Genomic DNA, 57,671 nt, shown 5'->3' on the forward strand with positions numbered 1-57,671 from the left:
TCACGTTGACTGGCAGTACCTTTCACTCCCTTAGTAATTTGGTCGAGAACGACATTTGCGTACAATACCTGTTTATATGGCAAATTCCAATCGGGTATTTTACCAAGGCCTTCATAAATATCTTCAGCCCAAACATAACTATTCCGTTCCTTTGGGGTAAGTCTTTCCCAGAATGCATCAACCAGGTAATATTCATCACCTGACAAAGTCCCTAATTCAGGAACTTCATTCATGTAAAAATCATTATCCAATAAAGCCTGTAATTCGGAAACGGTTTTGGGAGTGAACAGATCCGAATATGGATTCTCATCCAAAAATTCTTTCTTCTTATTACATGCCGAAATAAGAAAAAGTACAAAAAGAATCAGCACAAGGCGAAATTGATCATTTTTCATACCAGTACATTATGGACTTTACAATTCCACTTTTACACCAAGGGAATAGATTCTTGGAATTGGTTGTGAACTTAGAAAATCCGGATCTATTCCATGTTTATTTGCCTTCCATACCAAACCTATATTATTTATATGACAAAACACTTCTGCTTTGCAATTATGTTCATCTCTTTTATTTATTTCAAATATGTATGCAAAGCGAATATCTTTTAATCTTACGTGATCACCTTTTTCAACCAAAACTTCCGAATAGTTATAGAAATTATCCCGATTGAAATTAATAGGATATTGAAAAGAAGGGACATTGGTAGTTTTTTCATCGCCTGCATTTTTCCATCTCAGATCATAATCAGGATGAGCAGAGGTTTGATTTAGCAGAAGCCGATAATATCTGATACTGGATCGGCGAAAAGAATAACCAAACTTATAGGTAAACATACAGCTCAGTTCAAATCGTTTATAGCTAAAGGTATTAATAAAACTACCGTAGTATTTGGGCGTGGCAGATCCTTTAAAGATCAGATCCCCAAAGTTTGAAGAATTAACTATCTGAGGATAGTCTTTACTAAGTTGTCCGTTTAAGTATCCGACCGGGTCTCCGTTAGTCGAATCCAAGCCACTCCATCTTAAGGCATATATTGAATATAATGGGTTCCCCTGAAGGGGTGAAAATGTCTGCCCGCCTAGATACGAGCTTATTGTATTTTCCCTATCCAAATACTTATCCACTTTATCCAGGCCATAACTGGCTATAATTGTACTTGTCCAATTAACTTCTCCCTTCAGGACTTTGAAATTCAGTTGCAAATCTACTCCTTTGCCCTTCATCGAACTTGAATTCCATTTGAATGATTCAACGCCTGAAGTTGGATCAACGGGAGTAACACCAATCAGATCCTTTGCTTTCCTCCTGTAATAATCCAGGCTGCCGTATATTCTGCTTCCTTTGAATGTAAAATCTACACCAAAATTGAACATGTATATTTTTTCCCAGCGTAAAGATGGATTCGGAGGATTCAATATTGACGCGGTAGCCGCTCCATACAAATTGGTTCCATCTTTTGCGGCTGCCGTAAATGCCGATGTTCTTCTATCGACATTTCCCGTATATCCACTGGATATCCGTAGTTTGAGTTCTGGCAGCCAGTCAATCGTGTAAAAGCTTTCATTACTAGCGTACCAGCTTGCCCCTGCCGCCCAAAGGGGTACGCCTTTCTGGTTAGTTTCCACACCAAATAAATTGGATTCATCCTTTCTCAGGCTGAAGGATAGATTATAGTTTCTTTTGTAAGTGTACAGGAAGTTGCCATACATGGAAATGAAATTAGACTTTTCATAACCTGTGGGAATTGCTGAGGCAGTTGGAATTCTATTCGCTTGCGAAGGAATATGGTACATCGGATAAAATCCTTCATAATCCAAAGGCATGCTACTTTGGCTTTCTTCATTATACCCATACAACCTGGAGTACTCAAACTTCATATTCACACTCCTGATATCCGCACCTGCATTCACTGAAAGCTCATGATCATTCCATGACCTGTTGAATTCAGCTTTCAACCGCAGGTTATGGCTGATAGAAGTAGATCCCCTGGAATCAAGTATTCCTCCAAGTGGTATTGGACGAATTACCTCTCCTGCTGAACTTATCTGCGTGTATTTATTGATCAGGTTCCTGGTGAAATATGACTCCTGGCTTCTTAAATCCTTATCCTCACCAACATCTTTATTATACTGGTACATAACGTTGGCGTAGAAACCTTTTATGACCTTATACCTAAGACCAATATCCATCCTGTATGAGTTCAAATCTGTTCTACTATCATTCAATCTCGCTTCCTCCAATGGACGATAATTCCAATCCAGCAAACGACCACCACCAGCTGTATCTTTATAAGTCTGCCTTATTTCCGCCGGTACTACAGCTGGTTCACCGTTACTGTCCAGCAAACTGGCATATGGGTAGACTACACCAAACACTCCGCTTACATCTTTTTTAGTTCTGCTTGAACTAAATAAAATATTTGTATTTACCTCCAATCGCTTTTTCAGAAATAAGATTGTATTGTTCACGTTAACGGTTATGCGCTTATATCCGGTATTGATGAAATTTTGTTTCTGATCATCGTAACCGGCAGAAAGATAATAGTGATTGTTTGCACCACCTCCTCTCACGTTGATACCATATTGCTGATGAAAGGATCTTTGCATCAATTGATCGTCAACATCCTTTCTATAGTCTATATTTCTAAGTCTTTCCAGTTCAGCATTGGCCGCATCAATACTGATCTTTCCATCTCTCCTCGCTATCAGAAGTTCAATTACGGGAGATAAGACGGGACGATTAGCATTAGATTCAGAAAAAGTGTAAAAATTTTTATCATAAAAGAACTGTTCGATCTCAATAGCTGATCTGGAACTCAGGGCCGGCAAATAATAAGGATCTGGTTTATCCCCCGATATCAAAGTACTCGAAAAAGAAACTCTCGGCGCCTGGTTATACTTCCCCTTCTTAGTAGTAATTACGAGTACACCATTTCCAGAATAAGCTCCCCATATCGCAGCAGCTGACGCATCTCTCAAAACGGTTATCTTTTCAATATCATTGGGGTTGATACTGCTCAATGCACCGCTGTAAGGGAAATTATCCAAGACAATCAAGGGCTTTGGATTTGCGTTGATAGTTGATCTTCCACGGATGCTTAATTCGGTCTGATTCAAACCTCCGGTAATATTTCTGTTAACCAGCAAACCTGGGGTAACACCTTCCAGCCTGTCAACAATATTTGCAGCCGTTCCCCGGTTGATGGCTTTCCCTTCCACAACGGCAAAAGCACCGGTTGACCTTCTTCTTTCCTCTCTGTGTATCCCGGAAGTAATAGAAACATCAGTCAGGCTATTCACCTTTGCCACCAGTCTTGCATTAAGCTGCATGGTTGTATCTGCTACGAGCTCCTGCATTTCATAACCAATATTGGTGAATACAACCGTATCACCTGGTTTCACGTTCGGTAATGAAAACTTGCCATCGATATTGGTAGCAACGGAAAGGGGTAATCGCTTTACATATACTGTAGCTCCATACAATGGTTCCTCCTGTTCGTCCATAACTGCGCCGCGCAGGTACACTATTTTAGGAGGTTTGGGTTTGAATATTGCTACCGGGGTAATCCTTATAATTGTAATTATACTTTCCTCAATCAGGTAAGTGATGGAAAACGGAAATTGTTTTTTCAGACTGTCCAGTACCTGATGAATAGTAGCATTCCTTACCCTGATGGTTATACGGTCCCTATTCGTAAAGGTTGTATTCTTATAAATGAATTTGTAATGGGATTGCTTTTCTATGGAAGCGAGCACTTCCTTAATGGGAGCTTTTTCGTAAGACAAATCGATCTGAGCGTAAGCCTGAAATCGGGTAAGCAAGCAAACGATCAGTAATAATGCAGTTGTCTTTATGGTTTTCCACATCCTGGTTGAAGGTTACTTTAGTGTAACTGAATGAAAGGAATTTTTATTTACACTACTACGTAGAAAAATTTCAATCAGTTAGTTTTTTGCTACGTTTCCTTCAAATAGTATAAAAGCTACAAACTGCGAACCTTTCAGCAAATATATAGCCTAAGGTCGCAGTAAGTAGCTTCCGCCGCTTCTTATTTTCCGAAAAAAGCAGCACTAGGATGGGCTTAATGATTAATGGAAAATGAGTTTTTGTCTGAACAATACATTGTACCGAACACCTAATCGGTTGGCAATTATTGTTTTACAACTATTTTCCTCTTGGTTTTGTCGAGCTCTGTATGGATGCCATTCGCATCCAGGATCTTGAGTACACTTTCTATTCCGGCAGTACGGGGTATTTGCCCCTCAAATTTCATTTCCGGAACCTTTCCTTCGTATGCCAGGTCAACATCATACCAGCGGGCGATCTGACGCATCATTACATCGGCGGAACCACCTGGGAAGAATCCATCTTTCCAGGCAACCAGGTTTTCTGCATTGGAAATATCCTGTACAGTCAACTGGTCAGTAGTTACCGGGTAATCAATGATGGTAGCCTGTTGGCCGGGTTTCAACACTTTGCTGACTTTTTCGGAGACAACTTTTACCGATCCCTTCAACAAAGTAGTTTGTATTACGGGCTCATCTTTATAAGCCATGATATTAAAATGTGTTCCCACAACTTCTACTTCGCCCCTGCCCTTTGTAACTCCATCGGGCGTCAATTCAGTTGCGATCACCGCTTTGAAAGGCTTGTTTGGATTTTTCGCCACTTCAAAATATACCTCACCGGTGATAGCCACCCTTCTTTCATTTCCGGTAAAAGCTACGGGGAAACGGATACTGGAACCGGAGTTCAACCAGATCTTCGTCTGGTCAGGTAAAACCACCTGGTATTTTCCACCCCTGGGTGTGCTGATCGTATTGTATTCTTCAGACTGCTGTGTAGCATTGCCTTGCTGCTCATACACCAGCGTGCTATTATCGACCTTTTTGATAACAGAACCACCTTCCTCGGCCAGCACTCCATCAGACTTGTCGCCCAACTGTACATTACGGCCATCGGCCAGAGTAAGAACAGCCTTGTCTGATCCGGGAAGAATTGCAGTACCGGTAGTAGCCAGTTCCTTAGTGGCTGCTTTCTCAGCGCCGCCTTTATTCAACATGAAATACAAACCAGCTCCCAACAAAACTACCACTGCTGCAGCCCAGCCAATAGCGGCGTTGAGTTTCCTTCTGCGTCCCATAGGCACCACGTTGGCTGATTTCAGGGAATCGATCCTGCTTTCCAACCTGTTGGCCCATTCCACAGAAGGTCTGCCAGTCAGTAATACCTGCTTTTGCAGCACAGCAAACTCATCGGCAATCGCTTCGATATGATCCATTGAGGCGCCATTCACCCACTCGTGAAAGGCCAGATGCTCTTCCCTGGTGTAATTGCCTTGAACAAACCTGGCAACAAATGTCCGTGCCTCCTGGATATTCATAACATTAATAAAGACACGGCCTAATCGATAAAGGACACCCCGGGATCAGAGAATTTTTTGAAGTTTTTTTGAAAAAATCCTGAAATGCAGTCCTGGTAAGGGTTTCAGAAATAAAAAATATTTACCCGTCTAACAGAGAAAGGAATACATATAATAAAGTGGAGATCCCTGCATTTCTTTCCAGGTACTGACGAACATGGGCAATCCCCGCATACAACTGATTTTTGACACCGGATTTGGAGATCCCCAGCTTATCGGCGATCTCGTCCAGTGTAAGCCCCTCTTCAATGCTCATTTTCAAAACCTGTTTCCTGCCGGCAGGCAGTTGTTCAATTGCGTCCGCCGCCATCCGGTAATATTGACTGAGCTGCACCTTGTGGTCCGTATCATCCGTAGCGGGTTCGTCAGACAATAACTGGGCTTCCTTGATCCGCTGCTGCACCCGCGCACCACGGATATAATTCAATACCTGGTTCTTGGTTATTTTGAAGAGATAATTCTGGAATGATTCTACATCTGTAAGCTTATGCCTCTTCTCCCAGATCCGTACAAAAACATCCTGCGTAAGTTCATCCTGTCGCGAAAGATCAAACGAAAACAACAGCACGTACTGCTGTACTGCCGGATAATAGTGGTTGTATATTTCCCTGAAAGCGTCCCTGTCATCCGCCGCCACCCGATTTAAAATCACCTGCTCATTTACTAGGTTTTCCATTGAGAAAGGATGAAATAGAATTGTTTTTGATTATTAATATCAAGGATGAGGCTATAGAGCCATAAAAATATTCATTTTTATTCATATCAGAATTGACTAAGATGGTTAATTAAATAGAAACCTTTAGAAATAAAAAAGTCGCGGTATTGATTTATCTCAACACCGCGACTTTCCCATTCCTTCAACGATATTACCTTTTGATAAGTTTCAAAGTTTCTCCGTTTGATAACCTGAGGAAATAAGTCCCTTTAACATATTTACCCAACGGGATAATGGTAACAGTCTGCCTGATATTGATCTGCTGTAACTCGCGTCCATCGCTGTTATACAACCTGGCCACCGTGTTCATAAGGCTCCTGTCGGTAATGTTCAGGTTCACCATGCCTCCTGACGGGTTCGGATATACGGTAACGGTACCTCCCTGCTGATTATTAACGATCATTATCTGACTGTAAGAAGCGCGTCCGTCCTTATCCACCTGCCTGATCCGGTAATAAACCCTACCATTATGCGAAGTGGTTTCATTGAAGCTGTAACTATGTTCACCATCTCCCTGCGAAACAAGGGTGCTGATGCTGGCATAGCCGGCCCCGTCAGTTGATCTTTCCACTATATAATTTTCAACATTGGCTTCCTGTACTTCCCATCTCAGCTGCGCTTTTTGTTGCGCATCCAGGAATGCGGTTACCCGCAGCCAGGTTACCGGCAGTGGTGCTGAAGAAGTTTGAACGATGAAACCACTGAAGCCTTCCACATCGAAACTGATTTCCCAACGATTCTCTGTTGCATTGAAAACAATATCTCCATCATTCGGGTCGATAACTTCCACCGTACCGGTATAGGTCCCTGGCAGGCCAGAGTTATCGCTGGAATTACCTGGATATTTTCCGATGCGCAGATTGGCTTTGCCGGCCGCATCGGTTGCATGGGATGGCAATTGCAGCGTAGCGCCCGGATGGGCATTGAATGCATTGAATTCTGCCTGCGTGAAATACAGCGTTACCCTTCCTGTTGCCGAAGACGCGCCGGATGCAGGCGTGATCTGGTAATGACGCTGCACAAATGGCTGTCCGGTTACCAACGGAAATACAGGTACCAGCGGCTCAAACTTCACGAAGGCGCTGGTTGGTCCGCCGATCGGGCTGGTACCATTTGGCACAACCCTCGCGATGAGGCGGCAGGCGGAATTGGCGATCCAGGTATTCGAAGGATTTATATTGAAGACTGTATTATCTGAGCCTTCGCTGGCAATTGAAACGGGAGGAAGACTTATTGTAAAATTCTTTGACACGATTTGTCCGATATTATCGGTCACTGTTATATCATAATTCCCTGCACAAAGATTGTTTTCCGTTGCAGCAGTGCCGCTGCCCGACGACCATACATAGTTATATGGCGACACGCCGCCGGAAATATTTGCGGTGGCGCTTCCATCACAGCCATTTTCGCAATTCGGATCTGTGGTAGTCACAGTCAGTACAGGCGCACTGCCGAGCTGCGCAAGGAAGATGTCCACATTTCCCGCAGCATTGAAATTGAATGGACCGAAACTGGCAGAACCGGCAAACTGACCAGTTACTGCGACCTTTCCCATCGGCCCACCCGTTGAAATAGCACGCGCCTGATCTGCCAGTGAAGCATCATTTCCCGATGCAATCAACGCCCATTGCTTATCGCCATTCACAACACTGAGCCCGCCCACCAGCACTTCAGGTGCAGCCGTAGCAGCAGTAAGATTAGCAGGACCAAAACTCATAGAGCCGCTATAATAACCAGCAATATAAACAGAGCCAGCGCCATTACCGCAGATAGCATAAGCACGCTCCTCTCCTGTGCTGCCCCCACTGACCGCCCAGGTAAAGGCATTGGTAGTTGGATTATACCGGGATACAAAAAAATCGCCCAGTCCCGCATTGGTCAAAGCCGGTGTACCCGTAAACGTTAGTCCGCCTTTATAAAATCCTGTAAGAAAAATATCGGTAGTTACCGGATCGTAACAAACGCCCGCAATTTCATCATCATTGGCATCAGTTCCTCCGAATCCAAAAGCCTGAAGAAAAGCTCCCGTGTTTGCGTTCAGCTCCAGTAAAGCCATATCATTGCCGCCGGTATTGGTAAGATTGAAGCCGCCATATATGGCATTAGCCGAATTATATGCAGCACCAACGATCACTTCAGAGAGACCAGGATGGTAACAAATAGCAGATGCGGTACCATCTGTGCTATTGGATGAGCCTCCGTTCACTGCCCATACTACGCCCCCATTGGCTGCTGAGAGTTTGGCGATCAGCAGATCGCTGCCGGCCCCTCCAGTTGGCGTGAGTGGAAAAGTGCCAATGGTGGCATTGCCCGTGAAAGTTCCTGTTATGAACAGATTACCTGCACCATCGGTGCAGATGGCATGTCCATTATCACTGCTTCCCGCACCATAATGCTGGGCCCATTGAAAAGCGCCGTTGCTGCCACTTAGTTTCGCAACGAAAATATCAGCCCCGCCATTGGAAGTAAGACTGATAGCATCAAATGTGGCTGCTGTATGGAAATTGCCAACGATATACACATCCGTTCCATCAGTTGTGATCCCAACTGCAAAATCCTGGCTCGCTCCTCCACACTGTTTTGCCCACTGGAATACACCGGATGAATTGTACTTCGTTATAAAATTATCGTAGATACCAACCGGTGTGAGGGTAACATTACCAGGACCGGGATCGAAATCATTGGCAGCGGAGAACTGACCAACATAATAAACGTTGCCATTGGCATCGGTGCAAACACCCCGTCCTGTTTCAAAACCATTTGAGGTACCGAAGTTTGTTACATTGGTCCATTGTTGCGCAATTCCGGTAAATGCCAGCGCAAACAATATAACTGTTATGAACAGCCGTTTCCCGAATGCAGTCAGAGGTAAATGATTTGTCATTACACATTTTTTTAAGTTGATGGATATTGGCCGGGATGGGAAGGAGTTTGAAAAGCATGAGCAGGCATTGTGTAATGTCCCAGCCTGTGGCCGGGTTTGAGACCAAAAGAGGAGAGCTTATAACCGGGGAAGAAACCTTCTTCACAATAGATCACATCGATCCTGAGAAGCTGGTTTTGAAGACAGGATATGAATACGCCGTTCTTTTCATCAACAGATAATATGGTCCCGGGAAGGTTCGATTGTACATTTCCGTTATCGATGGTTCCTGCCGGCGAAACATCTGTCAGTCCAAAGATCCAGTTGTTGAACGAAGTGGCGGCGCCCTTGTTCCAGGGGTTGCAGGCCAGTACCAGTGAACGAATGGAGGAAGCTGACATTTGCTCCCAGTCTATCACCAGGTCTGCAGGTCCCTGCCGATGGTACCATCCTGCGTTATGTTCCGGCTGTGGTGTTTGCTTCAGCGTACCGGCAGCCAATCCCTGCAAAAGCGCTTTGCAACAATGTAAACCTGCAAATGCCAGTTGCGATACCAGCATGCCGAAGGTGAAATCCGGATGTATCAAAACCGGTTGTTGCAGGATAACAGGTCCGGTATCAAATTTTTCATCCATTTGATGGACCGTTACGCCACCCTGCCGCACCTGGTCCCGGACCATCCAGAACAATGGAGAAGGGCCCCGGTAAGCAGGTAAAGGAGCATAGTGAAAATTGATAAATCCTTTCGGAGGGGTATTCAAACAAGCCGGTGGGATCAGCCAGGGAAATGTTTTAACCAGTACTACATCCGGCTGATAAGCATCAAGCCAGAGCCGAAGATCTTCAGCAAATGATTTTCTGCTGAAATACTGAAATGGCAGACCTGAATATTGACATTGACTTCGAATGAGCAGCGAAGTTTCATGGGCAGCCGCAGGCATTCCTATTGCCACTGCCAGCCCGGATCCCATGATCCAGTTCACAGCAGGCAGGCAAAGTCGATCGCTACAAAGAATGGCAACACGCATCATATACAGAAGTAATTATTCTTCCATCCGGAAGCCACAAAGTCCTTCTCTGCTATCAGGTAACGGAGATGTGTAGCCGGGTCTGCGGGGATGGTCTCAAGATATTGCCAGGCGCATTTACCATTGTCATCTTCCACGATCCTTCCATAATACAAAGGAGCATAGGTATGATGCGTCTGAGGATGAATGGTGACTTCACCGCGTGGGCTTTCAAAGTTCCATCCTTTCAGGGAACCGCTTCCATTGGATATCAGCTGGCATAGCAGCAGGGCGGCTTCCCAGCCCAGCAGTGAAAAAATATTGGGACCTTTATCCTGTTCATTCTTCATAACGGCAGCGAATAGCTGCTGTTTATTACTGACGATGGAAGAATGCCAGGGAACCACTGCATGGAAGCTGCCACCAGGGAATTCACATTTCTTCATCAATTCCTCTTCGGCCATAAAAGGAGAACAATAGAACGGTAGTGCTGTGGCGGATGCACCAGCCTCTTTCAATGCACCGAAGAAAAGCACTGCCAGGTAAGTGCTGAAACAAGCCGCCACTCCTTCTGCTCCTGAATGCTGCAGGAGATGCAGGTATTTTTCGATAGAGAACTCTGCTGTTTTGTAGCCGCTAACATAATTGCCGCATACCTTTCCACCTGCATTAATGATACTTTCGTGGCAACCCCAGGGCCCGCGGTAACCGCCATCATAAAATGAAGTGGCGATCAGCACATTCCTGTTTCCTTCCGCAGCCCTTGCGCCGGCAATGGAACAGGCTTGCACTCCCTGCAGCGATATATGGAAGCATCGATCATGCTGCGGAACGGTCATCATCTGCATACCTGCATCCAGGAAGATGAAGTACTTTCCCGAAGAAGAAGCGAGTGTATACAATGGTTCGGCATTCAGAAAATGACTATAGCAAATGATCACTGATGCATTTTCCTGTAAGATCATCTTTTCGGCGGAGGCATAATTGTGTACCGGGTTCTCGCCAAACCCTATATTATCTGTCACAAAACGGAAGGAATCACTGGAATGCAGTTTCAGTCCGGCTTTCAAACCAGCGAGTATATCGAACCCCATCGACGGGTATTCAGAAGAGCGGGGTAATAATAATCCGATCGTTTTATTCATAAACTAAGGTCTTTGAGGAAAAACACCCTGCAGGCAAATGATATAATTAAGCGCCAGGTAGGGGTTCCGGTTACTGAATGGCTGTCCGTTCCCGTTTGGTCCTGTTACTACCGATGCGTCGAATGACTTCATTTTTGCATTGGCCACACCACTGAAAGCATTGGCGCCACTGCTCAGCGGAGCATAGGTTGTATTGGCGGGCCCGCCTGTATTACCATTGACGGAAGAACATTTGGGGGTAAAAGCCAGTTGTATGCCATGAGTATGAAGAGGGATTTCCGAAGTCAGCAAAGTAGTGTTTTCGCTTCCTCCGGCCTGTCCCAGATCATAAGGGGACAATCCCGGCCCCTGGCCAGCTCCCACTACGGCCCTTCCCCGGAGGTCCGGTAATCCGAAAGTAGTTTGACCATTGCCCCCATAGTTTGTGCCCAGCAGGGAAAACAATGCCGTGTTACTTGAAATGGCCAGAATCTGACCTTCGCAGGTTGCCCAGTTTCGTGGAGCAAAATTGCCCGCAAATAATGTCACGTAAGCTAATACTCCTTCCATATCGGTTATTTGTAGTAGTTAGTAATTATTTTTTCAGCCCTGCGATGGGAAAATCCCCTGCACTGCAATGATATAATTCATGGTCAGATAGGGCGATAAAATGGAGAACGGCTGGCTGCCACCCGCAACGCCGGTTGCACCTGAGCCCTGGCCTGGCGCCAATCCGAATCCATCGCCTGATGGATTGTAAACATTCACAGGTGATACTGCAGGTACATTGCCGGCAGGACTGCTCTGGCTACCAGCAGCGCCACTGGCGGGAATATTACCCGAAACGGATATGACCGGGTGAGCATGTGCAGGCATCGTGTTCACCGTGAGCGTAACGTTTTCCGTACCGGCCATCTCTCCAATAATATAAGTGGCGCCGTTCATTGTTCCGGCATGAATGGCCACGCGGGATTGCAAATTGGGTAAGGCGAAAGTTGTTATACCATCACCTCCATAAGTAGTGCCGATAAGTGCGAACAATGCATCATACTCTGATATAGCCAAAATAGCGCCATTGCAGCGCATCCAGCCAACGGGTGCAAAGTTCCCCGCGAATATGGTGATGTTGGAGAGATAGGGTTCTATGAACATAAGAATTGGTTTTAGTTTCTTGATGGAAATTGGCCTGCCAGGCAAATAATGAAATTCACTACGAGGTAAGGCGGCATTAAAGGAATCGGTTGGTTATTACCTGAAGGTCCGATAAGTGCAGTATAAACCGGTGCTTGCATGCTCACTCCATCGGTGGGTGAAGAATTGTATGAGTTGCTGAGACCGGCAATATAGAAACCATCGGGGAACTGTTCTGATGCCGCATTGGAATCACAATCAATCCCAACAGGCACTGTTCCCACGCCATGTTCATGCGAGGGCAGATTATTTAAAGTAAGCGTGGTGGTGGCGCTTCCTGCAGCCTGCCCCAATATATAATTCAACATACCTGGTGCATTACCCGTACCAACAGGCGCCCTGCCCTGTAAATTGGGCAGGGCAAAAGTTGTTACCCCATTGCCCCCATAGGTAGTGCCCAATAATGAAAACAGCGCCTGGTTTGTACTGATAGCCAGGATCTGACCGTTACAAAAGGCCCAGTTCTTAGGCGCAAAATTTGAAGCAAACATCGTTACAACAGCCAATGTTCCCTGCATACAACAAAGTTGAGTTGGTTGAATAAAAGGTAAACACAGATCAGTTAAGACCAGTGATCGGTTTAACGTATTGTCAGAGCTTTCAGACGGGGAAAAGTGTAGAGTTGGGGAGGACGGGGAAATTGAATAATGAAATAAAATTAAGCAATTTATTTCCAAGTTTGTTCAGGTGTTTTCCCCATTTCTTATTTAACCGCAGCTTCTTTGTAAACTTGCAAAAAATTACAGACTGGATGGCTGCAGATATCAAGTGCCCTGATTGCGGACACGAGTTCGCTATTTCCGATGCCCTTTCTGAAGATGTGAAGAAGGAGTTGAGAGATAAGATGAAGGATTTTGTGAAGAAGAAAGAAGAGGAATTCGCGAAAAAAGAAGACGAGTTCCAGCAAAAAGAGAAAGACTGGCAAAAGGAATTCCAGCAAAAGGAAAACGAATGGAAAAGAGAAGCTGACCTGCAAAAGCAAGCAGCAGCAAGGCATTTTGAAGAGGAAAAACTGAAGCTGCAGCAATCACTGGAACAAGACCTGCGTAAGAACATCAGTGCAGACTACGCACACAAGATACAGCTGCTGGAAAACAACAATAAAGACACGGAAGAAAAGCTCCGCGCCGCCCGCGATCGTGAGATCAATTTTCTGAAACAGGTAGAGGAACTGAAAGACAAGGAAGCAGAACTGGAGCTCACACTCCAGCGCAAATTGCTGGAAGAAAAAAACAAGCTATCGGAAGAGCTGCGCAAACAGGAGGAACAAAGATTTTCTACCCGCGAAGCAGATTACCAGTTCCGTCTGAAAGAGATGGAAAAAAAACTGGAAGACCAAACCAAACTGGCCGACGAAATGAAACGCAAGGCGGAACAGGGCTCCATGCAATTACAGGGCGAGATCCAGGAACTGGCGCTGGAAGAATTGCTGCGTCTCGCCTTCCCCTTCGATATGGTGCAGGAAGTAGGCAAAGGCATTCGCGGAGCGGATTGTATCCAGACTGTCCGCAACAATATCGGACAGGAATGCGGAAAGATCATTTACGAAAGCAAGCGCACAAAACATTTTGAAAAGGGCTGGATCGAAAAGCTCAAGGCCGATATGCGCGCCACACAGGCAGATGTTGCCGTACTGGTAACTCAGGCAAAACCAGAACAGATGGAGGTTTTCGGATTGCTGGACGGTGTGTGGATCTGCTCCTACGCGGAAGTGGCCGCGCTCACACAGGTGCTTCGCGAGGGCATCCTGAAAATGTATACAGCCGTGAGAAGTCAGCAGAACCGGGGCGACAAAATGCACCTGCTCTACGATTATCTCACCAGTAATGAGTTCGGCGAACAATGGAAAGCTATCCGGGAAGGCTTCTTCTCCATCCGCCTCAGCATTCAGAAAGAAAGGGACGCTATGGAAAAACTATGGAAGGCCCGCGAAAAGCAGCTCGATAAAGTATTGCTCAATGTAGCGCATATCAAGGGCTCCATTGAAGGTATCGCCGGAAGCGAAGACATTCAACTGAACCTGATTGACGATACACCGGAAGAAACGGAGGAAGTATAAATCCTTTACACTTTGATTGTTTCATCGGTGGTAACATAGGCCATTACCAGGGGATCGAAGATGCGTGCGCGGATGGTGAGCGGCATCACGCCATCCTTCCGGAACTCGAATGGGAACTGGATCCAGTCGTTCGAACCGAAAACCACGGGGCCGCATAGCCGCATATCCTCCCGGAAACTCAACTGCCCGTTGCCATACCATTTATAAACCGCCTCCTTGGCGCTCCAGAGGATGGTCATGAGTTCCAGGTGCACCTTGCTCATATACTCCCATTCATGCAGGTACTCCTGTTCGGATTCATGAAGGAATTTATGGGCGATGGTATACATGCGGGGCGTTACCAGTTCGATATCCACGCCTACCCTTTCCCCGCTGCTCACGATGGCCGCAGCATAATTTCCGCAGTGTGAAATGGAAAAATGGTATTGCTCATTTTCCAGGAAAGGCTTGCGGGTATCGGCAATAAGGACCTCGGAGAGCGGAAAATCCTCTACCAGCTCGGGCAACAGGTAACGGCCTGCCAGGTGCTGAAGACGCTTATAAGGGTGCGACACATTAGCTTTGAGCGGCACTTTTTGGAGGAAAAAACTTTCATCCTCTTCAATGCGCCAAATTGCTACTTTTGTGCCCCCGTTGATATTATGTTGATAAAACAAAGCCACGGTAAGAATTAAGCATTTAGATTGCAGATATAAGAATTATTTGCTGATTCATCAAAACAAATACCAATATGATCCTGTCGGATTCTAGAATACTGGAAGAAATAGAAAAAGGGACAATCAAGATCGAACCCTATGACCGGCAATGCCTGGGCAGCAACTCTTATGATGTGCATCTCGGCAAACATCTTGCCACCTACCGGGAACATATCCTGGACGCCAAAAAGCACAATGAGATCGAGGTATTTGAGATCCCTGATGACGGCTTCGTACTCTATCCGCATATCTTCTACCTGGGAGTAACCGAAGAATATACTGAAACACATGCCCATGTGCCCTTCCTCGAAGGAAAATCCTCTACAGGACGACTGGGTATCGATATTCACGCCACAGCCGGAAAAGGCGATGTAGGCTTCTGCGGCCACTGGACCCTGGAGATCTCCGTTAAGCAACCTGTAAAAGTGTACAAAGGAATGCCCGTTGGGCAACTGATCTATTTCCCTGTTGAAGGCGAGATCGAGATCAAATACAACCAGAAAAAGAATGCCAAGTACAGCGGCCAGCCGGACAGGCCCGTGGAAAGCATGATGTGGAAGAACAAATTCTAGATCGCTTCCTTTCCATATTTCTTGTAATACGCCACCAGCCACGCTATCACTTCATTATAGGCCAGTTTGCCTGAAGGCTGCTCATTTGCCTTCAGGTACTGGCCATACAAATCATCTATCACCCGCTCTACCGGGTTACGGTGTTTCCTGTTGAACTCCTTCAACTCCCTATAATCATTTTTAACGGTAACGGGCAAGCGCTCACTGAAGCGGCGGGCCATGGCGCTGTCTATATTATACAGGTAATACCAGCTATAAGTATACAGATCGAAATACACGGAATAACGGAAAGCCGCATCCGAAGAACTTTTTGCAGCGAGATAACCCGCAAAATTCGCTTCATTCTCTTTCGCATAACCAAGCTGGTGACCAATTTCATGGCAGGTAGTGAAGGGCTGAATGAACAGCGGAACAGTGGTATTCACCTGCGCTTCGCCGGAGAAAGGATTGTAATAACCCGTGAACCCAAGATAGTTCCCCAGGTAACTGTACAATGAAGGTTTCACTGATCTTATGGAATAATCGAAAACAGGACTATGCATTGCCAGCGAATCATAAGCAGTGACTGCATTGCGGAACAGCTTCTTCTTTTTTCGTATATCCGGCCGGGTGAGTAAAGCAGCGCTGTCGAGAACTTCCAGTCTTTCCGTAATGGTCTCCATCACCTCCACCAGTTCTTCCTGCGTATAGGTACTAACCCTGAGGCCCAGTTGGGAAGCGATGCCATTCCGGTTGTAATTCAGCGCCCAGAGGCCATTGAAGAAAACATATACCAGCACCACCACCCAAATGAACTGTTTCAGTCCGGCCAGCCAGTAAGCCCTGTTGGCCTCCCTCTTTCTTATCTTTTTTACCAATACTATGATCTTCCTCAGCAAAAGCAGGATCAGCACTGCATAGAAAATATCCCCCACGCTGAAAGGGACCCAGCCGAAAAGGGCGCGTTGCATTTTTCCGATGAACGGGTAAATACCATTCGAATAATACCGTTCAACCGCATCCGGGAACAGGGAAAAAACCTTGATTACAATTGCCAGTCCTGTAAAAACGAAAAGCCACTTGTTTCTGGTGAACATATGGCTAAAATAATAACAATTCCAACATAAAATGTACCGGAAATCGGTATTCCGGCTCTCGTCAATATGCCTTATTTTGCATTCATATTATTCCCCTTCTTAATAACGATTGTGATTATGATAAATCTGGAATTCAACAAGAACGAAGATGCAATGAAGCTGGCTGTGAGTCAGCTCAGGCAGCGCTGGGAGCAGGTTTCCCTTGGCGGCGGGAAGAAAGCCATTGAAAAGCAACACGACAAGAAAAAACTCACCGCCCGCGAAAGGATCGAGTATCTGCGTGACGGGAACACACCTTTTACAGAGATCGGCGCGCTTTGCGGGTGGGAAATGTACAAGGACGAAGGCGGCTGCCCATCGGGTGGCACTGTAGCCGGAATCGGTTATGTCAGTGGCCGCCAGTGCGTGATCGTGGCCAATGATCAGACCGTTAAAGCCGGCGCCTGGTTCCCCATCACCGGCAAAAAGAACCTTCGCATGCAGGAGATCTCCATGGAGAACAACCTGCCCATCATTTACCTGGTGGACAGCGCCGGTGTTTATCTCCCCATGCAGTCTGAGATCTTCCCTGACAAAGAACATTTCGGCCGTATCTTCCGCAACAATGCAAAGATGAGCGCCATGGGCATCACACAGATCGCAGCTGTGATGGGTTCCTGCGTGGCAGGAGGCGCCTATCTCCCATTGATGAGCGATGAAGTACTGATGGTAGACAACAACAGTTCCATCGCCCTGGCCGGACCTTACCTGGTGAAGGCAGCTATCGGGGAAGATATCGATATCCTCACACTCGGAGGATCAGTTACGCATACTGCTATCAGTGGTAATGCAGACTATCGTTTCGAATCAGAAGAAGCCTGCCTCGATTATATCAAAAGCCTGATGAGCAAACTCGGTCATGGTCCAAAAGCAGGATTCGACCGCATCACTCCTGCTCCTCCCAAAAAAGATCCGCAGGAGCTTTATGGCATCATGCCATCCGATGCCACCAAACCTTATGATATGCTGGATATCATCGAGCGGTTTGTTGACAATTCCGAATTCGAGCAGTTCAAAGAAGACTATGGCAAAACTATCCTTACCGGTTATGCGCGTGTTGATGGCTGGGCGGTAGGCATCGTTGCCAACCAGCGGAAAATGGTGAAGAACCATAAAGGTGAAATGCAGATGGGTGGCGTCATCTACAACGATAGTGCAGATAAGGTAGCACGCTTTGTGATGAACTGCAACCAGAAAAAGATCCCGCTGATCTTCCTGCAGGATGTAACTGGTTTTATGGTAGGCAGCAGAAGCGAACATGCCGGCATCATCAAGGACGGTGCTAAAATGGTGAATGCTGTGGCCAATTCCGTAGTTCCAAAGATCACCATCTATATCGGCAACTCATATGGCGCAGGCAATTATGCTATGTGCGGAAAAGCCTACGATCCCCGCTTCATCTATGCGTGGCCGTATGCACGCCTTGCCGCAATGGGCGGAGAACAGGCAGCCAAAACAGTACTGCAAAGCCAGATCAATAGCCTAAAATCAAAAGGCAAGGAACTTACACCCGATGAAGAGAATGCCTTGCTTGAAAAGATCCGTGAACGTTATGAAGAGCAGAGCACAGCTTATTATGCAGCCGCGCGACTGATGGTGGATGGCATCATCGATCCTGTTGATACCAGGCGAGTGATTGCAGAAGGCATTGCGGCTGCCAATCACAATCCGCATATCGAGCCTTTCAGAACGGGAGTGATACAGGTTTAAATGATTACATTTGCCGCCTTTCTTATTAAAGACTGACGGAAGAAAATATATGTCGAAAGAACTGATCATTTATACAGATGGCTCTTCCCGCGGTAACCCCGGTCCGGGTGGCTATGGCGCCATCCTGATGTGGGGAGGAAAAGCGAAAGAGCTCTCTGCCGGATTCCGCAAAACCACCAATAACCGTATGGAACTGATGGCCGTGATCGCTGCACTGGAAGCGCTCAACAGGCCGGGCCTGAACATCACCATCTATTCGGATTCACAATACGTGGTGAAAGCCGTGCAGGAAGGCTGGCTCCGCAACTGGATCCGTACCAATTTCAAAGGAGGCAAGAAGAACAAAGATCTCTGGTTGCGGTACGATTTACTGGCGCAAAAGCATCAAGTCAAATTCGTGTGGGTGAAAGGTCATGCGGACAATCCCTATAACAACCGCTGTGATGTGCTGGCCACAACAGCAGCCGATCAGAAAGGGCTTCCGCCTGACCTGGGATTTGAGAGCGGGGAGAATTAAGCAGAACCATTCTTCAAATACCTTAAAACAACGTTCATGAAGCAATTATCCATTCCCGTTATACTGGCATTGCTTTTCAGTGCGTCATGCAATTTCAGCCAGGGTGTGAAAAAGGATCTGAACACCGGGCTTACCACCCATTACAAGGGATTCAGGATCGACGATAGTTACCTGGAAGATGAATCCGGCAACAAGATCAGTTCCAACAAAGTTGACATGGGCACTACCCTGTTCATCATCGCTAATGGTGTAACTAATTACAAAGAGAAGAACGGAAGGGTTTACCCGGGTTGCAAAATTGTTCTTACAGATGCTTCCGGTAAAGAATTGCTGAACCTGCCCGATGCCTTCGCTGATATGAAAGATGGATTCAATCCTGAAGAAGCCACAAAACTCAGCGCAAGGTTAAGCACCGGTGACCCAATGCAGAAAGGATCCAACTATAACCTGAAAGCCACTTTTTTTGATAAGGAGAACAAAGAGAACCTGATTGTATCGGAAGTGAAGCTCGAAATGAAATAAAAAAATTGTAACTAACGTTAACGTACAAATGCCCCGGATGTCCGGGGCATTTTTTATGCAATGAAATTATGCTTATATTTGAAATAATGCCATTCGGTTGTACATCACCGTGCAATCATTTACTTTCTGACATGAGCCCTTACATAAGTTAAGGGATTTCGTTTTGCTCATAATCATCCATCCAAACCAGGAATTTAAAATCAGCAGGAACTAAAACAGAAAAGCCCCGATAAACGGAGCTTTTCAATTCAATCACCCGGTTACGTTTCTGATTAGAAAGAGGCTTTACCGAGCATAACAGTTCAAAGTTAGCAATTTTATTTAATCACCAAAAAAAAAAATTGGTATGGATTATTCCCGGTTGGAATATTTTATTTCAAAGCCACGGATGGATAAGTTTTTGTCGGCAGTTATGAATTCAGAACTGAATGCAAAAAAACTATACCATATCAACCTGAATGTATCCCGCAGTTTTTATCCGATACTGCATATGTTTGAAATTGCGCTGCGGAACGCCATGTATGAAAGACTGGCCATTCACTTCTCAAACCCGCACTGGATAGTTCATGAGAAGAACGGTTTTATGAGCGATCGTTCACTTGCAGTTTCAGGCTTCCACATGAAGCACTCCGTGCGTGAAGCGGAGGAGATCGTAAAGAACAAATACGGATCGGTTTCTGCAACCAGGGTAATGGCCAATCAGCATTTCGGATTTTGGACCAGGCTGTTTGATCTGGCACATTATCGTTTGATCGGAGGAAGTATCATTCATTGCTTTCCTAACCGGCCTCCCTTCGCCAACAGAAGGGATATCGCCAGTAAGTTGAACCGTATCAGAAGTTTCAGGAACAGGATCTATCACAATGAGCCTATTTGTTTTTCGGGATACTGCCTCAACTTCGATCTGGCCACTACCACCCAAAAAGAGATCTATGAAGTACTCCAATGGATGGACCAGGACCTCGCTGTTTACGTGAGGCATTTTGATGATATAGAGGAAGAGCTTGCGCGCCTGGCTGACCTGCAATGAAACAGAAAGCAAAAGGGCGGAATCTCAGGTGAGAAACCGCCCTCTTTGCATTGTATCTTTTACCGGAACTAAGCCACGGCAGTTTTTGTTTCACGCTTTCCTAGCAGGTACCAGGTTCCGAAGAACAGGCCGCTGAATGCTACAGTAGCCATCAGGCTACCTTTGTAAAAAGGAATGCCGGCTGCATAGCAAGCCATCAGACCTTCCCATGTTTTGGGATATTCTACATAATCACCAACGCCTGCCCAGGTGAGGAAATTGGATACGAGGAAGAAAAATGTGGGACCTGCCAGTGAAGCTGCCAGTACATTCTTCACATTCACTTTCTTTATCATCATTCCGAATACAGTCACGGAACTGAAGAGCAGGTAATTGATCCACATACCGCCATAGAAACCTCCGTAGGGAGACATACCGGCAGCATACAGTCCCTGATACAACAGGTCTGAGATCAGCATGGACAATACAGGGAATAGGAAGGCAAGCTTTCTGTCTTTGATCATGGCGCCACTGAAGAGGGCTATCGCCAGCTGGGGAGCAAAGCCCAATGGCCTGTCAGGGATAACACGATAAACGGCAGCAACGATCACCATCACTACCAGGCTCCAGATCAATTTCTTGTTTGATTTCATAATGGAAAGTAATAGAGCCCAAAAGTACAATTTTTTCGCATACACGACACCCTGCCGGAACTCCCCTCTCCTTATAGATAAAAACTATCGATCAATAGAGAATGTTTATAGTTATCTATCATTTACAACCTTACTTTTGCGTCACCATTCGATTGCTCCACAGAGAAAAGTTCAGCATTAAAATTTCAAACAACAATATATGTCCAACAGAATTTTGTCTATTGGGAGTCAATTCCCTGCATTCAAGAAAAAGGCAGTAGTATCTACAGAGAAAGGAAAAGAGTTCGCAGACCTCACACAGGACCATGCAAGCAGCCAGGGTCAGTGGATGGTGATGTTCTGGTGGCCAAAGGATTTCACTTTCGTTTGCCCTACAGAGATCGCTGAGTTCAACAAGAAAGCATCTGATTTCGCAGACCGCGATACAGTGCTGATCGGTGCTTCTACTGATTCCGAGTTCGTACACCTGGCCTGGAGAAAAGATCACGCTGATCTGAAAGACCTGAAGTTTCCCATGCTGGCAGACACTTCCAAATCACTGGCTGAAGAGCTGGGTATCCTGGACAATGAAGAAAAGATCGCTTACCGCGCAACTTTCATCATCGATCCACAGGGTATCGTTCGTTGGGTAAGTGTATACGATCTGAACGTAGGCCGTAATGTACAGGAAGTGCTCCGCGTACTGGACGCCCTGCAAACAGACGAACTCTGCCCCTGCAACTGGAATAAAGGTCAGGAAACACTGACTACCCAGTTGAACATGAACTAATCAAAATCCGGAACCATGAGCGTTGAAGTAATCCAGAACGAGACTTTTCAAAATCTGCTGGCGGAACTGAACATCCCCAACTACATGCCTTCTGCCAATGCACAGGCATTGCTGCAGGTGAATGCCAGGTATATCAAGGATCTCAAGATCAATACCAGCAATGTACTGAGCAACACGCAGTACCTTACCCGCAAGGAAGCATTGTTGCTGGCGCTGGGCGTTGCAGTGAATGAGCGCGTGATCTTCCTGCAGGAAGCTTTCACCGGCCTGGCAAAAGATGCCGGCGCCACAGAAGCTGAAATAGCAGAGATGATCGCCTGTACTTCATTGATGGCAACCAATAATGTATTCTACAGGTTCCGTCACTTCATGCAGAAAGAATATTACACAGCCACTCCGGCAGGTATCAAGATGAGCATCATGATGAATCCTGTACTGGGCAAGGAGTTCTTTGAGCTGGCAAGTTTAGTGATCTCCTCCATCAATGGCTGCGAGATGTGCGTTACCTCCCATGAGCAATCCGTACTGCAACACGGCAGCAGCGAAGGCAAAGTGCTGGAAGCTGTGAAGCTGGGCGCAGTGATCAAAGGATTGATCACCATCTTAGCGTAAATGTTCAAGTAACAAATAGGTCGGGGCTGTATTCTTGCAGCCCCGTTTTTATTTATTCAGGTAACTTTAGCGATCAGCAAATAGAGATATCGGGGAATAGTTGGGCGATGCAGGGTGCGGCCAGTCGCTCGCCTCTGGCGAGTGACTTCTAATTGTTCGCCTCCGGCGAACACCGCGTCGCCGGAGGCGACTAAATACAAGTCACTCGCCAGAGGCGAGCGACTGGCCACACCCTGCATATTCCGACTGCTCCCCGATCACATTCAAATCCCGGCAGTTGCCCTGAAGATCACTACTTCGTCTCCTATAGCTTTTATTCTTACTTCAGCGCCGGGGATGGCCAGCATGGATTCACCACGGTTCAGCTCAAACGAAGTATCACCACTTTTGATCTCAGCCTTACCGGCCAATGCAAAGAAAATATCGGCGGTATCAACAGGCAGGCTCAGGCTCTCCCCTTCCGGCAACCAGATCTGGCGAAGTTCAAAATCAGGCGCCGGTGTTTTGAAACGTGTTTCGGCAAACTGTCCTTCCGGTGTTTCCATTTCCACAGAGCCCATGATGAGCCGCGGCTCAACAGGTGTGAACTTCACATGCTTCATCAGTTCATCTACATCCACATGTTTATTGGTGAGGCCACCACGCAATACGTTATCTGAATTGGCCATGATCTCCATATTCTGTCCTTCGAGGTAAGCATGCGGTACGCCTGCATCCTGGAAGATGGCATAGTCCGGTTCGATACGAACGAGATTGAAGAGATAGATAGAGAAAATGCCGCGATCGATGCGGCCTGGTTCATTGAATGTGATGGCTGCGCGCGCGGCCCAGAAACTGGGATCGGATTTCTCCAGCTTGCCTTCCTTGTAAAGCGGGATGATGCGATCCAGCAGCGGTTGTAATGCCTGGTTCACTTCTTCCTGTGGCATGGTCATAACATGCTTGTATATCCGCGCATGATCTGTTTGATCATGATACGGGATGAGGAAGTTCAGTTCAGGGATCTTCCCGATGATCACTGCAGTGTCCTCTGTACTTCTGAATCCGTGCAGGAGCCAGAAATCAGAGAGGGCCACCATCAGTTCGGGTTTATGGTTATCATCTTTATAATTCCTTTTTGGATCGTTCAGTGGCGTTCCTTTTTTGTTCTCTGCTTCAAATTCAGCCACGGCAGCAGATTTGGTGGGATGCACCTGGATGCTCAGCATGTCTTTCACATCGAGCACTTTCAACAGATAAGGCAGACGGCCGAATGTTTCATTCACCTGCTTTCCCAGCAGTGAGGCCGGATCATTGGCGATGAATTCGTTCAAAGGGATTTTCCCTTCCGCCGTTACCACCAGGGCCGGCGCATTGTTGTGACCGCCCATCCAGTATTCAGCAAATGGTTTTTTGTCCGGGTTCTGCTGAGATAACAATGCCGGAATATAATCGCTGCCGCCCCATGCGTAATGTTGCACCTTGCCTTCGAGCCTGAAGATTTTTGTTTTATTTTGCATATACTGGTTTTCGGGTTACAATAATACAAAATCAACCGCATGGCTCAACACAATGAGACAGGTAAAATAGGAGAAGATCAGGCTGCACGATGGTTCCAGCAACAGGGATATACAATTCTGCACCGCAACTGGTGTTACCGTAAATACGAGATAGACCTGATTGCCACGAAGAACAACCTCCTCCATTTCATCGAAGTAAAAACCAGGACCAGCCATAGTTTCGGCTATCCGGAGGAGTCTGTTTCAAGGAAGAAGATGGAGAACATGATGAAATGCGCAGAGCATTACCAGCAGCTGGACCCACAATGGAAACGCATCCAGTACGATGTACTCAGCATCACCATCAATAAAAATGGAAGCATTGATTATTTTCTGATCGAGGACATTTATTTCTGAAACTATTTCAGTTTCTCCCCTTCCATACGGTACATCATTCTTTCCACCAGTTTGTAGGTAGCCGGACAATACTCCACGTTTTGTTTGTACACGTGGATATAATCCAGTGGTTTCTTTTTGGTGTGATGGGGGAATCCGGCGCAGTCGGCGGGACGCACTTCATAGATGCTGCACTTGTTATCGTCCAGGTTGAGGAACTGGCAGGGTTGCGCCTTGTTCATCCAGTCGTTATCCGCTTTATCGAGGTAGAGGTATTTATCACGAAAGGCCTGGGCGCTCATGCCCACATGCTTTGAAATGCGCCTGATATCTTCATTGGTGAAGGTAGGGCTCATGGTTTTGCAACAGTTGGCGCAGGCCAGGCAATCCATGTCTTTCCACACTTCCACATTTTCCTGGTGCATCACTTTGTCGAGCCCCCTGGGCTGGTTATTCTCCTGGCGGGTGAGAAACCTCCTGAGGACCGGTTTGTTCTGCAGCATCTTTTTCTTGAACGACTTTAGATTGAATGGTGACATCTGTTGTGTACATTTGAAGGGCGAATATAATAGATATGTGGCTTGACAGCAAAAAAGGATTCCAACGATATATCACCACAGAGAAGTCTCTATCCGGCAACTCCGTGGAAGCCTACCTCAGTGATGTGGACAAGCTCACACAGTACCTCTCCACCAGAGAAGAAAACATCAAGCCATCCGATATCACGCTCAAAGATCTTCAAAGCTTCCTGGTATGGATAGCCGAACTGGGCATGACCACCACTTCCCAGGCCCGCATTGTAGCCGGCATCCGCCAGTTCTTCAGGTATTGTGTGATTGAAGAGATCACTCAACATGACCCCTCCATCCTGCTGGAAGCGCCACGCCTCAAGAAAGCATTGCCTGAAGTGCTGGCCTATGAAGAGATAGAAGCCATCATTGAACAGATCGATCTCAGCAAGCCCGAAGGTCATCGCAACAAAGCCATCCTGGAAACCATGTACAGCTGCGGTCTGCGCGTCAGCGAAGTGATCAACCTGAAGATCTCGAAGCTTTCGCTGGACAAAGATTTCATCAGTGTAGTGGGCAAGGGCAATAAAGAAAGACTGATCCCGATCGGCGCTTCAGCCATCGAACAGATCCGGATCTACCAGCAGAACTACCGCAACCAGCAAACTGCCGCCAAAGGCTCCGAAGATTTTCTTTTCCTCAACAGAAGAGGCAAGCCGCTCAGCCGCGTAATGGTGTTCCTTATATTGAAAGAGTTGGCTTCCCTGGCCGGCATCACCAAGAATATCTCTCCACATACTTTCCGTCATTCCTTCGCCACTCACCTGGTGGAAGGCGGCGCCAATCTCCGCGCCGTGCAACAGATGTTGGGTCATGCCAGCATTACTACTACCGAGATCTACACACACCTCGATAATAATTTCCTGAAATCAACAATGGTGAGCTACCACCCTGCTTTCAGGAGGAGGTTTTAACTTACTCTTACAGCTTCTCTCTGCAAAATTCTTAATCTTTGCCAGCTTACGCAGGGTGTGGCAGTCGCTCGCCTCCGGCGAGTGACTTTTGTTTAGTCGCCTCCGGCGACGCGGTGTTCGCCGGAGGCGAACAAATACAAGTCACTCGCCGGAGGCGAGCGACTGCCACACCCTACTAAACTATCCGCCAATGACCATTCTCATCATCGAAGACGAACAGAAAGTAGCTTCCTTCATCAAAAAAGGATTGGAAGAGCAGCAATTCACCGTTGAAATGGAATCCGATGGAGAAGCCGGCCTCAAAGCCGCTATGGAAAAGGATTACGATCTCATCATCCTGGATATCCTCCTGCCCGGAATGAACGGCAGGGAAATCTGCCGCAAACTCCGGCAGGCGCAGGTCTGGACGCCCATCCTCATGCTCTCTGCACTGCAAACCACCGATGATATCGTTACAGGGCTCGATCATGGTGCTGATGATTATCTCACCAAGCCCTTTCATTTCCGTGAACTGCTGGCGCGCATTCAGGCTTTGCACCGCAGGCATCACCAGGATAATATCGGGGACGAAACCCTTCAGTTCAGCGATCTCCTGTTGAATACCGCCGGCAAAACAGCCTCCCGGAACGGCGTACAGATCATACTCACTGCCCGCGAATACAAACTACTGGAGCTTTTCATGAAACATCCCAACAAAGTATTGAGCCGCGCCTTCATCTCCGATGCTGTCTGGGGGATCGACAGGCAATCCAATGCCAATGTGGTGGATGTGTACGTCAACTATCTCCGCAACAAGATCGAGAAACCCTTCAACGGGCAAAAGCTCATTCATACCCTTACCGGCATGGGTTATGTACTAAAATCATAAATGCTCATGAAGATCCGCAACAGGCTATCACTGGAATTCACCCTGCTCACAGCCGGCATCATGCTGCTGGTGATGGTGCTCATTTACGGACTTTTTGCAGATTATGTGAAACAGGTGTTCTTTCATCGCCTGCGCGACAGGGCCCTGATCACCGCCCAGGTATTCCTGGAAAAAGATGAACTCACTAAAAAGAGTTTCCTGGAGATCCAGCAGAAATATTTACGCAGCCTCACCGGCGAACGCTCCTTTATCTACAATGAAGAGAATACCCAATCCTTCATCAACGACTCCACCGCCACCATCACACCGGATATCGTGAACAGGATCAGGAAAAGCAATAACAACGAACTCTTCTTCCTGATCAACAACAATCCCGCGGCAGGCATAGCGTACAAAGACAACCAGGGTGATTTCGTGATCATCGTCACGGCGGAAAATTTCACCGGCAGGCAGCACCTCAACAACCTGCTGATGATGCTCTGCATTACTTATGTGATCGGGCTGATCATTCTCTTCATCCTCAGCAAACGCTTTGCAGGAAAGGCCCTCAAGCCCATCGTGCATGTGAACAATACCATCAGGCAGATCAGAACAGGCACTCTGAATAAACGCGTGATCGTACCAGAAAACAAAGATGAGATCAATGAGCTGGCCAATAATTTCAACGAGTTACTCAGTCACCTGGAGCATGCTTTCGACATGCAGCGTTCCTTTGTAAGCAATGCTTCCCATGAATTGAGAACTCCCCTCACTACCATCATCGGTGAGTTGGAAGTGATGTTGAACAAGCCTCGCAGCCAGGAAGAATATATCAGCACCATGCGTTCTGTGCTGGCCGAATCTGAAAAGCTCACTGTGATCATCAACCGCCTTTTCGAACTGAGCAATTACGATGCCGCCAGACCACTCCAGCATTTTGAACCGGTAGACGTTCAGAATCTTTTGCAGGATATCATGGATTACTGGAAAGATCAGGGCAACCAATACCAGTTCTGTTTTTCCAGCTCCCTTACGGAAACTGTTTGGGTAGATGGCAATCGCATACTGCTGGAAACCGCCATCAACAATGTGATCAGGAATGCTTTCAAATTTTCAGGCAACAAGCCCGTTACCATCATGATCTCACATACCGGCGACTCAGTGCTGATCAGCATTGCAGATGAAGGCATCGGTATCGATCCGGCAGAAAAAGACACAGTATTCCAGCCATTCTTCAGGGGCAATAATGCCAGGACCTTCCCCGGCAGCGGCGTGGGCCTCAGCATTACAGAAAAGATCATCCAAATACACAAGGGCGTTGTTACAGCTGCCAACAATGAAGGTAAAGGCGCCTGCTTTCACATTAATTTACCAATAAATCCCGAGTTCTAATCTTCCTCTAATAATCGTGTAAGAACGGTCTAATGATCGTTTTCAAATTTTGCATTCCGGAGAGCGGGCAGTCGCTCGCCTCTGGCGAGTGACTTGTATTTAGTCGCCTCCGGCGACGCGGTGTTCGCCGGAGGCGAACAATTAGAAGTCACTCGCCAGAGGCGAGCGACTGGGCACTCTCCGCCCTTCTGTCAATCACCATGCAAATGAAGAAACAATTCTATCTACTAACAATTCTGATAAGCTGCATTACTAACGCGCAGGCTCAACTGCCGGATACCCTGCACCTCACGCTGAAGGAAGCTGAACAAAGGTTTATCAACAGCAACCTCAGCCTGCTGGCAGCAAAATACAATATCGATATTGCCCAAACAGAGGTGATCACCTCCCGCCTCTACAACAACCCCGAACTCAGCTTCGAGAACGTTCTCTATGATCCCGGAAACAAAAGATGGCTGGCCCCCGGATACCACGGCCAGAATACTGCCGAACTGTCCCAGGTGATCATCCTCGCGGGCAAACGCAACAAAGCCGTACAACTGGCGCAAAGCCAGGTGAAGCTCAGCGAACATGAATTCTATGATCTCGTGCGCACCCTCACCTTCACATTGCGCGACAATTTCTATCATCTCAGCTTTCTTCAAAGATCACTGGGATTGTACGATGCGCAGATCGCTTCTCTCAACCGCATCGTAGCAGGATTCAAAGAACAACTCGCCAAAGGGAATATTGCACAGAAAGAATTACTCCGCATCCAAAGCCTGCTCTACACTTTGAAAGCAACCAAAAAAGAATTGCAGCAGGAAGTGAATGCCATCAGCACTGAACTGAAAATGCTCACTCGCATCGATCCTGCAATACCCGTTACACCCGTGTGGACGGAACCATCTTTCTCCTTCCATCCTTTGCAATCCATAACTGTGCAACAATTATTGGATACCGCCCGCACCCACCGGCAGGACCTGCTGGCCGCGAAGGAGCATGTGAACAGCCAGGAACTTAACAGGAAATTGCAGAAGGCGCTGGCTGTGCCTGATCTCACCGTTGGCATCACCTACGACAGGCAGGGCAGTTATGTCCGCGACTATACCGGCGTAAAAATAGTCATGCCCCTTCCCCTCTTCAATCGCAACCAGGGAAATATCAGGCAGGCTGAAAGCCGCATCCTGCAAAGCAAAACTCAATTGCAGGAGACCGAAGACCAGCTCGCCCATGAAGTGATGCAACGCTATACCGATGCCCTCAATGCAGAAACCCTCTATGAAGGCATCGACCAGGAATTTGATGACCAGTTCCATCATCTCATCGAAGAAGTACAGAAGAATTTCGTAAGAAGGAATATCAGCCTGCTCGAGTTCATCGACTTCTATGATTCCTACAAGGAGACCATCATCTCTTTACACCAGATCCGTTACAACCGCTACCGCGCGCTGGAACAGATCAATTTCGTCAGTGGCACTCAGCTCATTCATCTTTAAAACTTTTCCATGCTCAATAAACAATTCATAACCGGCATTTGCCTGATCACCGTTGTGATGGTGGCCTGCAAACAAGGGCCAGCACCAGCGCCCGCCAACGATCCCGCCAAAGAAATGGAACAACTGCTCGGCAAAGTGCTTACGGACACAGCCAGCACCAATGCAGTAAAAGATGAAATACTCGTGAGCGGAAAAATTGTTCCCGATGAAGACAGCCAGATCAGGATCTACCCCATGGTGAGTGGCATTGTTCGCAAGGTGAATGTGCATTCCGGCTGGTATGTGAAAGCCGGACAAACACTGGCAGAGCTGGTCAGCAGCGAAATGGCAGGCTTCAGTAACGAGCTGGCTTCCGCCGAAGCTTCGCTCGCCAATGCAAGAAGGGACCTTTCCCTGAAACAGGACCTTTTCAGTTCCGGCCTTGCTTCTGAAAAAGATGTGGAAGAAGCGAAAAGTGAATTCAAACGCGCCAGCAGCGAAGTGCACAAGGCAGAACAGGTGTTGCAGATCAATGGCGGTGACCGCGAAGCTGGCTACCGGATCACCACGCCGATCAATGGTTTCGTGATAGAAAAAAGGGTTACCGAACACTCGCATCTCAGGCCGGACAACAGTGATCCCGTATTCGTGATCGCGGATATCAGCAATGTGTGGGCGATGGTGAACATCTTCGAATCCGATATTTCGTATATACATCAGGGTGATAGCGTCCACCTCAGCTCCCTCTCCTATCCCGGTAAAGTGTTCAGGGGGGATATCGAGAAGATCTACCAGGTACTGGACCCTGAAACAAAGACCATGCGCGCCCGTATCAATATCCATAACCCGGACCTGTTGCTCAAACCCGAAATGTTCGTGTCCGCCAAAGTGAAAGTGGTGCAGCAGCATAGTCGTGTAAGCATCCCCGTTCGTTCGCTCATTTTCGACAATAACCGTTACTACGTGGTGGTCATCGAAGGCAATACCGCCCGCATCCAGCCGGTGGAAGTGGCTGAAAAGATGGGCGGCCGCGCTTATATCAGCGAAGGGCTCCAGGAAAACGATGTGGTGATCTCTTCGCGACAGCTCTATTTCTACGAAGCGCTCAAACAATAACCCTTAATGCCGTTCCATGAATAAATTGATCAGGAGAGTTGTCAGTTTCTCTCTCAGGAATAAATTCTTCATCTTCTTCGCCACAGGACTGCTGGCCATTGCAGGCTACCTCAGCTTCAGGAGCATCGGTATTGAAGCTTTTCCGGATGTGACCAATACCAGCGTTACCATCATCACCCAATGGCCCGGCCGCAGTGCCGAGGAAGTGGAAAGATTTGTGACGAGGCCCATCGAGATCTCCATGAATACCGCGCAGAAGAAAACCGCCATCAGGTCTTCTTCCCTGTTCGGACTATCTGTAGTGAAGATCATCTTCGAGGATAAGGTGGACGATGCTTTCGCGCGCGTACAGGTGAACAACAACATCGGGAAAGCGAAACTACCGGAAGGTATCGAACCCGATATACAGCCGCCCTATGGCCCTACCGGGGAGATCTACCGCTACACCCTCGAAAGCAATACTCGTTCCGTCCGAGACCTGAAAACCATCCAGGACTGGACCATCGAGAAGAATATCCTGGCCGTTCCCGGGGTAGCCGATATCGTTAGTTTCGGTGGCGAAGTGAAAACATACGAGATCACCGTGGACCCCGGCAAGGCTGCGCAATACGGCATCACGCCGCTGGAGCTGTATGAAGCCGTGAGCAGGAGCAATATCAATGTGGGCGGGGATATCATCGTGGAAAACGGTCAGGCTTACGTGGTGCGCGGTATCGGCATCCTCAACGATGTGGACGAGATCAGGAATATCATTGTGGACAATATCAACGGTACACCTGTACTGGTGAGCCATATTGCCGATGTGAGCATTGCTGCGCTGCCGAGGCTCGGACAGGTGGGCCGTAACCGAGACCCCGATGTGGTGCAGGGAATTGTTGTGATGCGAAAAGGCGAAAACGCTACAGAAGTGATTGCCGCCCTGCAGGAAAAAATAGAACATCTCAATAACAAGGTATTGCCGGCTGATGTACAGATCAAACCCTTCTACAACAGGCAGAACCTGGTGGACTTTGCCACCGGCACTGTGCTGCACAACATGATGGAAGGCATCATCCTGGTAACTGTAGTGGTGTTCATTTTTATGGCCGACTGGCGCACCACGTTGATCGTTTCTGTAGTTATCCCGTTATCACTGCTCTTTGCTTTCGTGTGTCTGAAACTGAAGGGGATGTCGGCCAACCTCCTGAGCATGGGAGCAGTTGATTTCGGGATCATCATCGATGGCGCCGTGGTGATAGTTGAAGGGATCTTCGTGATGCTGGATAAACGCGCACATGCAGTGGGCATGCAACGCTTCAATGCACAAAGCAAACTCGGCCTGATCCAAAAAGCCTGTATGGAAAGCGGCAAGAGCATCTTCTTTGCCAAGCTCATCATCATTGCAGGTTTATTGCCCATTTTCACTTTCGAGAAAGTGGAAGGCAAGATGTTCTCTCCCCTCGCCTGGACACTGGGCTTTGCATTGCTCGGCGCCCTGATCCTCACTTTTACACTGGTGCCCGTTTTGTCCAGTGTTCTACTCAGGAAAAATGTAAAAGAGAAAAACAATTTCTTCCTCAACTGGGTGCAGCGGAATGTGATGCGTTTGTTCCGGCTTTCTTTTGGTAAAAAGATGATGAGCTTTTCCATCGCCATCATTGTACTGACCGGCGGCTTTTTCAGTTTCCGTTTTGTGGGCACGGAATTCCTGCCACAGCTGAATGAAGGCTCCATTTATGTGCGCGCCACGGGCCCGCTCTCTGCATCACTTGACCAGTCCGTTCGCGTGGCAAATGAAATGCGCAAGATCTTCCTCGGCTTCCCGGAAGTAAAACAGGTGATGTCCCAGACCGGCCGGCCGAACGATGGTACTGACGCCACCGGTTTCTACAACGTGGAATGCCATATCGATATTTATCCTGAGAAAGAATGGAAATCGAAACTGAACCGCGGGCAACTCATACATGCGATGAATGAAAAACTGGAAGTGATCCCCGGTATCAGTCTCAACTTCTCCCAGCCCATCATGGACAATGTGGAGGAAGCCGTTTCCGGAGTGAAAGGATCGCTGGTAGTGAAAATGTATGGCAATGATTATGGGGTGATCGAACAAACAGAGGATTCGATTTTCAATTTGCTGAAAACGGTGAATGGCATTGAAGACCTGGCGATCCTCCGGAACCTTGGCCAGCCTGAATTGCAGATCAATCTCAACCAGCAGAAGATGGCGCTCTATGGCATCACCACAGACAATGCCAATGCCGTGATCGAGATGGCCATTGGCGGTAAGGCCGCCACCAGCATCTATGAGGGAGAAAAGATCTTCGATCTCCGCATCCGTTACCCCGAAGATTTCCGCCAGCACGAGCAGGAGATCGGTAACCTGCTGGTGCCTTCGATCCGCGGCGCAAGGATCCCCATCAAGGAGATCGCGGACATCAAACGCATCACCGGTCCCAGCATCATTTACAGGGATGACCATACCCGTTATGGCGCCATCAAATTCTCCGTCCGTGGCCGCGATATGGGAAGCACCATCGCGGAAGCGCAACAGAAAGTGGCGGAGGGAATTACTATCCCCGATGGTTATTCGCTGCAATGGTCAGGCGATTTCGAGAACCAGCAACGCGCCACGCAAAGGCTCACCACCGTGGTGCCCATCAGTTTGCTGATCATCTTTTTCATCCTTTTCATTTTGTTCGGGAATATCAGGGATTCAGTACTGGTGCTGCATACAGTGTTGTTTGCCATTGTGGGCGGCATCTTCTCCATGCTGGTGACGGATATCAATTTCAGTATTTCGGCCGGCATCGGTTTCATTGCCCTTTTCGGCATCTGTATCCAGAACGGGGTGATCCTGCTGAGCACTTTCAAAAACAATATGCGGAGCATGAAAGTGGCTACGGATCAGGGATTGGTGCTGGCTATCAGGAACGGTGTGGAATCCAGGATCAGACCGGTTTTGATGACGGCACTGATGGCAGCAATCGGCCTTCTACCTGCAGCCATCAGCACCGGCATTGGGTCGGAAACCGCCAGGCCACTGGCCCGCGTGGTGATCGGCGGGCTGGTTACCGATACTATTTTCAAGCTATTCGTGTTTCCTGTAGTAGTTTACTGGGTCTATAAAAGAACAATAAAATCCGAAACATAACGCGGGAGAACAATCGCTTATCGTTACATTGTGTAAGAAATCTCCCGGTTATGGCGCCTAAAAAGCACAAAGAAGCATTTACAGCTAAAGAGATCCTGGAACAACTGGACAGTGCCGCCAGACAGTTCTCTTTTCCGATGCTCGACAATGGCTATCTCTATCCGGTTACGGCCAGGCTCTCTGCATATCGTAATGATAGCCACTGGAGGATCGTCATTGAAGTGGTCGGCTTCAACTACCGGGGCGGTGGCCACAATGGTATCGAGAACTGTCTTTATATTTTCGGCAACGACCTGAAACATAAGCCAGGGCTGGACAATGCCAATTTCCTGAGCCTGACTGCCGACAGCCCCGAGGGCAATACCTTCGACCGGGAAACGGAAAGCTATCTCGATCCTTCCATCAATACCATCCTGGTCCGCGGGAACAGCGTTACGCTTTCCCATGATCCGGCATTTTATGAGGCCAAAGGCATCCACCTGGAAGATCCCGGAAAGATCATGATCTGGGAAATGATGCGGGGGCTCCTCCCCGGGCACCGGAACCAGTTCCTCGCCACCGAAGAAGATATCAAACAACGCATTCCTGCAGGGCTGCCACTTTTCATCCGGCTGGACGACTGGCACCATCCCGATCTCGCCAATGAAGAGAAGCCCGGAAAGAACGAGACCTTCATCATGCTGGCCGATGCGCTGGAAACCGGCGACAAAAAAATATTCAAACCCACTCAAACACCCAATACACACTGGAGCAACTGGCCGGAGGGCGGAACATTATAGGTTTCGGAGAGCTGGCAGTCGCTCGCCTCTGGCGAGTGACTTTTGTTTAGTCGCCTCCGGCGACGCGGTGTTCGCCGGAGGCGAACAAATACAAGTCACTCGCCGGAGGCGAGCGACTGCCGGCTCTCCGCCCTTTTTAGTCAGCCGGCACTACCCGAAATTCTTTGCTTAACCGATCTTTTGCTAATTTTAACCTTCGTGAGCTTCCTCAAAAATATACAACACCCTGAACGGACAGACAAGGACCTGGCCGACAGTTATCGTGAAACGGGCGACATGCAAGTGTTGGGCGCTCTGTTCCAGCGGTATATGGACCTGTTGTATGGTGTATGCCTGAAATATCTCAAAGACCCCGAAAGCGCCAAAGATGCCGTGATGCAACTCTTTGAGGAACTCACCAAAAAACTGAGGCAGCACCAGGTAGAAAATGTTAAAAGTTGGCTGCATACCCTGGCTAAGAACCACTGCCTTATGCAACTCCGCTCTCCGCGCAATTTCCGCACCACCGAATTCAATGCCGAGATTATGCAATCGGAAACAGAAACGCATCTGAATGGCATGATGCAGAAGGAAGAGAACCTGACGAGAATGGAACATTGTTTGCAAACTTTGCCCGATGAGCAGAAAACAACAGTGGAATTATTCTATTTACAGAACAAATGTTATAAAGAAATAGCGTCTGAAACTGGTATCGAATGGAATAAGGTAAGAAGTTATATCCAGAACGGAAGGAGGAACCTGAAGATCTGTATGGAAAAACAGGCAGCTATCGAAACAAAAGAAATTTAACTGAGCATTCACCACCATGAATGATCAATCACAACATATCAACCATTACACAGCAGCGGATATCCAAAGATATCTGAGCGGCAACATGTCTGCATCCGAAATGCATGCCATGGAAAAAGCAGCGCTGGACGATCCCTTCCTGGCAGATGCCATCGAAGGAATGGAACAGGCCATGCAATCGCATGGCGAAGCGCCGGTAAACCAGGACCTCCAGGAGCTGAGGACCGCCATTGCTGAAAAGGTCCGGCCCGCTTCCGGTAAGGTGAGACGTATGGCCTGGTGGAAAATAACGGCCGCCGCGGTTGTTGTGATAGCAGCAGGAGTTTTCCTCTGGAATAGTTATATAAGTCCTGATAGCGGAGCAGTGACAAGTAAAGAAATAGCTGCTGTACAGCACCAGGAAAAAATGCAACCCGCTATTGTTCCGCCTGCCGATACTTTACCCGCGCCAGCAACCTTAACCCTGACTGATAATGATAACGAAGGCTTACCTTCCACTTTCAGCACCAACGACAAATCAGTTGCAGAAAAAACAAAACCATCAGCAGCGGATGCAAGAGCTCAGGCTGACCGGGCCCGCAATGAGGCCCTGGACTTTCAAAGAAGGCAAAACATTGCCGAAAGCGAAGCCAGTAGAAGAGCGCAATACAATGCATTAGCCATCCAGCCCAGGGCAAATGCGAAACAGGTCCCGCTGGATACGAATGTTCCTGCCACAGTTGTGCCTGATGGTTTCGGGAAGAAAGATATCGTACTTAAATCTGAAAACAATCCGCAGCAATTCAATTTCTCCGATACCGTAGGCAGACCAGTGAAAACAGAGATCGTAGGCGCATTGCAGGGTTATACGCCGGGATTGATTGCACAAACCAATGCAGCTGAGAACAAGCGCCTCAATAATGTTATACGGGGACGTGTAACCGATAATGCACAAAGGCCCATTGCCAATGCCAACGTGAATACCTTCCAGAATCCATCCATGAATATGACCTATTTCACGGACAGGGAAGGCTATTTCAATATTCCTGTACGCAACATTGATACAACATCGCTGAATGTATCCGTTGCCGCCGCAGGGTTCAACTCTCAACAGTTCAAGCTGAGCCAGTCACCTTTAGCCACCAATAACCTGCAATTGGAGCCAGTAGAGCAGTTATTGAACGAAGTGATAGTAACAGGTTACGGAAAATACAGGAGCAAGACCAGCAGCAATAAGAAAATAAAAGAAACAGATATCCTGCTGCAGAATGCAGAGCCCGTCAATGGATGGGTCAGCTTCGAGAATTATCTCCGTGAGAACAACCGGCTGGGCAGGGATTCTGCGAGAGCTGTGAAAGATGTGGTGGTTTCCTTTGTGGTGAACCGCAAGGGCGAATTATCCGATTTTACCGTCACCAGCGGCTCTACAACCGAAGCAAATGCAGAGGCAATCCGTCTCATCAGGGAAGGCCCTGCCTGGAAGATCAAACGCGGCCGCAAATCAACCGCTACCGTAATCGTACATTTTTAGGATGAAGGGCATATTTAAGTCCTTCAAAATGCTCCGGCTATTTCCGGATTCCTGCTGAACCGGCTATCTTTGCGGCATTAAACTTGTTTGCAATGATCAAAACAGCAATTGCCATCGCCTGCAGTATCACATTGTTTTGTGGTGCCATCCAGGCCCAGGGCTTGAAAGTTCCCGCCCCATCTCCTGCTCAAACCATTAAACAGGATTTCGGTCTGGGTAACATTGAACTGTCATACTCCCGCCCCAGCGCAAAAGGCCGCAAGATCTTCGGAGATCTGGTTCCTTTCGACAAAGTATGGCGTACCGGTGCAAATTCAGCAACTACCCTCAATTTCAGCGACGATGTGATCATCGGCGGAAAGAATATTCCTGCCGGTAAATATGGTCTGCTGAGCATTCCCGGCAAAAGCGAGTGGACACTCATCCTCACCAAACAACTGGATGTGACTTCTCCTTCTGCTTACAAGGAAGACCAGGACGTAGTGCGCGTGAAAGTGAAACCTCATGCCATGAAAGAGAAGATCGAGACCTTCTTCATGCAATTCGACGACATGAAAGGCACAGAGTGCAATCTCTGGTTGATCTGGGAACAAACTGCTGTTGCCCTTCCCATCAAAACAGATATCGATGGAAAAGTAATGGCGCAGATCGAAACTGCCATGAAGTCCGAGAAACCACCCTACTTCAATGCAGCCATGTACTACATGGAAACTGGAAAAGATCTGAAACAAGCACATGAGTGGCTGAAGAAAGCTACTGAGCTCAACCCAAAATTCTTCTGGGTATGGCATCAGAGAGCCAATGCTGAAGCTAAACTGGGAATGAAACAGGAAGCCATCGCTTCTGCCAACGAATCACTGAAACTGGCTCAGGAAGCAAAGAACCCTGACTATGTTGCTTTGAACGAGAAACTGTTGAAGACTTTGAAATAAGTTTCAGTCTGAACTGATGCAAGAAAATGATCAGAGGCTGGCCTGTAGGCCGGCCTCTTTGATTTTTGGGGAGCCCCACTCGCTCGCCTCCGGCGAGTGAGGTTTATTCAGTCGCCTCTGGCGACGCGGTGTTCGCCGAAGGCGAACAAATACAAGTCACTCGCCGGGAGGCGAGCGACTGCCAGCTCTCTGACCTTTTTAGTCAGCCCCTACCATCTCAGTACCGTCTCAGTACTATCTCAGTACTCTCCCCGTTTAAAAACCCATGTTTTCACTACTATCTCTCTACTATCCTGCTACTTTTCTCCTTTTGAATACCGGTATCATTGCCTGCAATATCAGGCTTAGCACCACCACCAACCCTGCGCCGATCACATTCAGCCAGAGCCAGGAGAACATGTCCATATTGTAAATGCTGATCACAATCACTTCCGTTAACAAGGCCGCAATGAACACGGCATGGCCTTTCACATGTTTGAGGTAAAATGCCACCAGGAAAATACCCAGGATAGCCCCATAGAACCAGGAACCCAGGATATTCACCGCTTCAATCAAACTATTACCCAGATTGTACGCAAACTGCGCCACGATAATGCAGAAAATGCCCCAGAGCAAAGTATAGTAACGGCTCCATTTATATTCCTTTTCAGGACTGAGTTCTTTTTTGGATAAACGTTTGTGAAAATCCACCATGGTACAGGAGGCCAGTGAATTCAAGGCCGCCGCCACACTGCCCCAGGCTGCCAGGAAAATGATAGCGATGATCAGTCCTACCAGTCCATCCGGGAAGAAGTCGCCCACAAAGCGGACGAATACATAATTGGTATCGTTGCTGTCTGCGCCGGGTACGGCTTTCTTCACCAGTCCTTCAATTTCTTTGCGGAACTGATGCGTAGCTTTGTCCTGCACTTGTATTTTATCGCGCAGCGCATCGATCCTTTGCTCATCATCGTTACGCAATGCTTTGGTAAGCTCGATGGTGGTCTGTTTCTTTTCTTCCTGCAACACATCATACTTTGCCACGGCGCTGTTGTATTCAGCTGCATATTCGGTTTGCTTTACTTTTTCTTCCAGCGACAGGTTAAAAAACGCAGGCGCTTTATAGAATTGATAAAAAGAGAAAACCAATACACCAATCAGCAGGATGAAGAATTGCAGGGGCACTTTCACCAAACCATTCATCAGCAGACCGAGTTTACTCTCTCCTTCTGTACGCGCGGTAAGATAACGCCCTACCTGGCTCTGGTCTGTTCCGAAATAACTCAATGCGAGGAACAGACCGCCAATGATACCGCTCCAGATGTTGAAACGGTCTTTCCAGTCGAAGTTCCCTTCTTCCGTAACGCCTGTGGTGATCACATTCAGTTTGCCGGATTTGCCGCCGATATGCAGGGCATCGGTGAGGCCAACACCTTCGGGCAGCATTTTGATGGCCCACCAGGCGGCAAGGAACATGGCGATGTAAATGATCACGAACTGTAACTGCTGGGTATAACCGACGGCTTTGGCGCCGCCGCTGGCCGTATAGATCATCAGTACGCCGCCCATCACGAGGTTGGTGATGGTGATATCCCAGCCCAGCATGCTATGCAACACCAGTGAAGGCGCCAGGATACTGATGCCTGTTGAAAGCCCGCGGGATAACATGAAGAGAAAGCTTGTCAGCAGTCTTGTTTTGATATCGAAACGTTGCTCCAGGAATTCGTAGGCGGTAAATATTTTCAATCTCCTGAATACAGGTACAAAGGCGACAGCCACAATCACCATGGCGATGGGCAGACCGAAATAATATTGTACAAATCGCATCCCGTCTGAATAAGCCTGTCCGGGTGCTGTAAGAAAAGTAACGGCGCTGGCCTGGGTGCCCATGATGCTCAGCAGCACTACCCACCAGGGCATCTGCCGGTCGCTCAGGAAATACCCTTCCAGGTTTTTCTTTGAGCTGCGGCCTTTGTAAACGCCATAAAGGATAATGCAGACCAGTGTTGTTACCAACACCGTCCAGTCGAGCCCCGAAAAATTCATGCGAAATGTTTGGTAAAGAAATAGAACAACAGGATCAGAAGGCCCAGGAACCCTATCACCAGCAGGTACCAGTAACTCCATTTACGGAATAAAGGCACAATCTCTTTAGCCTGATCATCTTGTTGTATTTGCATCTGTTTGTATGATTATCGTTTTCTTGAAAAAGCCATCATGAATATCAAACCGAGCACGATCCCGATCATCAATCCCACTCCCACTTTTTTGATCAGCTTGCCGATGATCAATCCGATGATCATGGCGATGATGAAGTAGATCCTTGTCTTATCAGTTCCCGATGCGGAAGTACTCATTTTTTATGGTTCGATTTATTCAATGCGATGATATTGGCCAACAGGCGGTAAGCGCCGGGCACACCTGCGGGTAATTCCCGGAAGAATACCAGTCCCGTATACACGAATTTCCCTTTACCGTGGTCCGCAATGATCAGGCTTCCTTTCTGGTCTGCCTCATTGGGATCAGCCATCGAGAGCGGGCTTTGGAAAGCAGGATCGATCTGGTCCGCGAAATAAATGCCACGCTCCTGGACCCATCCTTCAAAATCCTTATCAGTGATCTTATTGGGATAATTCAATACAGGATGATTGGGCAGCAGGAAATTCACTTTCGCCGTTTCATCGGTTACACGTCCGCGTGTAATGGCAAAAGGATAAGGCCCTATGCCACCTTTCACTGAACTGATATTGTTATTGGTATTGTACTGTACGATGAGGTTGCCGCCGTTTTTCACATACTCCATCAGTACATCATATTTTGTTTTGAGGAAGCTGTGCACATTGTAAGCGCGTACACCGGTGATGATGGCATCGAACTGCGTAAGATTGGCGGGGAAGATGTCTTTTTCTTTCAGGATGCTTACCTCGTAACCCATTTGTTCCAGTGCGTAAGCTACTTTATCACCTGCGCCATCGATATACCCTATCTTCTTACCGGCGGTTTTGAGATCGAGGTTGAGGATCTTCGCATTGTCCTGGTAATAATAATGGATTGGGGGAATATGATCATAGTTGATGCTTACCAGGTGCAGCCAGGCGGGCTGTTCCGCTTTTCCATTTTTAAGATCAACAAATACCTGTGCATTATCCTGCACGATATCTTTCATATGGGCATTACCGATAGTGAAGCCATAATTTTTGCTGAGCCCCTTGCCAATATTGAAGGCGGAATCTTTTTGGGATTCGCTGATGTTCTTGATCCGGTTGGTGATGGTGGCTTTGTAGTTACTGAAATCCTTATTGGCGGTTACTTTTACGGTAAGCTCCGCATTTTGTTTCTGCTGTTGTCTGAATACGATGATATCCGGACCCGTGGTAACGGTGGCCGGTGGTACGATGATAAGCGGACGATAGAGCTCGCCTTTCACGGGATCGGTGAATTTGTATTGCACCGGTCTTGCATAAGCTAAGTTCAGTCCTTCGATGGTCACATTGAAGGTGACGGTGTAGGCAGGCAGGCTTTCCGGTCTGCCGATCAGGTTCTGATCGTTCACTACAAAAGAGCCGGTGGTCATTTTCTTTTCCAGCCAGTAAGGTTGTGATACGGGTTTATTGGCGAAAACATAGAGCGGTCTGTTGAAAGTGAAGTTCTGATTGGGCGCCAGTTCCTTGTTCACGGCTTCATCCAGCATATCCACTTTTATACTGTTGAGCGTGATCTTTTCACCCAGCCTGTTGTTGGCAACCAAATTGAGCCTGATGCTATCCCCCTGTACTGCAAACTCTGTATTGGCAGTTGCTTCCAGCCAGAGCCCGGCGCAACGCGCCATCAGGTCCTGCACTTCCTGCAGCTTTTGTGTTTTCCAGTAGCTGTCTGTAAGTCCTGAAATTTGCTGGTACAAACCAGACAATGGTTTGATCATTTTTTCCGGATGCTCTACGGGCCAGGCCCCTTGTGCAGCTTCGTTGAAGAAATCATTGATGGATGAGATCAGGCTCTTGTCTTTTTCACTGGCATTTACCAGGAGCCTGTTCCAGTTGGTGCTCACTCCATCCATGAGATCCTCCTTTGCAGGATCTCCTGCCGTGAAGGAGAAGAATTCTGTGCTGGCGCCTCTTGCAGCCGGCACGCCAAATCCCTGGCTCTTGTGCTGGCTGCGGCTTTGAGCGGAGATCTCTCCATAGCTTTTGCCCAGGGCAGGATTGTATCCCCCTACATCCAGTTTCAGTTGATCATTACTGGTAGTATTGTTGCCTCCGAAATTGAAGGTATTCCAGAATATGCGTTTGGCCTGCCAGGGCTTTACGCCGAATGTAAACTGTTCAGGGAATCTTTTTGGATCGGCGGCAGCTTTGAAAGCTTCCTGTGCAATCACAGCTGATGCGGAGTGATGGCCATGACCAGCCCTGCTATCCGGCGGGAATCGGGTGATGATCACATCTGGCTGGAATTTGCGGATCACCCAAACGGCATCGGCCAGTACTTTTTCTTTATTCCACATGCTGAGGGCTTCTTCGGTGCTTTTGCTGAAACCGAAATCGTAAGCGCGGCTGAAAAACTGCTCTGCGCCATCCACTCTTCTGGCGGCCAGCAGTTCCTGTGTGCGGATCAGGCCGAGCTCGATGCCCTGCTCATCGCCGATGAGGTTTTGTCCGCCATCGCCGCGAGTGAGGCTAAGGTAACCGGTACGGTACAATCTTTCCCTGGCGAGATATGCCAGCAATCTTGTATTCTCATCATCCGGGTGGGCAGCAATATACAATACGGAGCCCAGCACATTCAGTTTTTTGAATTGCTGCTGAAGGTCGGCAGCAGAGTAAGAAGCAGGTGTTTGAGCAGCGGCATTGAATGCCTGCGAACAAAAAATCAAGCAAAGGAGCAGCTGGAGGGGTCTACATTCTCTCATTCAGTAAATGATTTTTTAGGAAGCAAATTCCGGGGCCAAAGATAAAGGCGATGAGCTTATTGCCCTACCATAAATACAGCATTGGCAAGCAGGAGCTTTCCATTCTCCCAAAAACTGCGGAAAACGGGGTTATCCGCCAGGTAGATCACTGCGCCGCCACCCTGGTCCTGTACACCGAACAATAAGCCGTCTTTCAGCCTGTCCCTGAGTTTGAAGCCAACGAAGCCGGATACCTGCGCACTCTTTTTTATAACGCCAACATTCCAGCCCATGCCTTCCTTAAAGAAATCATAAATATTATCATCCTGTTTGAGGGTAAAATAAGTGGAGTCGTACCCAAAGGCGAGCGGGTGTGAATTATCCATTTCCACTTTGAAGATGGAACCGGGATTGAAATTGGGAAGATAATCGCGCTCGCGGTTCTCGTATTTGCGGAGCAAAGCGTAATCCTCTTTCTTTTCATCTTTCTTCTCGTCATCCTTCTTTTCTCCGTCTTTCATTTTGATGCCCCATTCATTTTTCGCCAGTGCAGCTACAGCGCTTTCCAGCGCAACAAGTCTGCCGCCACCGCTCACCCATTCTTTCAGCATTTCATGCGTGGATTTACCGAAACTGTTGTAACCGCCATCAGGCAGGATGAGGACATCAGTTTCTTTCAATACTTCTTTATTGAGGTTATTGATCCAAACCACGTTGAGGGGGTATCCGATCACTTCGTCGAAGTAATGCCAGATCTCTCCCATGCCCAGGGAGGAGATGCCATCACCGGCGAGTAATACCACCCGCGGCGCCTTCAGCATCCTAACGCGGTCTGAGCCGAGATCGAATCCTTTCTCAACAAAACCGGAACCGATGGGATAATAGATCTGACCAGCCTTGCGCGAGGCTTCATTGATTATCTCCGTCAGTTTCGCATCGTGGATATTGTTGCTGGTGCGGGTAACGATCAGCGTTCCTTTTTCAAACTGCTCTCCTGCCGCAACGAAAGGTTGTTCGGCATAGCGCACTTTCACTTTTTGTTTCAACAGTTCAGACAGGAAGCGAACACTGCTTATACCTGTCCATTTAATGGCGTAAGCCACTGCTGGCGTATTGAGCGGCTTGGCTGCCCTGGCAACCGGTGGGGTCTGCGATCCGTTAGTAACATAGGCATTCAGTCCATAGGTATTGATGCCATATACAAAGGGAAGGCTCCATGCTGTGATATCATAAGTAGCAGAGTCGGTCAATTTGGATGTGCGTTCGAACAATACCTTGATCAGATTGGCATTGCTCTGGTTTACGTTGATGATCACATCGCCGCTCTCCGCTTTTGTTGTTTCATTTTTATTGGAGAAATAATTCAGTCCGGTGAAGGAACCGCCGGAAACAAAGGAGTATTCGATATTATTCCTTTCCAGCAATTCCCTGAGCCGTTTCAGGCGATCACTTTCATCAGCTTTCAATAGCCAGGCCTTGAATTGGCCGGGAGGATTGCTGCGGGCGTTGTCGTAGTACTTTTTGAATTCCTGCACCAGTCTTGATGCGTGGTCTGAACTGGCTTCGATGGTACTCATACCGGTTGTGTAATGATGGTGGAGCCTGTCCCACAATGTAAGCGTATCGCCGTCTTCATTGATCACTGCAGCGCCTCCGCGGCTATGGCCGCCCTGTTCGTAGGTCATGCCGATAGCGCCTTTATAGATGGGATAGGTATCACCGTAGCTGGGATAGAAAAGATCGAAACGTTCTTTGGTGAAGAAGAGCCAGCCGTTCTGATCGAAGTAGCGCGCATTGTTGCGGCCGATCAGGATCTGGAACTCGCGCTGCCAGGGAGTGATCACTTCATGGAAGGGCTCGGCAGCGGGCGCAAAATAATAGGGTTCATTGAAACCCTGTTCATGAAAATCCACATGCACCTGCGGCAGCCATTTGTTGTAAACAGCCATGCGCTGACGGGATTCCACCTGTGTTTGCCAGGCCCAGTCGCGGTTCAGGTCAAAATAATAATGATTGGGTCTTCCGCCCGGCCAGGGCTCGATATGTTCGCGGGTGAAGGGAACAGGATTGGCCTGTTTGCCCACTACGCTGTTGAACCAGTTCACATAACGGTCACGGCCATCCGGGTTCACACAGGGATCAACCACCACAACGGTATTTTTGAGAAAGTCTTTTGTTCTGTTATTGGCGGGGTTCACCAGTTCATAAAGGGTGAGCATGGCCGCTTCCGAAGAAGAGGTTTCATTACCATGCACATTATAGCTGAGCCAGACGATCACGGGAGCATTTTCTTCAGGAGCTGTTTTATCTCCGGAATTCCCTGCCAGGCGGAGATTGTTGGCGCGGACCTGTTCCAGCCTGGCGCTGTTCTCGCGCGATGCCACAAATACCAATAAGAGAGGTCTTCCTTCATTGGTAAGGCCATATTGTTCCACTTTCACCATATCCGGCGCGGCTGAGGCCAGGTATTTACAATAATTCACTACATTGAAATGAGGAGTATAACGGCTTCCTGTTGCGTAACCCAGGAACTGTTCAGGGGATTTGACCTGTGCAGTTAGTATGAAGCTTGTCAGCATCAACAGCCAGGTAATGTAGATCTTCTTCATATAGAAAAGAGTATGATCTGTGAAAATAGAAATAACTTCCTAAAAAAGAACATCCCCGCTCATGGCGGGGATATTCTTTTTCTCATGTGTATGTAGTTCTTGGTGTCTAACCAGGAATTACTTGTGTATATTGAAAGTAATAAAAGAATATGAAATTACCATGAACCCCTATGCATTTGATTGTTTTCTTTTAATAATTTTAGTGCGGAAAACAATATGTATAAGTGTTTATATATATTCAAACCAGACCATAACATGAGAACTCCATTTTTATCCCTCCTGACCCTGGTATTTTTGCTGTCTGCCTGTACGGGTAACCGCAAACTCAGTAACGCAGGAATCAATGCTTATCAGTATTCTGTACAAAAAAATATCCAATGCCGTAATGGCGCAGTAGTGAGTGCGCATCCGCTGGCGAGTGAAGTGGGCGTATCCATTTTGCGCAAGGGAGGCAATGCCATCGATGCAGCTATTGCCACTCAACTGGCGCTGGCAGTAGTGTATCCCGGCGCCGGCAATATCGGAGGAGGCGGTTTCCTGGTAGGCTATCTCGCGGGTGGAAAAACACTGGCAATCGATTATAGGGAGAAAGCGCCTGGCGCTGCGCACCGCGACATGTACCTCGATGCCAATGGCAATGCCAATACCCATCTCAGCCAGGATGGCCATCTGGCCGCCGGCGTTCCCGGCACCGTGGCCGGTCTGTTCACATCCTCCAAATACGGTAAACTACCTTTCAAAGACCTGATACAACCCGCCATCGATCTGGCTGAAAAAGGATTTGTGATCACCGAAGGGGAAGCACGCGGGCTCAATCATTCAAAGGAATCCTTCGTCAAACTCAATACCATTTCTCCTGCATTTGTGAAAGACCAACCCTGGAAAGCCGGGGACACCCTCATACAAACCGATCTCGCCAATACGCTTAAACGCATCCGCGATAACGGACAGAAAGGTTTTTATGAAGGAGAAACAGCAAAGCTGATAGTAGAAGAGATGCAACGCGGCAAAGGCATCATCAGCTATGATGATCTAAAAAATTACGAAGCGAAAGAAAGAGAGATCGTGAGCTTTCCTTATAAAGGATACACTATTCTCACCATGCCTTTACCTTCCAGCGGTGGCATCTTATTGCCACAGATGATGAAAATGATAGAAGACAGGAATGTAAAAGCGATGGGCTTCCAGACAGCCGCTTCCGTTCAACTCATGACCGAGATCGAGCGCCGCGCCTATGCAGACCGCGCCAAATTCCTGGGAGATGCGGACTTCTACAAAGTGCCCATTCAAACACTCACCAGCGACGCCTATGCAAAGCAGCGCATGAAGGATTATGATCCCGCCAAAGCCGGCACCAGCACTGCCATCCAGGCCGGACAGATCCCTGAAAGCGAAGAGACCACCCACCTCAGTGTATATGATAAGGAAGGCAACGCAGTAGCCGTTACCACTACGCTCAATGGAAGCTATGGCAGCAAGACCGTTGTTGGCAGCGCTGGATTCTTACTCAACAATGAAATGGATGATTTCAGCGTAAAGCCCGGCGTACCCAATATGTACGGGGCCGTTGGTGCAGCTGCCAATGCCATCCTGCCCGGTAAACGCATGCTGAGCTCCATGACGCCAACGATCGTATTGAAAGATCAGAAACCTTATATCATTGCCGGCACACCCGGCGGCACCACCATCACCACTTCCGTTTTTCAAACCCTGATCAACCTGCTTGAATTCGATATGAGTGTGAACGATGCCGTGAACAAACCCAAGTTCCATCACCAGTGGCTGCCCGATGAAGTTTTCGTGGAGCGCAACTTCCCCATTGCAGTGCGTGAGGAATTGCAGAAGATGGGCTACAAGATCCGCGAGCGTGGCCAGATCGGAAGAACAGAAGTGATCCGCATCCAGGCTGATGGTGCGATCGAAGCTGTGGGTGATCATCGTGGCGATGATCATGCTGCCGGTTTCTAAGCTCCTTTTAACAAAGATTTCGGAGAGCTGCCAGTCGCTCGCCTCCCGGCGAGTGACTTATATTTGCTCGCCTCCGGCGAGCGGGAGGCTTCACAACAATAATCCTAATTTTCAAATTGTTGAACTATGAGCAAGACTTTGGGAAATGAATTGATCCAGACAAGTATCAGGCGCTTCAAAGCACAAAAACAACTGGCCGATAAAACTTTTGAACAATTATCCGACGCAGATTTCCACTACCGGCCCGATCCCGGCAGCAATAATATCGCCATCATCATACAACATATGGCCGGCAATATGCTCAGCCGCTGGACCAACCTCCTCACGGAAGACGGGGAAAAATCCTGGCGCAAGCGCGATGAGGAATTCGAAGACCAGAACTATTCGAAAGAACAGTTATTGAAAATGTGGGAAGATGGATGGAACTGTTTGTTCAATACCCTGCAAAGCCTCAAAGAAACCGACCTCCTCACGGATGTGTATATACGTAAAGAACCATTGACAGTTACCGATGCCATTATCAGGCAGATGGCGCATTACCCCAGTCATGTGGGCCAGATAGTTTATTTGGGAAAGCAGATAAAGAAAGAGGAATGGAGGAGTTTGTCAATTGAGAAAGGACAGTCTGAAAACTATAACAACGCACCTGGCATCAAAGACCCTGCGAAGCAATTCTAAAGACTGCTGGCAGTCGCTCGCCTCTGGCGAGTGACTTGTATTCCGTCGCCTCCGGCGACGCGGTGTTCGCCGGAGGCGAACAAATAGAAGTCACTCGCCAGAGGCGAGCGACTGCCAGCTCTCCGCACTTTTTAGTCAGCCCCGGGTGGGCTGCGGGCACACGCTGATCATTCTTTATAGATCTTAATCGTTACATTACCATCACGGTCAACCGAACCTCTATACATCCCTTCCGTATTGAATGGCATGGTAAAATTGCCTGCTTTGTCAACGGCTATGAGACCTCCATCGCCGCCCAGGGCAGGCAATCTTTTTGAGATCATTTCGGAGGCAGCCTGGGTAAGGCTCCAGTTGCCGAATTCCATCATATCACTTACTGTCTTTGCCATTACCAGCCTGATGAAGAATTCGCCCCATCCTGTACAACTGATAGCGCAGGTGGCATTGTTCGCATATGTGCCTGCACCGATAATTGGTGCATCCCCTACCCGGCCATAACGTTTATTGGTCATGCCTCCGGTGCTGGTGGCGGCGGCCAGGTTGCCATGAACATCCAGGGCTACAGCTCCGACTGTACCATATTTTGAATCCTTATTCTCCGGTTGTTTCAGACTGGCTTTGGGTTTGCTGCCATGGTCCAGTTCCGTTTTGGTGGAGTCCTGCTTTTTCACGCGCTGCAGTCCATCCCATCTTTCTTTGGTATGGAAATAAGAGGGGTCCACTATTTGAAGTCCCTGCATTTTCGCGAATTGTTCCGCTCCTTTACCCGTCATCATCACATGGGCGCTCTTTTCCATTACGGCGCGGGCGGCGCTGATGGGATTGCGGATGGTGGTAACGCCAGCTACGGCGCCGGCAGCCAGGTTTTGACCGTTCATGATGGCCGCATCCATTTCATTCTTTCCTGCATTGGTGAATACGGCACCCTTTCCTGCATTGAACAAGGGATTGTCTTCCATCACAAGAACAGCCGCTTCCACGGCCTCCAGTGAAGAGCCTCCATTTTTGAGGATGCTATAACCTTTATCCAGTGCGGCTTTCAAGCCATCCATATAGGCGCGTTCCTTTTCAGGCGTCATATTCTTTTTGAGAATGGTGCCGGCTCCTCCATGGATCACCAGTACCGGTTTCACCGGAGTATGAGCAGTATCGTTTTGTGCCAAAGCGCTGTTAAAAAGCATCACCATAAAAAAAGGTATCCATTTTTTCATACGATTGTTGTTTAGGCTGGTACTGCAATGTATGTTTTTTGGCTGGAGATGGCATCTGTAAGCAGGTAATTTGTATTATTAGTGGTACCGAATTTGCTCATGAACCCTGATCGCCTAATTTTGCACCCAATACTCAGAACCTGAGAAAGTTTTGGAAAATATGCCGGACCATTTTGCTGGTCCTGATCGCACTGATCGTGCTGGTATGGCTTGCGCTGCAAACCACACCGGTCCAGAACTGGCTGGTCAAGCAGGTAACCCATCGCCTGAGCAAGGACCTGCAGACCACTGTTTCCATCAGGCATGTGGACTTTGCCCTCTTCAACAAGATGAGCCTGGAAGGTACGCTCATCAAAGACAGGCTGGAAGATACACTGCTCTATGCCGGGGCCCTCAGGGTGAATATTACGGACTGGTTCTTCTTTAAAGACAAGACAGAACTCAAATACCTGGGCCTGCACGATGCAGTGATCCATCTCAACAGAACAGATTCCATCTGGAATTACCGGTTCATTATCGATCATTTCGCCGGCCCCAAAGAAACCTCCTCCGGAAAAGGATCTATCAATCTCGATCTCAAGACCATCGATCTCAACAATGTGACCCTGCACCAAAAAGATGCATGGAGAGGAGAAGACCAGCTCCTCCGTATCGGTTCGCTCGATATCGACGCCCAACATGTGAGCCTCGCCGACAAACAACTTTTTATCAATACTATCGTGATTGATAAACCGCTTTTTGCCATCCTCAACTATGATGGCAACAGGCCGGATTCCCTTCGTCCCAAAAGAGTGGACACCACCTATACCAATGACCCCGATCATCTCCGCTGGAATGCCGGCAACTGGGACATCCGCATCGCCAATCTCAGGTTGAAGGACGGCACTTTCAAATCCGATGTGCAAAACAGCCGGAAGCCCTATGATTATTTCGATGGTGCGCATATCCAGTTCAGTGATATACAGGGAGATTTCCGGGATGTGCGCTTCAAACAGGATTCCATTACCGGAAAGATCAAACTCAGCACCATCGAACGCAGCGGACTGGTGGTTAAGAACCTCAACGCCAATCTTAAATGGCATCCTGAGGCCATGGAATTCCATAACCTCGATCTCCGCACCAACCGCAGCCATCTCCATCATTTCTTCGCCATGCGCTACAATACTTTCGATGATATGAGCGACTTCATCACGAAGGTGCGTATGGAAGGCAACTTTGACGAAGCCTATCTCGACAGCGACGATATCGCCTTCTTTGCCCCGGAAATGAAAGAATGGAAAAAGAAAGTAAGGATCAATGGGAAGGTCAGAGGATCGATAGACAATCTCTCTGCCAGGAAGATCACTATCGAATCAGGACAGAACGCCTATTTGAACGGGAATATCAGCCTTCGCGGCTTACCTGATATCGACAAGACTTTCATCGATTTTGAAGCCACCGATTTCCGGACCACCTATAAGGATGCGATCACCATTATTCCGCAACTGAAGAATATCACGCAACCACGGCTGGACCATGTAGAGTACCTGCATTTCCGCGGCAACTTCACCGGTTTCGTGAAGGACTTCGTTACCTATGGCACCATCGAGACCAATCTCGGCGCATTGATCACTGACGTGAACATGAAATTCCCTGATGTTGGCCATACCAGCTATAGCGGCAATATCAAAACTACCGGCTTCGACCTCGGCAGGTTCCTGGATGTGCCGCAGCTCGGCAGGATCTCCTTCCAGGGAAGCGTGAACGGACAGGGGCTCCGCACCGGTAACCTCAACGCCAAACTGGATGGAAAGATACAATCGCTTGAAGCTAACGGTTACGACTACCGGAATATCGAAGTGAAAGGCACTGTGGCCAAACGCCTCTTCAACGGAGAACTGATGGTGAACGATTCCAACCTCGTCGCCAAACTCAATGGACTGGTCGACTTCAGCCAGCAACTACCCGAATTCAATTTCAATGCAGATATCAGTAAAATGAACCTGAAGAACCTGAAACTGGCGAAAGACAGCATTGAAGGTTATGGCAAATTCGATTTCGATTTCACCGGTAATAATATCGATAACTTCTTAGGAACAGCACGCATCTACGACGCTTCCGTGTTCAAGAACAGCCGCCGTATCTCATTCGATTCATTATATGTTGAATCGAAAGTGATGGGCAACAACAAAGTGATCACCGTACTCAGCAATGAGTTCGATGCTGCACTGGTAGGCGATTTCTCCATCATGGAACTGCCTTCCGCCTTCCGCTCCTTCCTCAACAAATATTTCCCCAGCTATATCAAACCAGCCACCACCCTGAAGAACGAGAACTTCAGCTTTGTGATCACCACCAAAAAAGTGGAGGACTATTTAGACTTTGTTGATAAGAACCTCGGCGGCTTCAACTTCAGTACAGTAGCCGGACGCATCAACAGCAAGGAGAATATGCTGGACCTGAACGCGGAAGTGCCACAGTTCAATTACAAGAACCTGACAGTTTACAACGTGAGTTTGAAAGGTATCGGGAACCGCGACAGCCTCTCGCTGGAAAGCACCATTGCCGATGTATATATCAACGACAGCCTGCATTTCCCCGGCACCAGTATCAAAATAGGTTCTGCGAATGATCTTAGTCGCGTTACCGTAAAAACCAGCGCCAGTCAAACCATCAATGCCGCCAGCATTGCCGCCAAAGTGCAGACCATGCCCCGCGGGGTACGTATCACATTCGACCAATCCAATTTTGATGTGAATGGCAAGAACTGGCTGATTGAAAAAGATGGAGAAATGGTGTTCAGCGATGATCTCGTGTCTGCTGATGGCGTTCGCATCTATAGCGGCGACCAGGAAATTCTTGTTACCACCCACCCTTCCGATATCGGCAATACAAATGATGTGAGGGTATCGCTGAAAAAGATCAATATTGGCGACTTCGCTCCCTATGTAGTGAAGAAGAACAGGCTGGAAGGTTTACTGAACGCCAATATCGATATCATGGACCCATTCCGGAAAATGCAGGTGGACCTCAGTGGTGAAGCGGAACAGTTCAGGCTGGATGACGACAGCATCGGCAATATAACCCTCAGCGGCAATTACAGCATGCGGTCCGGCATCGTGAACTTCGGTGCCATCAGTAATAATGAAAATTACAATTTCAATCTTACCGGCGCTTATACTATCAAAGACAGCACCAATACAAGACTCCCGCTCGATATCAATGGCGAGTTCACCCATATGCGCATCAAGCTGCTGCAGCAATACCTCTCCGGCGTGTTCAGCGACCTGGACGGTTACGCTACCGGCGGCCTACGCGTATCAGGACCCACCGATGAGCTCAATTATACAGGCCAGGTAGCGCTCAAAGATGCGCAACTGCGCGTGAACTATACCAATGTATTGTACAAGATCCCTGCAGCCAGTTTCGATTTCAGGGACGGCTTCATTGATTTCGGCGCCTTCCCAATCAAAGATGAATTCGGCAATTCAGGTTCCGTATCGAAAGGAATCCTGAAACATAAAGGTTTCGATGATCTCGAATTCGATTTTGCGATGAACACCAATAAGCTCCTGGTGCTGGCCACCAACGGGACCGGCAAGGATGCTTATTTCGGCACCGTGTTCGCCAAAGCGAATATGTCGCTCAAAGGACCACTGGCCGATATGAGGATGGATATCAGGGGCGAGCCGGCAGACAGCTCCAAACTCTATATCCGTTCAGGGCCATCGCGCGAAAGCGGGCAGGCGGACTTCATCGTCTGGAAAGTGTATGGCCGGGAAATGACGCCCCCGAAACAATTCCAGGAGAGTAACCTCACCGTGAACCTGGATATCAGCGCCAATAACTACGCCGATATGTACGTTATCCTGGATGAGCTTACCGGCGATATCATCAAGGCTAACGGTCATGGTAACCTGAAAATCAAAGCCGGCACCGATGGCGATTTCACCATCATCGGCCGTTACGATATCGACAGGGGTAATTACAATTTCAGTTTCCAGAGCTTCCTCCGCAAACCATTTACCCTCCGCGAAGGTGTGGGCAATTATATCCAGTGGAAAGGCGATCCCTACGATGCGGACATCAAGGTGGATGCCGAGTACCACGCAGAGAACGTGCGCTTCAGTGATCTGGGCCTCGATCAGTTCTCCATCCAGGCCGGTACTTCCGGCGGCGTGAACAATGCCGTTCGTAAATACCGTGGCGAAGTGGTGGTAGTGGCCAGTCTCACGGAAAAGCTCATGCGTCCCGTGATCAAATTCGCCATCGAGCTGCCGCAGGGAAGCGCCCTGAAGAATGATCCCGATGCCCTCGCCATCCTGCAACGTATCCAGAATGACGAGAACGAACTGAACAAACAGGTAGCCTTCCTTATTGTGTTCAATAGCTTCGGTCCATTGCAAACCGGCAGCCAGAGCGGCTTAGGCAATATCGCCTTTGAAGGCGTGGTGATCGGCAGCATCTCAGGTATGGTATCCGGCGCACTCAGTAAGTGGAGCTCCAATATCTTCCAGAAGATCTTCAACGACAAGAGCATCAAAGTGAACTTCAACGCTCAACTTTATAGCGGTTATAACCTGGTTGACAATACAGACCGAAACCGGATCAATTACGATCGCAGTAACCTCAACCTCAATATCGGCAAAAGCTTCCTGAATGAAAGACTCACTTTCACTTTTGGATCGGCGCTGGATTTCGGACTGAGTACAGAACAGGTGCAGGCCACCAAGAACCTCCAGTTCCTCCCCGATATCACAGCGGAATGGAAGATCCGCCCCGATGGCAAACTGGTGCTCACCTTCTTCTACCGCGATTCCTATAATTACCTCACCGGCACCGGCGTGGGCGCCAGGCAGAACCGCTCGGGAGCCAGTATCAGTTATCGCCGTGACTTCGATAATTTCGGAGAGCTGTTCCGTGGAGAAAGAAAAAGAAAGCCGAAGGCTGCTGCGCCCCCGGCTCCTAAAAAAGTTGACAGCGCTGACGCTGCAAAAAGAAATTAGTGTGCCCGGAATAGTTAGTGTGTGCCCAATTAGTCAGCGTGTGGCCAAATAGTCAGCGTGTGGCCAGTCGCTCGCCTCTGGCGAGTGACTTGTATTTAGTCGCCTCTGGCGACGCGGTGTTCGCCGGAGGCGAACAAATATTGGTCACTCGCCAGAGGCGAGCGACAGTAACTCCCTGCCATCTCAGCAACTCCCTGCCATCTCAGTAACTCCCTACCCATCTCAGTAACTCCCTGCCATCTCAGCAACTCCCTACCTATCTCAGTAACACCCTCCATCTCAGTAACACCCTGCCATCTCAGCAACTCCCTCCATCTCACCCCCCTTTCTCATCTCAAAACCATTCTACTTATCCTTTCAGGATCTCATGTCCTAATTTATCTCTTTTCGTTTGCAGGTATTTTTCATTATGCACATTCGGTTCGATCTCTATGGGAACAGACTCTACTATCTCCAATCCATAACCGAGCAACCCCGCGCGTTTCTTGGGGTTATTGCTCATGAGACGAAGCTTGGTGATGCCCAGAGAACGCATCATCTGTGCACCGATACCATAATCTCTTTTGTCCATCGGGAAACCTAGGTGCAGGTTCGCTTCCACGGTATCCATTCCATTTTCCTGGAGCTTGTAAGCTTTCAGTTTGTTCATAAGGCCGATGCCTCTTCCTTCCTGGTTCATGTACAGGATCGCTCCTTTGCCTTCCTTCTCTACCATGGACATGGCTGCATGGAGCTGATCGCCGCAATCGCAGCGGAAAGAACCGAGGATATCGCCTGTAAAGCAGCTTGAGTGCACTCTTACAAGAATGGGTTCGTCCTTTTCCCAGGTTCCTTTAATGAGAGCGAGATGTTCGGCATTGGTACTCTTATCGCGGAAGGCTACCAGTTTGAAATGTCCGTATTTGGTTGGCATATCAACACGCACCACTTCCTCGATGAGCGAATCCGTTTTGAGGCGGTACTCGATCAGGTCTTTTATGGAGATGAGTTTGAGATCAAATTTTTTGGCAATCTCCTTCAGTTCCGGGAGACGGGCCATGGAGCCATCTTCGTTCATGATCTCTACCAGCGCGCCACCATAGGGAGGCGGAAATCCGGCGAGACGGGTTAGATCGGTGGTGGCTTCTGTATGTCCTGCCCTTCTGAGTACGCCGCCCTTTTTGGAGCGGAGCGGGAAGATATGTCCTGGACGCGCCAGGGCTGAAGGTTTTGTATTGGGGTTCACCAGCGCCTGGAAGGTCTTGGCCCTGTCATGCGCCGAGATGCCGGTTGTGCAGCCATCGCCAAGCAGGTCAACAGACACGGTGAAAGCTGTTTCGTGTAAGGCAGTATTGTTGTTGACCATCAGGTCAAGTTCCAGTTCATTACAGCGGTCTTCATCCAGGGGGGCGCAGATCAGTCCACGGCCATGGGTGGCCATGAAATTGATGAGTTCGGGGGTGATATTATGAGCAGCAGTGATAAAATCGCCTTCATTCTCACGGTCCTCATCGTCCACCACTACCACAAGTTTACCATTCTTTATGTCTTCAATGGCACTTTCTATGGAATCAAGCATACCTCAAATTTTTGCAAAGTTACTAATAAAACACCCTACTCTGAAGAAGGTTCGGTCCGGACATGATTTACAGCAATCTGTACCCTGAAGAAAGATAAAGAAGCAGCAGAGAACAGGCATCCTTTGTCTTTTCCGGCATGTGCTGCAACGCAGGAAAAATTGTTCTGAAACGGAGATTGGGTAGTTTGAACAGCCCGTTCCCGGGTGTGAATAATATGTTAATGGCTTTTTAACACTTGATATTTTTTCCTGTTACATTTGTTACGTTCAGACCCCCTCTATCCATTCCGTGCCCCTGGCCCATCATTTTGAAGTTATAGTTCATATAGCCTGAATTAATCATAAGATAATGTTTTGCTTACCCTTGAGGTAACGCACCTGTTGTTTCTTTATGCCAACTATTAAACATTCTATAGTATGAGAAGAACTACGCTTTATTTTTTAACCCTCTTACTGGTATTTACAGGTTTTCATTCCCTGGCCCAGGTAACTACCAGCAGCATGTCCGGCGTTGTGAAGAACGACAAAGGAGAACCCCTCGTAGGCGCTACCGTTACTTTAAAACACGTTCCTACCGGCGCCACTTTCAATGTGGCCACCAGGACCGGCGGCGTGTTCGATATCAATAACATTCCTCCCGGCGGCCCTTATTCAGTAAAGATCTCCTTCATCGGCTTTACAGACTTCAACAGGGATGATATCAATATTCCGCTTGGCGACAAATTCGATCTTCAAACCACACTCCTGCCTGCCAATGCAGAATTACAGGTAGTAACGGTATCGGCTGCACGAAGAGGCGCCACGGAAAAAACAGGCGCATCTACCAATATCAGTAACCGCGCCGTACAGAATCTTCCCAACCTGACACGCAGCCTCACCAACCTCACGCGTATCACACCCCAGCAAAACGATAACGGTTTTGCCGGCATGAACAAACGATACAACAATATCACCATCGACGGATCGCTGTTCAACAATAACTTCGGAAGAAGTGGCGACGGCATGATCCCCGGCGGCGCCGTATCAGCCATCTCCGTGGATGCCATTGACCAGGTGCAGGTGAACATCTCCCCTTTCGATGTACGTCAGGCAGGCTTCATCGGAGGAGGTATCAATGCAGTAACAAGAAGAGGCACCAACAACTGGTATGGCACTGTTTATGGCTTCTACAGGAACCAGGAATTCACCGGAAAGAAAGTACTCGAACAAACCATCAACAACCCCAAACGTTCCAACAAAACTTTTGGCGCCAGCATTGGAGGTCCCATCATCAAAGACAAACTGTTCTTCTTCGTTAACTACGAAATGGAAAACAGAACACAGCCCGGTCAGACATTCGTGGCAAAGAAAAATGATGATGATAAAGGCCCCAACGTAACCTCCGTTCTTGCATCGGACCTGGACAGGCTCAGGAAACACCTGATGGACAATTATCAATACGATCCCGGTATCTACCAGGGATATGATTTCGAAACGGAGAACAAGAAATTCCTGGCAAGGATTGACTGGAATATCACCAGCAAACACCGTCTCACCCTGCGTTACACACAATCCAACACAGATGATGACGACCAGATCAACTCATCCAGCGTTACCGGCATTTCCAACGTGCCCCGTATCAACAACAGCCGCAGAGGCGGCACTACCGGTGGCATGGCTTATAATGGTTCCAACTTCAAGAACAATGTGAAAGTATGGTCAGGCGTGGCTGAGCTCAACTCCAATTTCAGCAGCAGGATTTCCAACCAGTTGCTGGTGTCATATACAGATAATGAATTGAAACGCGTACCCAATTCCACCGCCTCTTTTGTAGACATCATGCAGGCAGGTAACGGGAACAACGTGTACATTTCATTCGGGACCGACCTCTTCTCTTACAGGAATGAAATTTCCGACAAGGCGCTGAACATCGCCAACAACATCACTTTTAA

At 48.1% G+C, this 57,671-nt stretch carries 45 protein-coding genes (2 of these 45 only partly in view); 23 read left to right on the forward strand and 22 right to left on the reverse strand.

Annotated elements, in window-relative coordinates:
• The 10 genes from D9Y29_RS01095 to D9Y29_RS01140 form a co-directional block, all read right to left on the reverse strand.
• On the reverse strand, positions 1–395 hold the beginning of the coding sequence (locus tag D9Y29_RS01095; RefSeq protein WP_127124587.1) for a RagB/SusD family nutrient uptake outer membrane protein. 988 nt of this gene lie to the left of the window's left edge; only the first 395 of its 1,383 coding nucleotides appear in the window; it begins with the start codon at positions 393–395; its stop codon lies beyond the left edge, outside the window.
• 18 nt (positions 396–413) lie between these two features.
• The gene (locus D9Y29_RS01100) at positions 414–3,866 is read right to left on the reverse strand and encodes a SusC/RagA family TonB-linked outer membrane protein (protein WP_127124588.1); all 3,453 of its coding nucleotides are present in this window, start codon (positions 3,864–3,866) and stop codon (positions 414–416) included.
• Between the two features lie 284 nt (positions 3,867–4,150).
• Positions 4,151–5,383, reverse strand: a complete 1,233-nt coding sequence (locus tag D9Y29_RS01105; RefSeq protein WP_127124589.1) for a FecR family protein — start codon at positions 5,381–5,383, stop codon at positions 4,151–4,153.
• 121 nt (positions 5,384–5,504) lie between these two features.
• A complete protein-coding gene (locus tag D9Y29_RS01110; protein WP_127124590.1) occupies positions 5,505–6,098 on the reverse strand; it encodes an RNA polymerase sigma factor in 594 nt (197 codons plus the stop codon).
• 190 nt (positions 6,099–6,288) lie between these two features.
• A complete protein-coding gene (locus tag D9Y29_RS01115; protein ID WP_127124591.1) occupies positions 6,289–9,021 on the reverse strand; it encodes a T9SS type A sorting domain-containing protein in 2,733 nt (910 codons plus the stop codon).
• Positions 9,022–9,032: 11 nt separating this feature from the next.
• Entirely contained in the window at positions 9,033–10,031 is a 999-nt protein-coding gene (locus D9Y29_RS01120; protein ID WP_127124592.1) for a methionyl-tRNA formyltransferase, read from the reverse strand.
• The gene (locus tag D9Y29_RS01125) at positions 10,028–11,152 is read right to left on the reverse strand and encodes an ABC transporter substrate-binding protein (protein ID WP_127124593.1); all 1,125 of its coding nucleotides are present in this window, start codon (positions 11,150–11,152) and stop codon (positions 10,028–10,030) included. The genes D9Y29_RS01120 and D9Y29_RS01125 overlap by 4 nt, the downstream gene beginning before the upstream one ends.
• A gap of 3 nt (positions 11,153–11,155) precedes the next feature.
• Positions 11,156–11,701, reverse strand: a complete 546-nt coding sequence (locus D9Y29_RS01130; RefSeq protein ID WP_127124594.1) for a phage tail protein — start codon at positions 11,699–11,701, stop codon at positions 11,156–11,158.
• Positions 11,702–11,734: 33 nt separating this feature from the next.
• Positions 11,735–12,283 (reverse strand): phage tail protein, encoded by a 549-nt coding sequence (locus D9Y29_RS01135; RefSeq protein ID WP_127124595.1) that lies wholly within the window; start codon positions 12,281–12,283, stop codon positions 11,735–11,737.
• Positions 12,284–12,294: 11 nt separating this feature from the next.
• Positions 12,295–12,840, reverse strand: coding sequence for a phage tail protein (locus D9Y29_RS01140; RefSeq protein WP_127124596.1), 546 nt, complete (start codon positions 12,838–12,840; stop codon positions 12,295–12,297).
• A gap of 233 nt (positions 12,841–13,073) precedes the next feature.
• Here D9Y29_RS01140 and D9Y29_RS01145 point away from each other — a divergent pair, with 233 nt between their 5' ends.
• Positions 13,074–14,381, forward strand: coding sequence for a DUF2130 domain-containing protein (locus D9Y29_RS01145; RefSeq protein WP_127124597.1), 1,308 nt, complete (start codon positions 13,074–13,076; stop codon positions 14,379–14,381).
• Positions 14,382–14,386: 5 nt separating this feature from the next.
• On the opposite strand, the gene D9Y29_RS01150 is transcribed toward D9Y29_RS01145, so the two are convergent.
• On the reverse strand, positions 14,387–15,043 hold the full coding sequence (locus D9Y29_RS01150) for a 4'-phosphopantetheinyl transferase family protein (RefSeq protein ID WP_127124598.1): 657 nt from the start codon (positions 15,041–15,043) through the stop codon (positions 14,387–14,389).
• A gap of 68 nt (positions 15,044–15,111) precedes the next feature.
• On the opposite strand from D9Y29_RS01150, the gene dcd reads away from it, so the two are divergent.
• Positions 15,112–15,648: a dCTP deaminase gene (gene dcd / locus D9Y29_RS01155; protein WP_127124599.1), complete on the forward strand. Its 537-nt coding sequence runs from the start codon at positions 15,112–15,114 to the stop codon at positions 15,646–15,648.
• On the opposite strand, the gene D9Y29_RS01160 is transcribed toward dcd, so the two are convergent.
• Positions 15,645–16,724: a DUF3810 domain-containing protein gene (locus tag D9Y29_RS01160; protein ID WP_127124600.1), complete on the reverse strand. Its 1,080-nt coding sequence runs from the start codon at positions 16,722–16,724 to the stop codon at positions 15,645–15,647. The genes dcd and D9Y29_RS01160 overlap by 4 nt on opposite strands.
• A gap of 117 nt (positions 16,725–16,841) precedes the next feature.
• Between D9Y29_RS01160 and D9Y29_RS01165 the strand changes: the two genes are divergently transcribed.
• From D9Y29_RS01165 to D9Y29_RS01180, 4 genes are all read left to right on the forward strand, one after another.
• On the forward strand, positions 16,842–18,473 hold the full coding sequence (locus tag D9Y29_RS01165) for an acyl-CoA carboxylase subunit beta (RefSeq protein WP_241237820.1): 1,632 nt from the start codon (positions 16,842–16,844) through the stop codon (positions 18,471–18,473).
• A gap of 49 nt (positions 18,474–18,522) precedes the next feature.
• A complete protein-coding gene (rnhA, locus tag D9Y29_RS01170; protein ID WP_127124601.1) occupies positions 18,523–18,990 on the forward strand; it encodes a ribonuclease HI in 468 nt (155 codons plus the stop codon).
• Positions 18,991–19,026: 36 nt separating this feature from the next.
• A complete protein-coding gene (locus D9Y29_RS01175) occupies positions 19,027–19,512 on the forward strand; it encodes a hypothetical protein (RefSeq protein WP_127124602.1) in 486 nt (161 codons plus the stop codon).
• 412 nt (positions 19,513–19,924) lie between these two features.
• Positions 19,925–20,542, forward strand: coding sequence for an Abi family protein (locus D9Y29_RS01180; protein ID WP_164735192.1), 618 nt, complete (start codon positions 19,925–19,927; stop codon positions 20,540–20,542).
• Positions 20,543–20,610: 68 nt separating this feature from the next.
• On the opposite strand, the gene D9Y29_RS01185 is transcribed toward D9Y29_RS01180, so the two are convergent.
• Complete coding sequence (locus D9Y29_RS01185; protein ID WP_127124604.1) at positions 20,611–21,174, reverse strand: DUF6580 family putative transport protein; 564 nt, start codon at positions 21,172–21,174, stop codon at positions 20,611–20,613.
• 199 nt (positions 21,175–21,373) lie between these two features.
• Here D9Y29_RS01185 and D9Y29_RS01190 point away from each other — a divergent pair, with 199 nt between their 5' ends.
• Both D9Y29_RS01190 and D9Y29_RS01195 read left to right on the forward strand, forming a co-directional pair.
• Positions 21,374–21,943: a peroxiredoxin gene (locus D9Y29_RS01190; RefSeq protein ID WP_127124605.1), complete on the forward strand. Its 570-nt coding sequence runs from the start codon at positions 21,374–21,376 to the stop codon at positions 21,941–21,943.
• Between the two features lie 15 nt (positions 21,944–21,958).
• A complete protein-coding gene (locus D9Y29_RS01195) occupies positions 21,959–22,555 on the forward strand; it encodes a carboxymuconolactone decarboxylase family protein (RefSeq protein WP_127124606.1) in 597 nt (198 codons plus the stop codon).
• Between the two features lie 263 nt (positions 22,556–22,818).
• Here D9Y29_RS01195 and manA read toward each other — a convergent pair whose 3' ends face one another.
• On the reverse strand, positions 22,819–24,054 hold the full coding sequence (gene manA, locus D9Y29_RS01200; RefSeq protein WP_127124607.1) for a mannose-6-phosphate isomerase, class I: 1,236 nt from the start codon (positions 24,052–24,054) through the stop codon (positions 22,819–22,821).
• Between the two features lie 39 nt (positions 24,055–24,093).
• Here manA and D9Y29_RS01205 point away from each other — a divergent pair, with 39 nt between their 5' ends.
• Positions 24,094–24,450, forward strand: a complete 357-nt coding sequence (locus tag D9Y29_RS01205) for a YraN family protein (RefSeq protein ID WP_127124608.1) — start codon at positions 24,094–24,096, stop codon at positions 24,448–24,450.
• A gap of 2 nt (positions 24,451–24,452) precedes the next feature.
• On the opposite strand, the gene D9Y29_RS01210 is transcribed toward D9Y29_RS01205, so the two are convergent.
• Entirely contained in the window at positions 24,453–24,968 is a 516-nt protein-coding gene (locus tag D9Y29_RS01210) for a YkgJ family cysteine cluster protein (protein WP_127124609.1), read from the reverse strand.
• 35 nt (positions 24,969–25,003) lie between these two features.
• Between D9Y29_RS01210 and xerD the strand changes: the two genes are divergently transcribed.
• From xerD to D9Y29_RS01260, 10 genes are all read left to right on the forward strand, one after another.
• A complete protein-coding gene (xerD, locus tag D9Y29_RS01215; protein ID WP_127124610.1) occupies positions 25,004–25,912 on the forward strand; it encodes a site-specific tyrosine recombinase XerD in 909 nt (302 codons plus the stop codon).
• A 190-nt stretch (positions 25,913–26,102) separates the two neighbouring features.
• Complete coding sequence (locus D9Y29_RS01220; protein ID WP_127124611.1) at positions 26,103–26,780, forward strand: response regulator transcription factor; 678 nt, start codon at positions 26,103–26,105, stop codon at positions 26,778–26,780.
• Between the two features lie 6 nt (positions 26,781–26,786).
• Positions 26,787–28,151 (forward strand): sensor histidine kinase, encoded by a 1,365-nt coding sequence (locus tag D9Y29_RS01225; RefSeq protein ID WP_164735193.1) that lies wholly within the window; start codon positions 26,787–26,789, stop codon positions 28,149–28,151.
• Positions 28,152–28,357: 206 nt separating this feature from the next.
• Positions 28,358–29,629, forward strand: coding sequence for a TolC family protein (locus tag D9Y29_RS01230; RefSeq protein ID WP_164735194.1), 1,272 nt, complete (start codon positions 28,358–28,360; stop codon positions 29,627–29,629).
• Between the two features lie 9 nt (positions 29,630–29,638).
• Positions 29,639–30,724: an efflux RND transporter periplasmic adaptor subunit gene (locus D9Y29_RS01235; RefSeq protein WP_127124614.1), complete on the forward strand. Its 1,086-nt coding sequence runs from the start codon at positions 29,639–29,641 to the stop codon at positions 30,722–30,724.
• Positions 30,725–30,740: 16 nt separating this feature from the next.
• Entirely contained in the window at positions 30,741–33,857 is a 3,117-nt protein-coding gene (locus D9Y29_RS01240; RefSeq protein WP_127124615.1) for an efflux RND transporter permease subunit, read from the forward strand.
• A gap of 50 nt (positions 33,858–33,907) precedes the next feature.
• Positions 33,908–34,636: a DUF7003 family protein gene (locus D9Y29_RS01245; protein ID WP_127124616.1), complete on the forward strand. Its 729-nt coding sequence runs from the start codon at positions 33,908–33,910 to the stop codon at positions 34,634–34,636.
• Positions 34,637–34,834: 198 nt separating this feature from the next.
• Positions 34,835–35,425, forward strand: coding sequence for an RNA polymerase sigma factor (locus D9Y29_RS01250; RefSeq protein WP_127124617.1), 591 nt, complete (start codon positions 34,835–34,837; stop codon positions 35,423–35,425).
• A gap of 16 nt (positions 35,426–35,441) precedes the next feature.
• A complete protein-coding gene (locus tag D9Y29_RS01255) occupies positions 35,442–36,935 on the forward strand; it encodes a carboxypeptidase-like regulatory domain-containing protein (protein ID WP_127124618.1) in 1,494 nt (497 codons plus the stop codon).
• A 92-nt stretch (positions 36,936–37,027) separates the two neighbouring features.
• On the forward strand, positions 37,028–37,867 hold the full coding sequence (locus D9Y29_RS01260; protein ID WP_127124619.1) for a DUF2911 domain-containing protein: 840 nt from the start codon (positions 37,028–37,030) through the stop codon (positions 37,865–37,867).
• A gap of 288 nt (positions 37,868–38,155) precedes the next feature.
• Here D9Y29_RS01260 and D9Y29_RS01265 read toward each other — a convergent pair whose 3' ends face one another.
• The 5 genes from D9Y29_RS01265 to D9Y29_RS01275 are packed head-to-tail and all read right to left on the reverse strand — an operon-like array spanning position 38,156 to position 45,340.
• A complete protein-coding gene (locus tag D9Y29_RS01265) occupies positions 38,156–39,892 on the reverse strand; it encodes a sodium:solute symporter family protein (protein WP_127124620.1) in 1,737 nt (578 codons plus the stop codon).
• On the reverse strand, positions 39,889–40,026 hold the full coding sequence (locus D9Y29_RS26460; protein ID WP_164735195.1) for a hypothetical protein: 138 nt from the start codon (positions 40,024–40,026) through the stop codon (positions 39,889–39,891). Before D9Y29_RS26460 ends, D9Y29_RS01265 begins: the two co-directional genes overlap by 4 nt.
• Before the next feature lie 12 nt (positions 40,027–40,038).
• Positions 40,039–40,203, reverse strand: coding sequence for a hypothetical protein (locus tag D9Y29_RS26465; protein ID WP_164735196.1), 165 nt, complete (start codon positions 40,201–40,203; stop codon positions 40,039–40,041).
• Positions 40,200–42,752: a PIG-L family deacetylase gene (locus D9Y29_RS01270; protein WP_127124621.1), complete on the reverse strand. Its 2,553-nt coding sequence runs from the start codon at positions 42,750–42,752 to the stop codon at positions 40,200–40,202. The genes D9Y29_RS26465 and D9Y29_RS01270 overlap by 4 nt, the downstream gene beginning before the upstream one ends.
• 56 nt (positions 42,753–42,808) lie before the next feature.
• Positions 42,809–45,340: a M14 metallopeptidase family protein gene (locus D9Y29_RS01275; protein ID WP_127124622.1), complete on the reverse strand. Its 2,532-nt coding sequence runs from the start codon at positions 45,338–45,340 to the stop codon at positions 42,809–42,811.
• 255 nt (positions 45,341–45,595) lie between these two features.
• Here D9Y29_RS01275 and ggt point away from each other — a divergent pair, with 255 nt between their 5' ends.
• Both ggt and D9Y29_RS01285 read left to right on the forward strand, forming a co-directional pair.
• Positions 45,596–47,308 (forward strand): gamma-glutamyltransferase, encoded by a 1,713-nt coding sequence (gene ggt / locus D9Y29_RS01280; protein ID WP_127124623.1) that lies wholly within the window; start codon positions 45,596–45,598, stop codon positions 47,306–47,308.
• A 126-nt stretch (positions 47,309–47,434) separates the two neighbouring features.
• Complete coding sequence (locus tag D9Y29_RS01285) at positions 47,435–47,986, forward strand: DUF1572 family protein (RefSeq protein WP_127124624.1); 552 nt, start codon at positions 47,435–47,437, stop codon at positions 47,984–47,986.
• A gap of 167 nt (positions 47,987–48,153) precedes the next feature.
• Here the strand turns inward: D9Y29_RS01285 and D9Y29_RS01290 are convergent, their stop codons facing one another.
• The gene (locus D9Y29_RS01290; RefSeq protein WP_127124625.1) at positions 48,154–49,197 is read right to left on the reverse strand and encodes an isoaspartyl peptidase/L-asparaginase family protein; all 1,044 of its coding nucleotides are present in this window, start codon (positions 49,195–49,197) and stop codon (positions 48,154–48,156) included.
• 173 nt (positions 49,198–49,370) lie between these two features.
• Here D9Y29_RS01290 and D9Y29_RS01295 point away from each other — a divergent pair, with 173 nt between their 5' ends.
• Entirely contained in the window at positions 49,371–54,182 is a 4,812-nt protein-coding gene (locus D9Y29_RS01295) for a translocation/assembly module TamB domain-containing protein (RefSeq protein ID WP_127124626.1), read from the forward strand.
• Positions 54,183–54,531: 349 nt separating this feature from the next.
• On the opposite strand, the gene D9Y29_RS01300 is transcribed toward D9Y29_RS01295, so the two are convergent.
• A complete protein-coding gene (locus D9Y29_RS01300; protein WP_127124627.1) occupies positions 54,532–55,740 on the reverse strand; it encodes a bifunctional 3,4-dihydroxy-2-butanone-4-phosphate synthase/GTP cyclohydrolase II in 1,209 nt (402 codons plus the stop codon).
• A 417-nt stretch (positions 55,741–56,157) separates the two neighbouring features.
• Here D9Y29_RS01300 and D9Y29_RS01305 point away from each other — a divergent pair, with 417 nt between their 5' ends.
• Positions 56,158–57,671 carry the 5' portion of a TonB-dependent receptor gene (locus D9Y29_RS01305; RefSeq protein ID WP_127124628.1) on the forward strand. 1,774 nt of this gene lie beyond the right edge of the window, so only the first 1,514 of its 3,288 coding nucleotides appear in the window; its start codon is at positions 56,158–56,160; its stop codon lies beyond the right edge, outside the window.

Source organism: Pseudoflavitalea rhizosphaerae, assembly GCF_003991355.1.
Lineage (GTDB): Bacteria > Bacteroidota > Bacteroidia > Chitinophagales > Chitinophagaceae > Pseudobacter > Pseudobacter rhizosphaerae.

Bases quoted from the DNA above. Each gene is read 5' to 3' on its own strand.
- D9Y29_RS01300 (WP_127124627.1), bottom strand. From the start codon at position 55,740: ATGCTTGATTCCATAGAAAGTGCCATTGAAGACATAAAGAATGGTAAA.
- D9Y29_RS01100 (WP_127124588.1), bottom strand. From the start codon at position 3,866: ATGTGGAAAACCATAAAGACAACTGCATTATTACTGATCGTTTGCTTG.
- ggt (WP_127124623.1), top strand. From the start codon at position 45,596: ATGAGAACTCCATTTTTATCCCTCCTGACCCTGGTATTTTTGCTGTCT.
- D9Y29_RS01175 (WP_127124602.1), top strand. From the start codon at position 19,027: ATGAAGCAATTATCCATTCCCGTTATACTGGCATTGCTTTTCAGTGCG.
- D9Y29_RS01135 (WP_127124595.1), bottom strand. From the start codon at position 12,283: ATGTTCATAGAACCCTATCTCTCCAACATCACCATATTCGCGGGGAAC.
- D9Y29_RS01190 (WP_127124605.1), top strand. From the start codon at position 21,374: ATGTCCAACAGAATTTTGTCTATTGGGAGTCAATTCCCTGCATTCAAG.
- D9Y29_RS01130 (WP_127124594.1), bottom strand. From the start codon at position 11,701: ATGGAAGGAGTATTAGCTTACGTGACATTATTTGCGGGCAATTTTGCT.
- D9Y29_RS01230 (WP_164735194.1), top strand. From the start codon at position 28,358: ATGAAGAAACAATTCTATCTACTAACAATTCTGATAAGCTGCATTACT.
- xerD (WP_127124610.1), top strand. From the start codon at position 25,004: ATGTGGCTTGACAGCAAAAAAGGATTCCAACGATATATCACCACAGAG.
- D9Y29_RS01275 (WP_127124622.1), bottom strand. From the start codon at position 45,340: ATGAAGAAGATCTACATTACCTGGCTGTTGATGCTGACAAGCTTCATA.
- D9Y29_RS01110 (WP_127124590.1), bottom strand. From the start codon at position 6,098: ATGGAAAACCTAGTAAATGAGCAGGTGATTTTAAATCGGGTGGCGGCG.
- D9Y29_RS01270 (WP_127124621.1), bottom strand. From the start codon at position 42,752: ATGAGAGAATGTAGACCCCTCCAGCTGCTCCTTTGCTTGATTTTTTGT.
- D9Y29_RS01140 (WP_127124596.1), bottom strand. From the start codon at position 12,840: ATGCAGGGAACATTGGCTGTTGTAACGATGTTTGCTTCAAATTTTGCG.
- D9Y29_RS01235 (WP_127124614.1), top strand. From the start codon at position 29,639: ATGCTCAATAAACAATTCATAACCGGCATTTGCCTGATCACCGTTGTG.
- manA (WP_127124607.1), bottom strand. From the start codon at position 24,054: ATGCAAAATAAAACAAAAATCTTCAGGCTCGAAGGCAAGGTGCAACAT.
- D9Y29_RS26460 (WP_164735195.1), bottom strand. From the start codon at position 40,026: ATGCAAATACAACAAGATGATCAGGCTAAAGAGATTGTGCCTTTATTC.
- D9Y29_RS01205 (WP_127124608.1), top strand. From the start codon at position 24,094: ATGGCTCAACACAATGAGACAGGTAAAATAGGAGAAGATCAGGCTGCA.
- D9Y29_RS01285 (WP_127124624.1), top strand. From the start codon at position 47,435: ATGAGCAAGACTTTGGGAAATGAATTGATCCAGACAAGTATCAGGCGC.
- D9Y29_RS01125 (WP_127124593.1), bottom strand. From the start codon at position 11,152: ATGAATAAAACGATCGGATTATTATTACCCCGCTCTTCTGAATACCCG.
- D9Y29_RS01195 (WP_127124606.1), top strand. From the start codon at position 21,959: ATGAGCGTTGAAGTAATCCAGAACGAGACTTTTCAAAATCTGCTGGCG.
- D9Y29_RS01245 (WP_127124616.1), top strand. From the start codon at position 33,908: ATGGCGCCTAAAAAGCACAAAGAAGCATTTACAGCTAAAGAGATCCTG.
- D9Y29_RS01220 (WP_127124611.1), top strand. From the start codon at position 26,103: ATGACCATTCTCATCATCGAAGACGAACAGAAAGTAGCTTCCTTCATC.
- D9Y29_RS01240 (WP_127124615.1), top strand. From the start codon at position 30,741: ATGAATAAATTGATCAGGAGAGTTGTCAGTTTCTCTCTCAGGAATAAA.
- D9Y29_RS01265 (WP_127124620.1), bottom strand. From the start codon at position 39,892: ATGAATTTTTCGGGGCTCGACTGGACGGTGTTGGTAACAACACTGGTC.
- D9Y29_RS01255 (WP_127124618.1), top strand. From the start codon at position 35,442: ATGAATGATCAATCACAACATATCAACCATTACACAGCAGCGGATATC.
- D9Y29_RS01185 (WP_127124604.1), bottom strand. From the start codon at position 21,174: ATGAAATCAAACAAGAAATTGATCTGGAGCCTGGTAGTGATGGTGATC.
- D9Y29_RS01115 (WP_127124591.1), bottom strand. From the start codon at position 9,021: ATGACAAATCATTTACCTCTGACTGCATTCGGGAAACGGCTGTTCATA.
- D9Y29_RS01105 (WP_127124589.1), bottom strand. From the start codon at position 5,383: ATGAATATCCAGGAGGCACGGACATTTGTTGCCAGGTTTGTTCAAGGC.
- D9Y29_RS01260 (WP_127124619.1), top strand. From the start codon at position 37,028: ATGATCAAAACAGCAATTGCCATCGCCTGCAGTATCACATTGTTTTGT.
- D9Y29_RS01180 (WP_164735192.1), top strand. From the start codon at position 19,925: ATGAATTCAGAACTGAATGCAAAAAAACTATACCATATCAACCTGAAT.
- D9Y29_RS01210 (WP_127124609.1), bottom strand. From the start codon at position 24,968: ATGTCACCATTCAATCTAAAGTCGTTCAAGAAAAAGATGCTGCAGAAC.
- D9Y29_RS01165 (WP_241237820.1), top strand. From the start codon at position 16,842: ATGATAAATCTGGAATTCAACAAGAACGAAGATGCAATGAAGCTGGCT.
- D9Y29_RS26465 (WP_164735196.1), bottom strand. From the start codon at position 40,203: ATGAGTACTTCCGCATCGGGAACTGATAAGACAAGGATCTACTTCATC.
- D9Y29_RS01160 (WP_127124600.1), bottom strand. From the start codon at position 16,724: ATGTTCACCAGAAACAAGTGGCTTTTCGTTTTTACAGGACTGGCAATT.
- D9Y29_RS01290 (WP_127124625.1), bottom strand. From the start codon at position 49,197: ATGAAAAAATGGATACCTTTTTTTATGGTGATGCTTTTTAACAGCGCT.
- D9Y29_RS01225 (WP_164735193.1), top strand. From the start codon at position 26,787: ATGAAGATCCGCAACAGGCTATCACTGGAATTCACCCTGCTCACAGCC.
- D9Y29_RS01145 (WP_127124597.1), top strand. From the start codon at position 13,074: ATGGCTGCAGATATCAAGTGCCCTGATTGCGGACACGAGTTCGCTATT.
- rnhA (WP_127124601.1), top strand. From the start codon at position 18,523: ATGTCGAAAGAACTGATCATTTATACAGATGGCTCTTCCCGCGGTAAC.
- dcd (WP_127124599.1), top strand. From the start codon at position 15,112: ATGATCCTGTCGGATTCTAGAATACTGGAAGAAATAGAAAAAGGGACA.
- D9Y29_RS01120 (WP_127124592.1), bottom strand. From the start codon at position 10,031: ATGATGCGTGTTGCCATTCTTTGTAGCGATCGACTTTGCCTGCCTGCT.